This is a genomic window from Enterobacter sp. 296B2, assembly GCF_034106185.1.
Taxonomy (GTDB): Bacteria; Pseudomonadota; Gammaproteobacteria; order Enterobacterales; family Enterobacteriaceae; genus Enterobacter; species Enterobacter cloacae_N.
Genome location: NZ_JAWNCA010000030.1, coordinates 1 through 54,267 on the forward strand (window position 1 = coordinate 1; position 54,267 = coordinate 54,267).

A 54,267-nucleotide genomic window follows, 5' to 3' on the forward strand; every position below is an offset into this window, starting at 1 on the left:
TGTGCTGTGTTGGTGCTTTCTCCCCAACTACCCCTCTCCCACCACACTTTAGACCGATTACCCACACCCCCCCCCCCGCCGCCCCCCCCCCCCCCCCCCCCCCCGATACTCTCCCGCCTGACGAAGCCAAACGCCTAATCCCAGCCCCATCAGCGAGAGCGCGAGTACATACCAGGCAGGCGCCATCGGCGACACCCCCATCATCACCGTGACCACTATCGGCGTCAGCCCGCCGAAAATGGCATACGCGACGTTATAAGAGAACGAGATCCCAGTGAAGCGAACCTCCGGCGGGAAGGCGCGCACCATGACGTAAGGCACAGCACCCACTACGCCCACGCACAGCCCCACGATACCGTACAGCAGGAACAGCTGTTCAGGATGAGTGCCCGCCAGATGGTAGAACGCCCAGCTGGACGCGGCCAGTAGCAGGCTGCCGACAATAAAAGTCAGGCTGGCACCGAAACGATCCGCCGCCAGCCCGGCGGCCAGACAGCCAAAGCAGAGCATGATTGTCGCGATACTGTTCGCCTGTAAGGTCACGGCAGGGGCGAAACCGTACTGTTTCTGCAGCCACACCGGCGACATCAAAATCACCACCACAATGCCCGCCGACAGCAGCCAGGTGAGCAGCATCGACACCACCACCGCTTTTTTATGACGCACCACGACGGCTTTGACCGGCAGCTCCTGCGCCAGCGCCTTGCGCTGCTGCATTTCGAGGAAAATAGGCGTCTCCTGCAGCCAGCGGCGCAGGTACATTGCCACCAGGCCAAACGCCCCACCCAGCAGGAACGGAATACGCCAGCCCCAGTCGTGCACGGCCTGCTGCGTCATGCTGGTGTTGACTATCGTCGCCACCACCGACCCCAGCAGGATCCCGACGGTCAGCCCCGCCGTTAACGTTCCGCAGGCGATACCGATGCGGCGGGCAGGAACGTGCTCCGCCACAAACACCCAGGCCCCCGGCACTTCCCCGCCGATAGCCGCGCCCTGGAGAATGCGCATTAGCAGCAGCAATAGTGGGGCGAGAATGCCCATTGAGGCATAGGTTGGCAGCAGGCCGATGGCCAGCGTCGGCACCGCCATCAGCAGGATGCTCAGGGTAAACATCTTCTTACGCCCGACAAGATCGCCAAAGTGGGCCATGATGATGCCGCCCAGCGGACGCGCCAGATACCCGGCAGCAAAAATGCCGAAGGTTTGCACCTGACGCAGCCATTCCGGAATATCCGCCGGGAAGAAGAGCGCCCCCACCACGGCGGCGAAGAAGACAAAGATGATGAAGTCGTAAAACTCCAGCGCGCCGCCTAAGGCGGCGAGCGTAAGGGTTTTGTAGTCCTGTCGATTCAGAGGTCGGGTGTTATGTGACATAGCGAACCATTGTGCATGTGTTGTGGATAATTTTTTACAGCAATCGTAAAGAAAAAATTACTATATCGTAAATCCATTTACACGCTACTGCGGCTGGCGCTAATGTCACATTTTAGTTAATTTCAGGAGATTGTCTCGCGGCGTGCGCTTTTAGGACGAAATGCTGCTACCACTTTGTCGTCAGTTTCCACGTACGGCCCGTCAAGCAACTGTATACAATACGGTACACTCGCAAATATGCCGTGCACAATGACGCTGCCGTCCTCGGCTTTTAATCCTTCCAGCGTCTCTTTGATCGACTTCGGCTGTCCCGGCAGGTTCAGAATCAGCGCCTGCTTGCGGATGACCCCTACCTGGCGGGAAAGAATCGCCGTCGGGACAAAGTGTAGACTGATCTGGCGCATCTGTTCACCGAAGCCCGGCATTTCACGATCGGCGATAGCCAGCGTCGCGTCCGGCGTCACATCCCGGCGCGCGGGTCCAGTTCCGCCCGTGGTCAGCACAAGGTGACAGCTCATCTCATCCACCAGCTCACACAAGGTCTGCTCGATGATCGGTTGTTCGTCGGGGATAAGGCGAGTCTGGATCTCAAACGGGGTGGTCAGCGCACTCGCCAGCCACGCTTCCAGAGCGGGGATGCCTTTATCCTGGTAAACGCCGCTGGAGGCGCGGTCAGAAATCGACACTAAGCCGATGCGTAAGGTATTCATATCCATTCCATTCAAAAAGTACTGATTAAAGGGAATGATACACGCAGAGGGAAAATTCAGACAGGGATCAGAAGAAGACGCGTGACCGGGAGCCCGGTCACGCAGAATGATTACAGCAGGTCGCCGATCATTTTTTCCAGTTTTTCCTGGTCAACAGCAAACTTACGGATACCGTCCGCCAGTTTGTCTACAGCCATTGGGTCCTGGTTGTGCTGCCACAGGAACTCAGATTCAGTGATGCGCTCTGGGCGTGCTTTCACTTCACCGGTGTAGGACAGTTTACGCTCCAGGGTACCTTCGCTCTCTGCCAGCTCTTTCAGCAGCGCAGGCGCGATGGTCAGGCGGTCACAGCCAGCCAGCTCGATGATTTCACCGACGTTACGGAAGCTTGCGCCCATAACCACAGTCTCATAGCCATGCTGTTTGTAGTATTCGTAGATTTCAGTCACAGAAATCACGCCTGGATCTTCAGCCGGTGCGTACTCTTTCTTATCGGTGTTGGCTTTGTACCAGTCCAGAATACGGCCCACGAACGGAGAAATCAGGTACACGCCTGCTTCCGCACACGCACGTGCCTGTGCGAAGGAGAACAGCAGGGTCAGGTTACAGTTGATGCCTTCTTTTTCCAGCTGCTCAGCAGCGCGAATGCCCTGCCAGGTCGACGCCAGTTTGATCAGGATACGGTCATTGCTGATACCCGCATCGTTGTACAGTTTGATCAGGCGTTTTGCTTTCGCGATTGACGCTTCGGTGTCGTAGGAGAGACGTGCATCCACTTCGGTAGAGATACGGCCCGGAACCAGCTTCAGAATTTCCAGACCGATGTTCACTGCCAGTTTATCAGTAGCATCCACAACCTGCTGCGCGCGGTCATTGCTCTGTGCTTTCGCCCAGGTCACAGCCTCGTCAATCAGTTTGCGATACTCAGGGATCTGTGCGGCGTTAAGGATCAGAGAAGGGTTAGTTGTGGCATCCTGCGGCTGGTACAGCTTCATTGCCGCGATATCTCCGGTGTCAGCTACGACAGTGGTGAACTGACGAAGGGAGGTCAATTTATCCGTCATGATAGTGTTTCTCTTTTAACGTGCCCTGGATAATTCACGCTACCGACAGCATGCCTGCAGCGGAAAAATGACAGGTTTACTTGTTAGGGGGATGTAACCGGTCTGCCCTGATGATAACACGACGGAGGGGTAGCGCAACCGCAGACAGTGCGCTTAGGCAGAGTATGATAAACTCAGAATATTAACAGGCTGCTAAGCAACAGCATGCCCAATCAGTGGTAGCGCTTACATATTCACATTGGCATCAACAAGAGGGACGTTAATGCCTGATTTCTTTTTCTTTATTAACGAAGTCCTCTGGGGTTCGATAATGATCTACCTGCTTCTGGGAGCAGGTATCTGGTTTACGCTACGCAGTGGGTTTATCCAGTTTCGTTATATCCACAAGTTTGGCAGAAGTCTGAAAAACAGCGTCACGCCCCAGCCGGGGGGATTAACGTCGTTCCAGGCGCTCTGTACCAGCCTGGCGGCACGCCTTGGCAGCGGTAATCTGGCGGGCGTTGCGCTGGCCATCAGCGCCGGTGGGCCAGGCGCGGTGTTCTGGATGTGGGTCACGGCGCTTCTAGGAATGGCTACCTCTTTTGCCGAAAGCTCACTGGCGCAGCTTTACAAAGAGAAAGACAGAAACGGGCAGTTTCGCGGCGGTCCGGCCTGGTATATGGCGCGTGGCTTAGGAATGCGCTGGATGGGCGTTCTGTTCTCGCTTTTTTTACTTCTCGCGTACGGCCTAATCTTTAATACCGTGCAGTCAAACTCCGTCGCCCATGCCCTGCGCTATACCTTCTCCTGCCCGGAGTGGATCACCGGCATCGTTTTAGCCCTCTTTGTGTTGCTCACCATTTCTGCCGGCATCAAAGGCGTCGCCCGCCTGATGCAGTGGCTGGTTCCCATCATGGCGCTGCTCTGGGTTGCCGCGAGTCTGGTCGTCGCTGCGCTGCATGCCGACCAGGTTCCGGGCGTGATTGCGACCATCTTTAAAAGCGCCTTTGGCTGGCGTGAGGTCACGTCTGGCGCCCTGGGTTACACCCTGAGCCAGGCGCTGATGGCAGGTTTTCAGCGAGGCATGTTCTCCAATGAAGCCGGAATGGGCTCCACTCCCAACGCCGCCGCGGCCGCCTCTTCCTGGCCGCCACACCCGGCAGCGCAGGGTATCGTGCAGATGATAGGCGTTTTTATGGATACCGTTATTATCTGTTCCGCCAGCGCCATGATCCTCCTGCTGGCCGGCCCGGTACCCCATACCTCGGACGCCGTCGGGATCCAATTTCTCCAGCAGGCGCTGGTGAATCTTACTGGAGGCTGGGGGGCAGGATTTGTCTCGCTCATTCTGATGCTATTCGCCTTCAGCTCGATTGTGGTGAATTACCTGTACGCCGAAAACAACCTCATCTTCCTGAAATTCGACTCTCGTCCGGCCATCCTCTTGCTTCGCCTGGGCGTGATACTGATGGTGATCGCGGGCTCCCTTTTGAACATGCCGCTGGTCTGGCAGCTGGCGGATGTCATTATGGCGCTAATGGCAATCACTAACCTGACGGCGATCCTGCTGCTCTCGCCCGTTGTGAACCTTATTGCCAGGGATTATCTGCGCCAGCGCAAGTTGTGCGTCCCCCCGGTTTTTGATGCCGCACGCTATCCCGAAATTCAGTCACAACTCGCCCCCGGCACCTGGGATGATTTGCCCCGGCGATAACAGCTATCGATCAATTCAGGGCGATTTTTTGTTAAAGTCGCTCTAAATTTCCTGCAAGGACTGGATATGCTGATTCTGATTTCACCTGCAAAAACGCTCGACTACCAGAGCCCGCTCGCCACCGAGCGTTATACCCAGCCAGAACTGCTGGACTACTCGCAACAGCTGATCCGCGAAGCGCGTAAGCTCTCGGCGCCGCAAATCGCCTCGCTGATGAGCATCAGCGACAAGCTGGCAGACCTTAACGCGACCCGATTCCATGAGTGGCACCCGGATTTCACCCCCGCCAACGCGCGCCAGGCGATCCTGGCGTTTAAGGGCGATGTCTACACCGGGCTGCAGGCGGAAGATTTTAGCGAAGCCGACTTTGATTTTGCCCAGCAGCATCTACGCATGCTGTCGGGTCTGTATGGCGTGCTGCGCCCGCTGGATCTGATGCAGCCATATCGTCTGGAGATGGGGATTCGCCTGGAAAACGCCAAAGGCAAAGACCTGTACCATTTCTGGGGCGACATCATCACCGACAAGCTGAACGCGGCGCTGCACGCTCAGGGCGATAACGTGGTGGTTAACCTGGCATCCGATGAGTACTACAAGTCGGTGAAACCGAAAAAGCTGAACGCGGAGATCGTTAAGCCGGTCTTCCTTGATGAGAAGAACGGCAAGTTCAAGGTCATCAGCTTCTACGCCAAAAAAGCGCGTGGCCTGATGAGCCGCTACATCATTCAGAACCACCTGACGAAGCCGGAGCAGCTGACCGGGTTTAACAGTGAAGGGTATTTCTTTGACGAAGAGGCGTCGGGGAAAGGCGAACTGGTGTTTAAGCGCCACGAGCAGTAAAACACAACCCCGCCTGCTGGCGGGGTTTTGCGTTAATGGTGTTTCCAGTCCGGTCCCGGACGGTTGTCGCGGTCGTTGCAGGCCCGGTAAGGCGTAGCCGCCACCGGGCAACACAATCACGCGCGCGTCATCATCAACTTACGCAGCGCCGCAAAGTCCGCCGGCAGCTCATGAGACAGCAGCGGCAGGTCAGCACGCTCGGCCAGCTCTTTCGGCAGCGGCAGCGTTTCGCCCAGGATCGCTTCCACGCTCTCTTTGAACTTCGCCGGATGCGCGGTGCCCAGGAACAGGCCATATTCACCCGGGTTAAGCTGGTCGCGCAGCGCGCGGTAGGCAATTGCCGCGTGCGGTTCAGAGGTGTACCCCACCGCCTTCAGCTCGCGCATGGTGGCTTTGGTGGTTTCGTCCGTCACCGCGGCGTAGCCCAGGTCACCCAGACGCCAGATCTTACGGCGGAACAGCTCTTCAACGCGCGGCCAGTTGTTCGGCTGTGACACGTCCATGGCATTGGAGAGCGTGGCCTGCGTGGCGTTAGGAGCCCATTTGCCGTCTTTCAGGAAGCGCGGCACGGTGTCGTTGGCGTTGGTAGCAGCGATAAAGCGTTTGACCGGCAGCCCCAGAGATTTCGCCAGCAGGCCCGCCGTCAGGTCACCAAAGTTACCGCTTGGTACGGAAACTACCAGCTGATTGCGCGCTTCCTGCGGCAGCTGCGCCACCGCTTCGAAGTAGTAGCAGATCTGCGCCAGCAGACGGCTGATATTGATGGAGTTCGCCGAGTTCAGCCCCAGCGCGGCCTTCAGCTCTTCATCATCGAACGCCTGCTTGACCAGCGCCTGGCAGGCATCGAAATCGCCGTCGATCGCCACGGTTTCAATGTTGCCGCCGAGGGTGCAGAACAGTTTTTCCTGCAGCGGGCTGATCTTGCCTTTTGGATAGAGGATCACCACGCGGACGTTTTTCAGGCCGTAGAACGCGTGCGCCACCGCCGCGCCGGTATCGCCGGAGGTGGCGGTCAGGATGGTCACCGGTTTGTCGCCGCTGATGTGGGTCAGCATCTGCGCCATAAAGCGGCCGCCGAAATCTTTAAACGCCAGGGTCGGGCCGTGGAACAGCTCCAGACAGCCGACGTCAGGCTCCACCGGCTTAACCGGAGCCGGGAAAGCAAACGCCGCGCGCACGCGCTCTTCCAGCAGCTCCTGCGGGATTTCGTCGCCGATAAATGCAGAAAGAATTTTGGTGCTGCGGGTGACAAAATCCTGCTTCAGCAGTTCGTCGATGTCGGTCAGCTGAAATTCCGGCAGGTCATGCGGGAAAAACAGCCCCTGATTTTTGCCCAGCCCCTGAGTCACCGCCTGCGCGAAGCTGACCTGCTCGTTATGATCTTTAAGGTTGTAGAGTTTCATTAATTATCCCAGTACTCGTGCGCCAGCCGTGTCCAGACGGCAAATATGAACAAAGCCTTCCTGATTTTGCAGGTAGTGTTTAGAGAGCCAGTCCGCCACGCGCTGCGCGGTGTCTGGCTTATCGCACAGGGCGAACAGCGTCGGGCCGGAGCCGGAGATGCCACACGCCTGCGCGCCGATATCCATCGAGGCCTGTCGCGCCTCGTTAAAGCCGGGCAGCAGCTTCGTGCGGTACGGCTCGGCAATGACGTCCTTCATTAGCTTCGCCGCCAGCTGCGGCTGACGGGTGTAGCAGGCGTGGATAAAGCCCGCCAGATGACGCCCGTGGGCGATGCAGTCCTGGCGACGATACTGCGCAGGCAGGATCGCACGCGCTTCCGCGGTAGAGACCTTAATGCCCGGATACGCCAGCACCCATAGCCACTCATCAAACCCTGGCACCTGCTGGCTGATGATGCCATTTTCTTCGATCATCAGCTGCATGCCGCCGAGGAAGCACGGCGCCACGTTATCGTAATGAATACTGCCGGAGATGCGTCCTTCGAGCTCGCCCATCAGCACCAGCAGACGGCTGTTATTCAGCGGCTTACCGCAGTGCTCGTTCATCGCCACCAGTGCGGCAACCACCGAACAGGCGCTGGAGCCCAGGCCCGAGCCAATCGGCATACTTTTTTCCAGCGTCATGGCGACCGGCACATTTTTGCCGATCTCCTGACAGAAGCGTTCCCAGCACTGATAGACGATATTCTCGCGCGGCTCAGACGGCAGCTTGCTGGCGAAGCGGCCCACGTTATTCAAGCTGAAGCTCTCTGCCGCTTCAACCGTGACCGTATCGCCCAGCAGCGAACCATCTACCGGCGTCACCGCCGCACCCAGCACGTCAAATCCGACGCTCATATTGGCGCTGGAAGCCGGGGCATAAACTTTGACCATGTTAAACTCCTAACTTCCATGACAGGGTACGCAGCAGATCGGCAAACACACCCGCCGCCGTAACATCGTTCCCTGCGCCATAGCCGCGAAGCACCAGCGGCAATGGCTGATAATAGTGGCTGTAAAACGCGAGGGCGTTTTCGCCGTTTTTAACTTTGTACAGCGGGTCGTTGCCATCCACTTCGGCAATCTTCACCCGGCACACGCCATCTTCTTCAATGTTGCCAACATAGCGCAATACCTTACCTTCATCACGGGCTTTCGCCACTCGCGCGGCAAAAGCGTCGTCAAGCTGGGGCAAATTCGCCATAAAGGTGCTGACATCGCCGCTGCTGTCAAACTCGGCTGGCAACACGGGTTCAATCACGATATCGGAAAGCTCAAGCTCGCGCCCCGTTTCACGCACCAGGATCAGCAGCTTACGCGCCACGTCCATACCGGAGAGATCGTCACGCGGGTCCGGCTCGGTATAGCCCAGCTCGCGCGCGGCACGGGTCGCTTCCGAGAGGCTCATGCCCTCATCCAGCTTGCCGAAAATAAACGACAGGGAGCCGGAGAGAATGCCGGAGAAACGCTGCAGTTCGTCGCCCGCGTTCAGCAGGTTTTGCAGATTTTCGATAACCGGCAGGCCGGCACCGACGTTAGTGTCGTAGAGGAACTTGCGGCGCGACTTGCTCGCCGCCAGACGCATCTGGTGATAGTAATCCATCGACGAGGTGTTGGCCTTTTTGTTCGGCGTCACCACGTGGAAGCCTTCGCGCAGGAAGTCGGCGTACTGGTCGGCCACAGCCTGGTTTGAGGTACAGTCAACGATCACCGGGTTAAGCAGGTGATACTCTTTCACCAGACGGATCAGGCGCCCCAGGTTGAACGGCTCTTTCGCCTCCTCCAGCTCCGCCTGCCAGTTTTCCAGGTTAAGACCGTGGACGTTGGTCAGCAGCGCCCTGGAGTTGGCGATACCGCAGACGCGCAGGTCGATATGCTTTTTCTTAAGCCACTCCTGCTGGCGCTTCACCTGCTCCAGCAATGCGCCACCTACGCCGCCCACGCCAATCAGGAACAGCTCGATCACCTGATCGGTGTTGAACAGCATCTGGTGCACCACGCGAACGCCGGTGGTCGCATCGTCGTTATCCACAACAACGGAAATTGAACGCTCGGACGAGCCCTGGGCAATCGCCACGATATTGATATTGGCCCGCGCCAGCGCGGCAAAGAATTTGGCGGAGATACCGCGCAGAGTGCGCATACCGTCACCGACCACAGAGATCACGGCCAGGCGCTCCTGAATGGAGAGCGGCTCCAGCAGTTCCTCTTTCAACTCCAGGTAGAACTCTTCTTCCAGCGCGCGGCGGGCGCGCAGACAGTCGACCTGCGGCACGCAGAAGCTGATGCTGTACTCGGAAGAGGACTGGGTGATCAGCACCACCGAGATACCGTTGCGTGACATGGCCGCAAAAACGCGCGCCGCCATGCCGACCATCCCCTTCATCCCCGGACCGGAGACGCTGAACATCGCCATATTGTTCAGGTTGGAAATACCTTTCACCGGCAGGCCATCTTCATCGCTGCTGGCACCAATCAGCGTGCCTGGCGCCTGCGGGTTACCGGTGTTTTTAATCAGGCAAGGGATCTGGAACTGGGCAATCGGGGAGATAGTACGCGGGTGAAGCACTTTGGCGCCGAAGTAAGAAAGCTCCATCGCTTCCTGATACGACATCGACTTCAGCAGCCTGGCGTCCGGCACCTGACGCGGGTCGCAGGTATAGACGCCGTCGACGTCAGTCCAGATCTCACAACAGTCCGCGCGTAAACAGGCGGCCAACACGGCGGCAGAGTAGTCGGAGCCATTGCGGCCCAGCACCACCAGTTCACCCTTCTCATTTCCGGCGGTGAAGCCTGCCATCAGGATCATATGGTCAGAGGGGATTTTGCTCGCGGCAATACGGCGGGTTGATTCGGCAATATCAACGGTAGATTCGAGGTAGTGACCCACCGCCAGCAGTTTCTCAACCGGGTTGATAACGGTCACGCTATGGCCGCGTGCTTCCAGCACCCCCGCCATGATGGCGATGGAGAGTTTTTCGCCCCGGCAGATCAGCGCCGCGTTGACGCTGTCCGGGCATTGGCCCAGCAGGCTGATGCCGTGCAGCACATGTTTGATCTGAGCAAACTCCTGCTCAACGAAAGACTTCAGCTGCGCGAGCGGGAAACCATGCTGTGCCTCTGCCAGCCCCTGCAGCAGCTCAGCGAAGATACGCTCTGCGTCGCTGATGTTCGGGAGTGCATCCTGGCCACCGATGGTCTTTTCAATCATCGCCACCAGATGGTTTGTGATTTTTGCCGGGGCAGAGAGGACGGTCGCAACCTGCCCCTGCCTGGCGTTGCTCTCCAGGATATCGGCAACACGCAGAAAGCGTTCTGCATTTGCCACTGATGTACCGCCGAACTTCAACACTCGCATGGTTCTACCTCGTTTCCTTTAGCCGAAAAAAAAGCCCGCACTGTTCAGGTGCGGGCTTTTTTCTGTTTTTCCTGTACGCGTCAGCCCGCATCGTTACCTGTGGTAATGATGATGGTTGTGGTAATGGTGGTAATGCTGATGCGTTTCATGGATGTTGTGTACTCTGTCATTATTATCTGTCTGTGCTGTATTCTTTTAGGGTTAAAGGATCGGGCACCTTAAGTCAATGAATTTTTAATTTGATCACAATTCCGCAGACGTTCACGTCACGCTGCGCGCCGTTTTATTTTCATCCGAATCCCCCAACTGCAACCCTCCACGACAGACCTTTTCGCCATACTAAAAACTTATGGCAGCATTTTACTCGGCCAATTTTTTTTCAATATCGTGCAGCAAACGGTGCAACATGGCAGTGTCCCGCTGCTCAAGACGTCCAAGGCGCTGCTGTAGCCAGTCGGCCATTTTTCGATCGTCCGCAACGCCAAGGCTCGATAGCAGGCTCTCCACGCGAGCACGAAGCGCGGCCAGCTGATTTTCATTTGCCGCTTCTGCCTGAGGTTGGGGGATTTGCATTAGGGAGGCTAATTGATAGCAATAGACCATGACCGCCTGGCCTAAATTCAGGGAAGGATAATCGGCTACCATCGGCGCACCGGTGAGAACGTCCGCCAGCTCAAGCTCTTCGTTGGTGAGCCCGGAATCTTCGCGACCAAATACCAGCGCGGCTTTCTCCAGCCACTGGCTTTTCTCCTCCAGCATGGGTACCAGTTCAGCAGGCGTGACGTAGTAGTGGAACTTCGCCCGGCTGCGTGCGGTGGTCGCAACGGTAAACGAAATATCGTGCAGCGCGTCGGCAAGCGTAGCGTAAGTCTTTATATTATCGAGAATATCACCCGAACCGTGCGCCACCCAGCGGGCGGCAGGCTCCAGGTGCGCAGTGCTGTCCACAATACGTAAATCGGTAAAACCCATGGTCTTCATGGCGCGGGCCGCAGCGCCTATATTTTCGGCTCTGGCTGGAGCGACCAGTACAATCGACAGATGCATTTATGCTCTCTTTTTAATCAGTTAGCGGGTAAAAATGTGATGCACTTCAACATATTACGCAGCGCGAATTTACAAATTTGCAACACGAATCACCGAAATAGCGTTTCATAATAAATTAAAGACACTAAACTATTTTGTGTCTGAACAATCAGTTAGAATGTTAACAGGAGCCTATTATCCCTATGTTTTATAATGATAATGGCAACATGAATACCCTATTCTGATTGGATTCGCTTCGTTTATAAATCAATCTCCGCAACTAGTTGGTTTATTGAAAAATTGTGACAAAGGCTAGCATTCGGCTACGATGATTTCATCAAACTGTTAACGTGCTACAATTGAACTTGATATATGTCAACGAAGCGTAGTTTTATTGGGTGTCTGGTGTCACTTAGCCTGTTATGTTGCTGTTAAAATGGTTAGGATGACAGCCGTTTTTGACACTGTCGGGTCCAAAGGGAAAGTACCCAAGACCAAGCTAATGATGTTGTTGACGTTGATGGAAAGTGCATCAAGAACGCAATTACGTACTTTAGTCACGTTAAGCCGATCATGTTAATTTGCGACATGTATCAGGCAGGTCAGGGACTTTTGTACTTCCTGTTTCGATTTAGTTGGCAATTTAGGTAGCAAACATGCAGACCCCGCACATTCTTATCGTTGAAGACGAGTTGGTAACACGCAACACGTTAAAGAGCATTTTCGAAGCAGAAGGCTACGATGTCTTTGAAGCGACCGATGGCGCAGAGATGCATCAGATCCTTTCTGAAAATGATATCAACCTGGTGATCATGGATATCAACCTGCCGGGCAAAAACGGTCTTCTTCTGGCGCGCGAATTGCGCGAGCAGGCGAACGTCGCGTTAATGTTCCTGACGGGCCGTGACAACGAAGTTGATAAGATCCTTGGCCTGGAAATCGGTGCGGATGACTACATCACCAAGCCGTTCAATCCTCGCGAGTTAACCATTCGTGCACGCAACCTGCTGTCCCGCACCATGAACCTGGGCACAGTCAGCGAAGAGCGCCGTAGCGTCGACAGCTACAAATTCAACGGCTGGGAACTTGATATCAATAGCCGTTCGCTGATTAGCCCGAACGGTGAGCAGTATAAACTGCCGCGCAGTGAATTCCGCGCGATGCTGCACTTCTGCGAAAACCCGGGCAAAATTCAGTCCCGTGCAGAGCTGCTGAAGAAAATGACCGGCCGTGAGCTGAAGCCTCATGACCGTACCGTAGACGTGACCATCCGTCGTATTCGTAAACATTTCGAATCTACGCCTGATACGCCGGAAATTATCGCCACGATCCACGGCGAAGGGTACCGCTTCTGCGGAGACCTGCAGGAGTAATCCGGCAGTTAACCCATGAAAAAACGGCGCATTTGCGCCGTTTTTTTTTATTTCCAGATCCGCATCGTATCGTCATCCGGCGATGCAGCTGGCTCAGACCGCTTCGGCTGTGAAAGTGAATACCAGTCGAGATGTCGGGTCAGGTACATCACGGCGAACAGTGCCAGCGCCAGCACCGCTGACCCCAACAGCAGCGCGCTATCCTCCGAGCGCAGCAAGAACCACATCACCACGTCCAGCCCCAGCAGGGCCAGCACGAACAGCCCGCTACGCTTCCAGCTTTTCAGCACAGCCCGCAGGTACATCCCGTTCATCGCCGCACCAACCAGACTTGCAACAACCCAGGCTGGCGTAAAGCCGACGTGTTCTGACAGCGCCAGCAGCACCAGATAGAACAGCACCAGCGACAGCCCCACCAGCAGATACTGCATCGGGTGCAGGCGCAGCCCGGTCAGAGTTTCGAAAACAAAGAAGGCCATAAACGTCAGAGCAATCAGTAAAATAGCGTACTTGATCGCCCGGTCAGTCAGTTGATACTGATCGGCGGGCGTGGCTACCGTGACGCTGAAAGCGGGGATCGACTCCCACGCCGGAGATTCACTGCCGTTGAACCAGCTCTCAAGGTTGTTCGCAAACCAGCTGCTCTGCCAGTTCGCCTGAAAACCGGAATCACCAATTTTGTGCTTCACCGGCAGATAGTTACCCATAAAGCCTGGATGTGGCCAGTTGCTGTTCAGCGCCATTTCACTGTTACGTCCCACAGGCACCACGGCAAAACTTCCCGTCCCTGCCAGATTCAGCGACATCTCCATGACAAACGTTTTTGGCTCCAGCGCTTTGTCCGTCAGCGGGATATGAATCCCGGAAAGCCCCCCATACACGCCTGAACCCGGCTCTACGCCCAGCGTCTCACCGTTGATACTGGAGACGTTCACCGTGCCAATGCCGCGAGCGTCGCCCACGCCAACAACGATAAACGGCTGCCCCAGGGTCATCGCCTCCCCTTTCAGCTGCGTGATTTTTTCGGTGTTGAACCGCGCTTTTATGTTGAGTTTAGTGTTCCAGATCTGCCCGTCATAAATACCGATATTTCGGGACTCAACGTGCTGGTTACCCTCAACCAGCAGAGACTCCGGCAGGATAAAGCGCATATAGCTTTTCTTGTATTCGACTTTCTTCTCATCCTCTAACTTGTAGAAGACCTCCGTCACCGGGATCGCAATCAGCGGGCCGACCAGTTTTTGCGGTCCACTGGTACTCTGGCGAAGCGTATTTTCGACATCGTTACGGTAGCTTTCACGCTCTGAAATGAGGTTACTCACCATAAACAGCGGAACTAACAGCAGCAGAATGCACCCCAGCAGGGTGCTTACTTTCCAGAACAGGGGGGATTTCATCATTACGTCTCCTTTGTGATGAGGAGAGCGTAACCAGGCTGTGTGGGGGCAGTTTGAAGTTATGTGAAGGGACGGTGAAGTGTCAGCGTGGCCATCACGCCACCTTCATCACGATTGCGCAATGTAATGTCTCCCTGATGCAGACGAGCCACCTCCCGGACAAAGGCCAGCCCAAGCCCGCTGCTCTTAACCCCGTTCTCCCGCGGCAGGGAATAGAAGCGTTCAAAAATACGATCCTGCGCGTAATCCGGGATCCCGCTTCCGCTGTCGGTGACGATCAGCTGTATCTGCCCGCGCTCTTCCCGGGCCGCCAGTTCTATGGCTCCGCCCTGCGGCGTAAAATCGATAGCGTTATCCAGCAAATTGCCGAGCGCCTGTTCGAGCAGGTCGGGATCGCCTTCAACATAAAGCGAAGCAGGCTGGAGGGTCAGCGCAATCTCTTTTGTTGCCAGCTGCGCCGATCGCGCGTCGGCAAGCCGGGTAAACAGCGAGTCGACCCGGACGGCCTCGGGCGTAATCTCGACCCGATTTTCAAGCCGAGCCTGAGCGAGCAGTTTTTCAACCAGCGACTGCATGCGCGCGTTTTGTACCAGAATGTTATCGATGAAACGAGCAGCCACCTGCGGCGGCGGCTGCTCGGCGAGTATTTCCGCCGCGCCGCGTATGGCGGCGATCGGGCTTTTCAGCTCGTGGGTGAGCGCATGGACATAGCGTTCAATATAGTTTTTCCCTTCGAGGCGAATGCGCATATTTTCCAGCGCCTGGGCCAGCTTGTGCAGTTCGCTACTACCTGGATTGGGCAGCGGGAGAGGCGTGTCAGTGGTCACCGAGTCGGCGTAGCGCGATAACGTACTGATGGAACGGTTGATCCACCAGGCGACAAAAAGACCGATCAGCAAAGCAATGCCGAGCAGCGCCCCGCCTGCCCACAGAATTCGCCGCTCGCTGCGATGGATAACCGGTGCCATCGCGCTGTTAGGTTTCCCTACCGACAGCACGCCGATGATTTTTCCCTGCTCCACAACCGGCGCGGCAACATACATCACCGTACTCTCCGTATCCTCGGGATTGATCTGAGTACTGCGCGCGCCGTATTCGCCGCGAAGCGTCAGCCAAACGTCGTTCCAGCGAGAGTAATCCTGCCCCACGGCCAGACCGGCGGAATCAAAAACCACTCTACCCTGCGCATCGGTCATATAGACGTGATACTCGTTGCGCACCTTATGAATGCCGCCGATATTGGCGCGGAAAGGCCGCTGATGGAGTTGGGAAAAGGCCTGCGCCAGTTTGCCCTGCTGCGCATTGCCCGAAAGAAGATCCTCACGCCCGACTTCGGCGAGCAAGGTCGCGGTATCGATCAACGTGCCCTCGGTTGCCCTGCGCACGCCGGGCTTCACTTCCTGAACAAAGATCGACAGCACAAACCACGCGGCGATGGCCACGATGAGGAAATATCCCAGCAACAACCGCATCCCAATGCGCATCAGTAAAGGCCCAGACTATAGCCCATACCGCGATGGGTGCTGATGGGTGAAAGTTCCTCGTTCACCGCCCGCAGCTTGGCGCGCAGGGTTTTGATGTGGGTATCCACGGTACGATCGAAACTGTCCCCGTCTTCACCCCATACCTTGTCCATGAGTTGCTGGCGAGAAAATACTCGTCCGGGCTCCTGTAACAGGGTTTTGAGCAGCAAGAATTCGTAGCGAGTCAGGGGCAATGCTTCACCGCACCAGCTGATTCGGGCTGCAGGTTCGTTCAGTTCAAACTGCCCGATACGCAACGTTTCTGATGGTGCGGCGGATTTTTGCATGCGCCGTAAAATCGTCCGCACCCGGGCGCAGACTTCACGAGGTGAGAAAGGTTTCGCAACGTAGTCATCAGCGCCCATTTCCAGGCCAAGCAGCTTGTCTACCTCATCACTGCGCGCCGTCAGAAACAGCACGGGCAGTGAGGGATGCTGCGCCAGCAGCTGGCGGCAAAGCTCAAATCCACTGATGTCCGGCAGCCCGACGTCCAGAATGGCGAGCGCCGGAACCTGCCGCCGCGCCGCCTCCAGCACCGGTAGCCCCCGTTCAAACGCCTTTACCGCAAACCCTTCCTGCTGAAGCATGTAGATAAGCGTATCGGCGATACTGGTTTCGTCTTCAACCAGCCAGACCACAGGTTGTTGCATGGTTCATCCCTGCATTAATGCCACGGCATAATCGGCACCGCGCTGATCGCGTTTTTCGGTGAGCCTTCCACCACTTTGTCGGAATACGCCAGGTAGGCCAGGGTGTTGCGTTTGGCATCATAGAAACGCACCACCTGTAGCTTTTTAAACACCAGCGAGGTCCGTTTCTGGAATACCACATCGCCCTGCGCTTTGCCGTTTTTGATTTTATCGCTCAGCTCAACCGGCCCCACCTGCTGACAGGAGATCGCCGCATCGGAAGTGTCTTCCGCCAGCCCCAGGCCGCCTTTAATACCGCCCGTCTTCGCGCGGCTAACGTAGCAGGTGACGTTTTTCACGTCCGGATCGTCAAACGCCTCCACCACAATTTTGTGGTCCGGACCGAACATTTTGAACACGGTATCGACAGAACCAATCTGTTCCGCCTGCGCCGCACGGCCCGCTACCAGCAACAGGGCAGTAAGAAGCAAAGTCTTGTATTTCATATTGTTACCATTCTTTAAAATTGCATTGAGCAATTATTCAACACGTTAGTCAAAAATGTAGCAAGATCACAGGATTAGAATATATTCACCCAAAACGAAGGAGAAAAGGCATTAATGCGCAAAAAAAACACTGAATGCTAAAACATCAAAAAATGCTATTATCCGCTAACCTGTTATCAGGCACCTGCTGTTTTAAGGATGAGGATAGTATATGGATCAGGCTGGAATTATTCGCGACCTGCTCACCTGGCTGGAAGGTCATCTCGACCAGCCTTTGTCACTGGATAATGTGGCGGCTAAAGCGGGCTATTCCAAGTGGCATCTGCAAAGGATGTTCAAGGATGTCACCGGTCATGCTATCGGGGCCTATATTCGCGCACGTCGTTTATCGAAATCTGCTGTAGCGTTGCGCCTGACGGCGCGGCCCATTCTGGATATTGCTTTGCAGTACCGTTTTGATTCGCAGCAGACCTTCACTCGCGCCTTTAAAAAACAGTTCTCGTTAACGCCAGCGCTCTATCGCCGCTCGCCTGACTGGAGCTCGTTTGGTATGCGTCCGCCGCTGCGTCTGGGCGAGTTCGCAATGCCGAAATACGAAATGGTCACTCTGCCGGAAACCCATCTGATCGGTACGACCCAGAGCTACTCCTGCTCTCTGGAGCAGATTTCTGAGTTCCGTCATCAGATGCGCGTCCAGTTCTGGCGCGATTTCCTGAGCCATGCGCCGGCCATTCCGCCGATCCTGTATGGCCTCAACGAAACGCATCCAAGCCAGGAAAAAGACGACGAGCAGGAGGTGTTTTACACCACCGCCCTCACCCCTGACATGGCCAACGGCTACATTCAGGGCTCTAAACCTGTCGTACTGGAAGGCGGCGAGTATGTGATGTTCTCATACGAGGGTTTAGGAACGGGCGTCCAGGAGTTTATCCTGACCGTTTACGGAACCTGCATGCCAATGCTGAATCTGAATCGCCGTAAAGGTCAGGATATTGAGCGCTACTACCCGGCGCAGGATGCCAAACCAGAAGAAGGCCCAATCAATCTGCGTATGGAATTCTTGATTCCGATCCGTCGTTAACGCTGCAGTTCGTCAAGCGCAGGGGCATCGAGATGCGAAATGTCCCCTGCCATCTCCACCACCCAGCCCGACGCCAGCCACGCGCTTTCCTGGTAATCAATCCGGGAAATGGAGCAGTTGCGCAGACGCAAACGGCGCTCGGCATAAGCCGGCAATCCCAGAATGGTGCTCACCAGGCAGCCCAGGGCGATACCGTGACTCACCAGCAGCGGACGGCTGCCTGCCGGAAGTTTGAGGCATTCCGCCAGTGCCGCATGCATACGCACGCTCAGCTCCTGCATGGATTCGCCCTCAGGAATACGGCCATCTTCGGTACCGTTCACCAGTGTGCGACGCCAGCCCTCTTCCGTTTCCGTCAGTGTATCGATATGGCGCTTTTCCAGCACGCCCATATCCAGCTCGCGCAGGCGCGGCTCAAGCATCACATCGCAGCCGCAGGCGTCTGCAATGATGCGCGCCGTCTGCTGTGTGCGACCTAAATCGCTGGTAATAACGTGGGTAATGCCCAGCGTTCTGGCGCGTTCCGCCACCTGCCACGCTTGCTGCACACCCTTCTCGGTGAGAGGACTGTCTGACTGGCCTTGAATACGTCGCTCGGCGTTCCACTGCGTTTCACCGTGGCGAACAAGGTATACCTGTAACATGCTTTTTTTCCGTTATACTGCGATGAGTTTTTTTGAATCGAGCTTAATTATGCACCATGTTGTCTCTGCTACCACCAATCCTGCCAAAATTCAGGCAATTCTAAAGGCTTTCGAAGAGATTTTCGGCGAAGGATCCTGCCATATTGAGGCCATCGGCGTCGAGAGTGGCGTACCTGAACAGCCGTTTGGCAGCGAGGAAACGCGCGCTGGCGCACGAAATCGCGTGGCAAATGCAAAAGCCGCGGCCCCGAAAGCTGACTTCTGGGTCGCCATAGAAGCAGGCATCGACGAAGGCGCAACCTTTAGCTGGGTGGTGATTGAAAGCCGCGAGCAGCGCGGCGAAGCACGCTCGGCCACCCTGCCGCTGCCGGAGATCATTCTGGAAAAAGTCCGCGCAGGTGAAGCGCTCGGGCCGGTAATGTCGCACTACACCGGCATTGATGAGATTGGCCGTAAAGAAGGGGCAATTGGCGTCTTTACGGCGGGTAAGCTCACGCGTTCAGGGGTTTACCATCAGGCGGTGGTCCTGGCGTTAAGCCCGTTTCATAACGCCATTTATCGTTGATCGCCCAATAAGACTGACTCAAGCCACTGACGCAGCTCGACCGGCGCAGACTTCAGGCTGTTCGATCCACGGGTTATCGTCGCGATGCCCGCGCCCAGCTCGTTTTTCAGCTCGCGCTGGCTCATCTCACCGCGCAATAGCTCTTCAATGATGCGCACGCGCGTGCCCAGCGCCTCACGCTCGTCCGGCGTGAGCATCAGCTGCATGAGGGGGAGGTGCAAATCCTGCTCGTAAGACTGGCGAAGCAGCTCCACAAAACGAAGCCACTCCTGGTGACGCTGTTCGGCCATCGCCGAGGAATATGGGGAATGCTGGGTCATGTTATGCTGCCTCTTGTACTCATTAGCGAGTACAGCATAACACAACCCATGCCGATCAGTAACGTCTCTGCCACTCAGCATCGCTCATCAGGGTATCTTTCTGCCCCATGAAGTAGCGATAGTAGGCGTCATAGGCCAGCACGTTCTTCACGTAGCCGCGCGTTTCCGAGAACGGGATGCTCTCGACAAACGCCACGGCGTCGATGCGTCCGGCGCTATTGCCAAGCCAGGTGCGCACGCGACCCGGGCCAGCGTTATACGCCGCCGACGCGAAGATACGGTTATTGCCGAACTGCTGATACACGTACTGCAGGTAGCTGGTGCCGATGTTGATGTTGGTATCCGGATCCAACAGCTGTGACGGGCTGCTGTACCCAGGGATATTAAACATCTTCACCGTGTGCGTTGCCGTGCCCGGCATAATCTGCATCAGCCCGCTGGCGCCCACCGGGGAACGGACTTTCGGGTTCCAGGCGCTCTCCTGACGAGCAATCGCCATGGCGTAGCTTTGCGGGATATCTTTGCCGCTGGTGTAGCGGTCAAACAGATCTTTATACGCCAGCGGGAAACGCTCTTCGAGATGATCCCACAGCTTACCGGCGATCGTCGCCTGCACGCTCAGATCCCACCAGTGATTATCAAACGCATAGCGGGCAAGCTGCGCTTTTTCATCCGTGGTGCGGCTGGTCACCAGGTTGGCCCACTCGCTGCGCGCGGTGTTATCCATGTTCCAGTACATCAGCTCGCGAACGCGCGCCATCTCTGGTCCCTGCGTCAGCGACGGGTTCGCATTAGCGGGCGCTTTGTCGATCCTGAGCGTGTACTCTTCGCCCAGACGCTGGGCGGCCGCCATCGGATAGAACCCACGCTGCTGCATCAGCGAGTGAAGAATATCTTTGGCTTCGCCTTCACGACCACGCTCCAGCAGCAGATCCGCCTGCCAGTAGCGCCATTCGTCTTTCTCTTTGGCATCCATCGGCAAACGCGCGAGCCAGGTGTTGAGGCCACGGCGGTCGCCGGTACCCAGCGCCATGCGCACGCGGCGTTCCACCAGCGACGTGGAGTTAGAACGCATTATGGCATCGTCTCGCCAGCGCGCCTGTTCGTCGGTCACATCCGTGCCCATCAGTCGCCACGCCACGATGTCGCGCAGCTCCTGGGTTTGATCTTCATTCAGCTGCTGCGCCTGCACCAGCTGCGGGATCATCAGCCGCGCATTTTCGACATCGTCGCGCGCCACGCTGGCAAAAGCCACCGCCGCCATCTGGCGGGTAAAATCGGTCGAGCCCGTGCTGCGGGCAAAGGTCAGCACGCTGTTCGGATCGTTTGCCAGCGCGATAACCGCCGAGGAGATAGTCTGGTAATCGGACGGCATCTGCCCTGCCAGCGCGGTCACCAGACGCGTGTTGCCGGCTTTCATCGCCAGGCGGATGCGCTCAAGGTAGGCCAGCGGGTCCTGCTTGCCGGACGCGCGCCATGCGCCAAACAGGGAATCACAGGCGTTCGGCTGGCTTTTGCCGGTCAACCACAGATCTTTCGCCCCGGCCCATGCCTCTTCCTGCTGTCCGGTCGCCCATTTCGCATAGTAGTAATTACACTGCGCTTCGGTGGTATTCGGCTTGTCAGGGCTAAACGCCAGCAGGCCGCGCCAGTCTTCACGACGCGCCAGCTCATTCACAAAGCGAGACTGGAGATTTCGGGCAGGCGGCAGGGTCGGGTTCGCCTTAATGAAATTATTCACGGTGACGGTCGGCTGGTTCATCAGATCGTCGGTAATCTGGCGATACTCCAGATACGGATACAGCGGATAATCCTTGAGCGTCGGCATCAGCGCCTGCACGGTATCCATCTGCTTGTTGTCCCACGCCTGTTTAATCTGGGCGTAGCGGTTACGTTGTTCATCCAGTGAATCTGCATGCACCGCCTGGCTTACCGCCATTACGCATACGCTGGCAGCCAGCAGACGCCAGACCACCCGTTTGGCTTTTTCCACAAGCTCTTCCTCATTGTTTTTTCGTCAATTGCAGCGTCTTGCCACGTCAAAGTCACAACAACTTATGCTAACCAGGCATCCTGCAACGCGCCACGTCATGGACACTTTTTTACCTTTCTTGCGCGTTTTAACACTCCCGACGTTCCTGGCTGGGATTAGGGCGTGAAAAAGGCTACACTTCGAGGCTGAAATTCCTTCTCATTACGATAAAAGAGGCGAAGTCCACGTGGCTCAATTCGTTTATACCATGCATCGTGTCGGCAAAGTTGTCCCGCCGAAACGTCATATTCTTAAAAATATCTCGCTGAGCTTCTTCCCGGGCGCAAAAATTGGTGTTCTGGGTCTCAACGGTGCCGGTAAGTCCACCCTGCTGCGCATCATGGCCGGCATCGATACAGACATCGAAGGTGAAGCCCGTCCGCAGCCTGGCATCAAGATCGGCTACCTGCCGCAGGAACCTCAGCTGAACCCGGAACACACCGTACGTGAGTCCGTTGAAGAAGCGGTGTCCGAAGTGGTTAACGCGCTGAAAGGTCTGGATGAAGTGTATGCCAAATACGCCGAGCCGGATGCGGACTTCGACAAGCTGGCCGCTCAGCAGGGCAAATATGAAGAGATTATCCAGGCGCACGATGGTCACAACCTGAACGTGCAGCTGGAGCGTGCGGCTGATGCCCTGCGTCTGCCGGACTGGGATGCGAAAATCGCGAACCTCTCCGGTGGTGAACGCCGCCGCGTGGCGCTGTGCCGCCTGCTGCTGGAAAAACCAGACATGCTGCTGCTCGATGAACCGACTAACCACCTGGATGCGGAATCCGTGGCATGGCTGGAGCGCTTCCTGCACGACTTCGAAGGCACCGTGGTGGCGATTACCCACGACCGTTACTTCCTCGACAATGTCGCAGGCTGGATCCTGGAGCTGGACCGCGGCGAAGGCATTCCGTGGGAAGGCAACTACTCCTCCTGGCTGGAGCAGAAAGATCAGCGCCTGGCGCAGGAAGCTTCTCAGGAAGCGGCCCGTCGTAAGTCTATTGAGAAAGAGCTGGAGTGGGTGCGTCAGGGCGCGAAAGGCCGTCAGTCTAAGGGCAAAGCCCGTCTGGCACGCTTCGAAGAGCTGAACAACACCGAATACCAGAAACGTAACGAAACCAACGAACTGTTTATTCCACCTGGAGCACGTCTGGGGGATAAAGTGGTTGTAGTCAGCAACCTGCGCAAGTCTTACGGCGACCGCCTGCTGATCGACGACCTGAGCTTCTCCGTACCGAAAGGCGCTATCGTTGGGATCATCGGTCCGAACGGCGCGGGTAAATCGACCCTGTTCCGCATGATGTCCGGTCAGGAACAGCCTGACAGCGGCTCTATCACCCTGGGTGAAACCGTGAAGCTGGCCTCCGTTGACCAGTTCCGTGACGCGATGGATAACAGCAAAACCGTGTGGGAAGAAGTCTCCGGCGGTCTGGATATCATGCGTATCGGCAACACCGAGATGCCAAGCCGTGCCTACGTTGGCCGCTTTAACTTCAAAGGCACCGACCAGGGCAAACGCGTGGGCGAGCTGTCCGGCGGCGAGCGCGGTCGTCTGCACCTGGCGAAGCTGCTGCAGGTTGGCGGTAACGTTCTGCTGCTCGATGAACCAACCAACGACCTGGATATCGAAACCCTGCGCGCGCTGGAAAACGCCCTGCTGGAGTTCCCGGGCTGCGCGATGGTTATCTCGCACGACCGCTGGTTCCTGGACCGTATCGCCACCCACATCCTGGACTACCAGGACGAAGGTAAAGTGGAGTTCTTCGAAGGTAACTTCACCGAATACGAAGAGTACAAGAAACGCACGCTGGGCGCCGACGCGCTGGAGCCGAAGCGTATTAAGTACAAGCGTATTGCGAAATAAGTGCCTGAGTGCCGGGTGGCGGCTTCGCCTTACCCGGCCTACGGTACTGCGCAGTTTGTAGGCCGGGTAAGCGTGAGCGCCACCCGGCTTTTTTATTTGCCCACGTAATACCGCTTCACCTCATCGAACTGCATCGCAAACTCGATATAGCTCATCAGCGCGGGCGAGTTCAGCTTTCGGCTCGGGTAGGCCAGCCAGAGATCGTTACCTTCAACGCTCCACTCCGGCAGCACCTGAACCAGTGCACCTTTTTCGATCTTATCTTCCAGCAGAAATGCGGGTAACAGCGTGATCCCCGCACCGGCAATCGCACATTCGCGGGCGTACACCAGATTATCGGTCAAGTGGGCGTTATTCGGCAGGTAGCGGTAATCCTCGCCCTCGCTTCGCAGAAGCCACTCCGACCACGCCCGGTGCGTAATACTGCGGTGATCCACCAGTTGGCGAGGATGCGTCAGCGGCTCCCGGCGCGCCAGATAGTCCGGCGAGGCCAGCATGTAGCGCGGGCAATGCCCGATCATCCGGCCAATCAGGGAGGAGTCCTGCGGCCTGCCGGTGCGCAGCGCCACGTCAAAGCCGGACTCGACCAGATCCACCACGTCGTCAGAGATCGACACATCCAGCGAAACGTCAGGATAGCGAAGCTGGAACTCGGCATTCATATGCGCCAGCAGCGTCGCCCCAATCCCCGCCGGACAGGTGATCCGCAGTCGCCCGCTGGGGTTTTCACGCAGCCGTTGAATGGCGTACTCCGCCCGCTCACTGGCCGCCAGCATCTCGCGACAGTGCACCAGATAGTGCTCGCCCGCGAACGTGAGGCTGATCCTGCGCGTGGTGCGGTTGAGCAGGCGGATCCCCACCTGCTGCTCCAGCTGACTAATCCGCTGGCTCACGCTGGATTTTGGCAGTTCCGCCTTCTGCGCCGCCGCGGTAAAGCTGCCCATCTCCGCCACCAGCGCGAATAGAGCCATATCCTGCAGCTGTTTAAACATGATTGTTCATCCTGTGCGAACGCTGAGTTCTTGATTGTCCATCTTATCATGCAGCTGGCCACTTAATAGACTAGCCTCAACAAAACGCATGCCATTGAGGAGCACACCATGTCTGTTAAAGCCATTGCCGTTAACCCAGAAAATCCATCCACCTTCATTGAAATCACCCCGCCTATGCCGCAGCCCGGCGAGCACGATCTGCTGGTGGAGGTGAAAGCCGTCTCCATAAACCCTGTAGACACCAAGGTGCACGCAGGCATTGCCAAAAACGGGCTGAAAGATCCGCGCGTGCTCGGCTGGGATGCCAGCGGGATCGTCAAAGCCGTGGGGACTGGCGTGACCGGATTCAAACCGGGTGACGAGGTATGGTACGCGGGAGACATCACCCGCCCGGGCAGCAATACCACGCATCAGCTGATCGATGCGCGCATAGTCGGGCACAAGCCTGCCAGCCTCGGCTGGGCGGCTGCCGCAGCACTGCCCTTAACCGCGCTCACCGCGTGGGAAGGCCTGTTTGAACGGCTGAACATTCAGGATGCAGGGGCGGACAAAACGCTGCTGATCATCGGCGGCGCGGGCGGCGTGGGCTCGCTGGCGATCCCGTTTGCGAAGCACAACAGCAAAGTGAAGGTCATCGCAACCGCTTCACGAGAAGATTCCGCCCAATGGTGCCGCGATCGTGGGGCTGACGCGGTGGTGAACTACCGCGATCTGAAAGGCGAGCTGGCAAAACAGGACATCACCTTTGTGGATTACATTTTCATCCTCAACGACACCGACGGGCACTGGGATGCGGTCAGCGAACTGATTGCACCGCAGGGGCATATCTGTTCCATCGTTGAGAATGAACATCCGCTGAACCAGGACAAGCTCAAGTCCAAATCCGCCGCGCTGCACTGGGAGTTTATGTACACCCGCAGCATGTACCAGACCGCTGATATGGCGCGGCAGGGTGAGATCCTCAATGAGGTGGCGAAGTTGGTGGATAACGGCGTGGTAGAAAGTTCGCTGAGTGAAACACTGCACGGGCTGAGCGTGGAAAGCATTACCGAAGCGCACCGTAAAGTGCTGGAGGGGCATATGCGGGGGAAAGTGGTGGTTGAGTTCTGAGTGGTTGGTCCCCCTCACCCTGCCCTCTCCCCAGACGGGGAGGGTTATCTCGGCTCCGTTCGATCCCCTCGCCCCTCTGGGGAGAGGGTTAGGGTGAGGGGTAAACTACCCCTGCTCCCCCATCATCTCCTTCACCAGCTCGACACAGCGCAGGAAACGCGAGTCGTAGTCCGACTCTTCCACATGCACAAACTCAACGTTGTTTTCGTTGAGCATCTCCACCAGCATGGACTGGAATTCTCGCCTGTCCACCGAGCTGCCGAGGCTGCGCATGCCGTCGGCCACCCACGGGGTATTATTTTCCAGCAGGATCACCAGGTCAAAGCGGTATTCGTCAATCAGCGCCTGCACGAACGGGTGTTCGCGCCCCTCGTACTTTTTACAGAACGCCTGCGTGGTGACGAAATCGGTATCGATAAAGGCCACTTTATTGGCGTATTTCACGGCAAAATCAATGTACTGGGCGTGTCCGAGGGCAATTTTATCGTAGTCCGAATACTGCAATGCCATCTCGTCGCCGCCGAGGTGCGAGAACACATAATCGCGGCCATACTCCCACGCGCTGGTGGTGTTGAAGATGTTCGCCAGCTTGTTGACCAGCGTTGATTTACCGCTCGATTCACCGCCCAGAATAGCCACCGTGCGCACGAAGAACGGCTTCACTTCGGTCGGGATGTAATCCCAGTAGCGGAACGGGTTCTCGCGGATCTGCGCCCCGCTGATGTTCATAAAGGTGCGTTTTGGATCGATCAGCACCGTCTCGATGCCCAGATGCTCGCGGAACTGCGGCGCGTCGGACTCTTCAGAGGTGTAGATCCAGTTAGGCGCAATGCCCTTTTCTTCCATAAACGCTTTGATGCCGTTGCTCCACACGTCCCAGCCGTGCGGGTACGGCTCCATGCCCTCTTCGTTAAAGGCATGAATACGAATGTTTTTCTGGTACTTAAAGGTCTGCAGCAGCCAGCGCAGGCGGTCCGGCACGGTGGGCTGCTGCGACATGGCGCTGTCTTCAAACAGCTGACGGTCGCGAGTTTCGTCGTAACCCATGATGATGTGCAGCTCGTCAACCTGGCTACAGGCGCGCTGGATCAGATAGATATGCCCGGTATGCAGGGGGTAAAACTTGCCGAACACCACGCCGATGTTCTTTTGCATACGCGGGAATTCGAGCCCCAGAAAACGGTGCAGCGCTTCGAGCTTCTGCGCGCTGGGGCTTTTGATTTTGGCGTTCAGCAGTTGGCTCAGGTAGCCTTTGGTCATGCCGCTGGCGTCAGCCACCTGCTGCAGCGTGCAGCCTTTCTGACGGATTGCGGTTTTGATGTAGTCAAATGATGACATAAATTACGGTGCCTCCTGCAAAATCGAATACGTAATTATAAGTCGTCAAAGACATTTAACGCATCTGCGAGTTTCTTAACACCAAAGACCTGCATCCCTTCCGGGATTTTTTTCGGCACGTTAGCTGCCGGAACAATAGCCCGACGGAAGCCGTGTTTTGCTGCCTCGGAGATACGCTCCTGGCCGCTCGGCACCGGACGGATTTCCCCGGCCAGCCCTACTTCACCAAACACCACCAGATCCTGCGGCAGCGGCCTGTCGCGCAGGCTGGAGACCATCGCCAGGAGTAGCGCCAGATCTGCGCTGGTTTCGGTGACTTTAACGCCGCCAACCACATTAACGAACACATCCTGATCCGCCATCTGCAGGCCGCCGTGACGGTGCAGCACCGCCAGCAGGATCGCCAGACGGTTCTGCTCCAGACCGACCGCCACGCGCCGCGGGTTACCCATCATAGAGTGATCCACCAGCGCCTGAATTTCGACGAGCAGCGGGCGCGTGCCTTCCCACAGCACCATCACCGAGCTGCCGGAGGTGATCTCATCGCCACGGCTCAGGAAGATGGCTGACGGGTTGCTGACCTCGCGCAGCCCCTGTTCGGTCATGGCAAACACGCCCAGTTCGTTCACCGCCCCAAAACGGTTCTTGTGGCTGCGCAGGGTACGGAAACGGGAATCCGCGTCGCCGTCGAGCATCACGGAGCAGTCGATACAGTGCTCAAGCACCTTCGGCCCCGCCAGCGAGCCGTCTTTGGTCACGTGGCCGACCATCACAATCGCCACGCCGCGCGTTTTGGCAAAGCGCGTCAGGTAAGCGGCGGTTTCACGCACCTGCGCGACGCTGCCCGGCGAGGACTGAATGTCCGCCATGTGCATCACCTGGATGGAGTCGATCACCATCAGCTTCGGCTGCTCTTCTTCGGCGATCATACAGATCTGCTCGATGCTGGTTTCGGAGAGCATGTTCAGGTTACCGGTCGGCAGGCCAAGACGGTGCGCGCGCATCGCCACCTGCTGGAGTGACTCTTCCCCCGTGACGTACAGGGTTTTCATCTGTTCGGCGAGCTTGCAAAGCGTTTGCAGCAGCAGGGTAGATTTCCCCGCGCCCGGGTTACCGCCGATCAGAATCGCGCTGCCCGGCACCACGCCGCCGCCGAGCACACGGTCAAATTCCTTGAAGCCGGTGGAGAAGCGCGGCAGCGCCTCCAGGCTGATATCTGAAAGTTTTTGTACCTTCGACACGCCTGCATTGCCCGCATAGCCACTCAGGCGTTCATTGCGGGCCACGCTCGGCGAAGCCGCCACACCACGCACTTCGGTGATGGTGTTCCAGGCATGACAGGCGCTGCATTGCCCCTGCCAGCGCGGATAATCCGCACCACATTCATTACAGACAAATGCGCGTTTTGGAGCTTTCGCCACGGTTTACCTCGTTATTTCTGATTAAGGCTGCCGGAGAGAATGCAGAACACCCCCATCAGGTCAGCGTGACGGATAGTCACTTCCGTCTTTTCATTCACTTTTGGCTTGGCATGGTAGGCAATGCCAAGGCCAGCAACTTTGATCATCGGCAGATCGTTCGCGCCATCACCGATGCCGACGGTCTGCTCGACAGGAATGTCATATTTCTCCGCCAGGCGCGTCAGGGTGTTGGCTTTGTACTGGGCATCCACGATGTCGCCGATGACCTGGCCGGTCAGCTTGCCGTCCATGATTTCCAGCTCGTTAGCCACCACGGTGGTCAGATGCAGTTTTTCACGCAGATAATCTGCAAAGAAGGTGAAGCCACCGGACGCAATCGCCACTTTCCAGCCGAGGGACTGGAGCTTCAGCACCAGCTGCGTCAGCCCTGGCATCAGCGGCAGCACGTCGCGCACCTGGCGCAGAATGTTGGCGTCGGCCCCTTTCAGGGTCGCCACGCGCTGGCGCAGGCTGGCGGTGAAGTCCAGCTCGCCGCGCATCGCACGCTCGGTGACTTCCGCCACCAGCTCACCGCTGCCTGCCAGTTTAGCAATCTCGTCAATACACTCGATCTGAATGGCGGTGGAGTCCATGTCCATCACCAGCAGCCCCGGCGTTTTCAGGTGCGGAATTTTGCCGAGCGGCGCAACGTCCAGCCCGGCGTCATGCGCCAGACGCGTTGCGCGCTGCGTCAGGGAACCCGCCAGCCGGATGACCTGGTAATCTTCCACGCACCAGGCCGCTACGATGACCATCGCCGCGCCCAGCCTGGTTTGATACTGGGTCAGGCGTTGCTTATCCAGGCCGCGTCCGTACAGCAGCCAGCCGCTACGGCCAGCGTGGTAATCCAGAGGCATCACCTCATCGCCACTTAACGAGAGCGGCAATCCTGGCCATAAAGAGACATCCGTTGGCAGGTCACACCAGGTAATGTTCGGCATTAAAGCTCCTGTAATTTCGTTCGCGCCGGAAGGTTCCAGAGGGAAAATAACGCATGAGGCTACCCTGTAACCATCACTTCTGGCAACATTAAGCCCTAAATTTTCAGCAGGTGGAATATGGCTCGCGCAAAACTGAAATTCCGGCTTCATCGCGCCGTGATTGTCCTTTCCTGTCTCGCACTGTTAGTGGCATTGATGCAGGGGGCATCGTGGTTTAGTCAGAACCATCAGCGGCAGCGCAACCCGCAGTTTGAAGAGCTGGCCCGCACGCTGGCGCGTCAGGTGACGCTCAACGTTGCGCCCCTGATGCGCACCGAGACGCCGGACGATAAGCGGATAGGCCAGGCCTTGCGTCAGCTTACGGAAAACAGCCGCATTCTGGATGCGGGCGTATACGATGAAAAAGGTGACCTGATTGCCCGCGCCGGAGAGCACGTCGACGTGCGCGACAGACTGGCGCTGGACGGCAAAAAAGCCGGAGGCTATTTTAACCAGCAGATCGTCGAACCCATTCAGGGCAAGAATGGTCCGCTGGGCTATCTCCGCCTGACGCTCGATACTCACACTCTGCCGACCGAAGCCAAACAGGTGGATAATACCACCAATATTTTGCGCCTGATGCTGCTGCTCTCGCTGGCCATTGGTGTCGTGCTGGCGCGTACCCTGCTTCAGGGCAAGCGCACCCGCTGGCAGCAGTCGCCGTTCCTGCTGACCGCCAGCAGATCGGTTCCCGAAGACGAAGAGAGCGAGAAGAAAGAATAGTGATAAAGTAGGCGAACGATTCGGAAAAGGAACTCTGCCATGACGACGTTACGCCTGCTTATCTCTGACTCTTATGATCCCTGGTTTAATCTCGCGGTAGAAGAGTGCATCTTCCGCCAGATGCCCGCCACCCAGCGCGTGCTGTTTCTCTGGCGCAACGCCGATACAGTGGTCATTGGCCGCGCGCAAAACCCGTGGAAAGAGTGCAATACGCGGCGTATGGAAGAGGACAACGTCCGTCTGGCGCGCCGCAGCAGCGGCGGCGGCGCGGTGTTTCACGACCTCGGCAATACCTGCTTCACCTTTATGGCGGGTAAACCGGAGTACGACAAAACCATCTCCACCTCGATTGTCCTTAACGCGCTGAATTCACTCGGCGTGACGGCGGAGGCGTCGGGGCGGAACGACCTGGTGGTGAAAACGCCCGAGGGCGACCGAAAAGTCTCCGGCTCCGCCTACCGCGAAACGATGGATCGCGGCTTCCACCACGGCACCCTGCTGCTGAACGCCGATCTGAGCCGTCTGGCGAACTACCTGAATCCGGACAAGAAAAAGCTCCAGGCGAAAGGGATCACCTCCGTGCGTGGACGGGTGGCGAATCTGGTGGAACTGCTGCCGGAGATTACTCACGAGCAGATTTGCGACGCGATCCGTGACGCGTTCTTTAAACATTACGGCGAGCGCGTGGATGCGGAAGTGATTTCGCCGGATAAAACCCCGGATCTGCCCAACTTCGCCGAAACCTTTGCCCGCCAGAGCAGCTGGGAGTGGAACTTCGGTCAGGCCCCCGCGTTTTCTCATCTGCTGGACGAACGTTTTACCTGGGGCGGTGTAGAGCTGCATTTTGACGTGGAGAAAGGCCATATCACCCGCACGCAGGTATTTACGGACAGCCTCAACCCGGCACCGTTAGAAGCGCTGGCGGCCCGCTTGCAGGGCTGTTTGTATCGGGCAGATATGCTGCAGCAGGAATGCGACGCGTTGATTGGGGATTTTCCAGAGCAGGAAAAAGAGTTGCGAGAATTATCGCAATGGATAATAAATGCGGTTCAATAATACTGAATATCCCACTAAAGCCTACGAAATAGCTTTAGTGGGGTAATTATATTTAATTTACATTTAATAACAGCAATACAATTAACTTTATCATTCCATTATTTATTTAGCCCTTCTTAAAACACGCTTCAAATAATCTAACTAGATGCTTTCCCCATCCGAAACGAGAATGTAGGTTCGCAAGATAATATTAATTATCCACTCCGCGATCTCCTCACAATTTCGTTAAGGATTAACGATGAAAAAGTTATTAATTGCAACAACCGTTGCTATGGCACTTTCCGCGGCTGCGCACGCGGCAGACTCAACCGCACTGTTAAAAGTTCAGGGTGTCCTGACTAACGACGCCTGTACCCCAACGCTGAGCGGCGGCGGTACCGTTGATTTCGGCACCACCTATGTTGATACGCTCTCGTCAACGAATACCAACCAGCTCGGTAAAAAAGACATCACGCTGTCTATCGCATGCTCGGCCCCCACAGCCTCAGTTGCCTGGGGCATAGAAGATAACGTCGGTTCGCCTGCAGCGGTAGGCATCACCAACCCTGGCTTCACCACGGGTGGCAATGTTTATGACGATCAAACAGATGTCCAGTTTGGCGTAGGCAGTACCACTGGTGGAGTCAAAATTGGCGCCTATGCCGTTACGATTGATAAAGCAAACTCAACGGCTGATGGCGTCGCGCAGAACGTTATTACGGCATACTCCACTAATTTCATGGGGTGGTCTGGCTTTAATGACGGTAACCCCCGGGATTACGTTACACATGATGGACAAGTATATTCGCTGGGAACGTCTGCATACATACCCGTCGCCTTTACCAACGCCGTCTTCCCGTTGCGCGTAGCCCTCGCCGTGGATAAAACCAGCACGCTGGCGATTACTGACGATACCCCAATTGCTGGTCAGGCAACCATTACGCTTTATTACCTGTAATCCCTTTTCGTGCCGCTGATATTGGCGCGATGAATTAACCGTTAAGGAACAACGATGAAAAAGATTTTACTTGCCAGTGCCGTCGCGATGGCGCTGACCGCCGCAGGCGCGAACGCAGCCTCTACCGCTGTACTGAAAGTGACCGGCCTGCTCTCTGTTGAAGCCTGCACCCCGACCCTGAGCGGCGGCGGCGTAGTGGACTACGGCCGTATCCACCTGTCTGAACTGTCTGCCACCACCGACAACCAGCTGGGCACCAAAGACATCTCCCTGACCATCAATTGCCCGGACGCCGGTGCGAAAGCGGGCTGGACCATTACCGATGACAGCGCGGCGTCTCGCGCTACTGGCGTGACCATCACTAACGGCGATGCCGCAAACGGTTCAGTAAGCAGCGCAGACCAGTCCTACGGCGTGGGTCTGGCAGGCGACGTGAAAATCGGTGCTTACTCGGTTTATACCGATGTCGCCAACGTCCTGGCTGACGGCGTAAGAGTGGATCCGATCTTCGGTGCGGCAACCACCCCGACCTGGGCGAAATCCACCACCGGTATCATCAAAAACGGCAATGCCGAAATGATGACCGTGGCGGCCACCGGTACCACTGCACCTCTGGCTTACAGCACTGCAGTATTCCCGCTGAAGGTTTCTCTGGCGATTGAGGACACCACTACGCTGGCCATTACGGATGATACCAACTTGTCAGGCCAGGCCACGATCACCGTGAAATATCTCTAATTATCACCGCGATAATGAATGAACCAGGCCTCCTTTTATTGAGGAGGCTTTTTTATCAGGTTAAAGGAATAATCTCGATGTCTGTATCATCCTCTCTTTGCAAACTGGCGCTTGCCGCCCCATTTCTGTTTTCTGCCTTTGTTACGCAGGCGAATGCCGCGGGCATGGTGCCGGAAACAACGCTGCTGGTGATTGATGAATCCACCCACAGCGGCGTGATGAACGTCAAAAACACCGATAACGGCCCTGCGCTGCTGTACACCACCATTATCGATCTACCCGATGACACCGGCATCAAGCTGGACGTGACTCAGCCCGTCGTTCGCGTCGAGCCAGGCCAGCAGCAGCAGCTGCGCTTTATTATGCAGAACACGCAGCCGCTCACGGTTGAGCACCTCAAACGCGTGACGTTTGAAGGCATTCCACCAAAAAGCACCGATAAAAACATGAAGATTGGCTTCAACATGCGCCAGGATCTGCCGGTGCTCATTCGCCCTAAAAACCTGCCCGTGGTCACCGATGCCTGGAAGCTGCTGACCTGGTCCGGCAGCGGCCAGACAATCAAAGTGAAAAACCCGTCTGCTTACGTGGTTCGCCTGGCGCAAAACGTCACTTTCCTGCCGTCCAATACCACAGGGAAGCTGCAAAAAACCTATATCCTGCCGGGCCAGACGCTGGACGTCAGCGTGGCGAAAGGCATTACCGGTGATAAATCCGTGCGTTTCTATCCAGCCAGCCGCTACGGCATTAGTGTTCCGGATTTCACCGCGCCGTTAGGCCAATAATAATAAATATAATGAGAGTTAATGCGTGAACAACCTGAACCTTGCCTCTTTGATTCGAGCAGCACTTTACTGCTCGCTGACAGTTTCACTGATCCCAGGCTCGACGTTGCTGGCGAGGGAAGTGACCTTTGATACGGATATTCTTGCCACGCGCGGGATCAGTAAAAACCTGGCGGATTACTTTGCCGAAGCGCCGCGTTTTCTTCCTGGAAGACATACCGTTTCGGTCAAAATTAACGGCGTGGACAAAGGGTCACTGGCAGTGCTTTTTGGCGATAAAGGTCAGGTGTGCGCTGATGAGGACTTTCTCAGCGCCATGGGCTTAATGCCCTTGCGCATCGGAAAGAATGAATCCTGCCACAATTTGCTCGCGGATTATCCCTCTGCCGTCATTAACGCCATGCCCGGCAACGAAACGCTGGAGTTTTATTTACCGGCAGAAGCCCTGGATAACGGTTTTCTGACCCCGCAAAACTTTATTAAGGGCGGTACCGCCGGGCTGTTAAACTACAACCTGTTCAGCAGCCGCAGTGAATATAGCGGTTCAGAAAGCCAGGATTATACCCAAGCCAACCTCGAAGCCGGGTTTAACCTCGCGGAGTGGGCGGTACGTAGCCGCTACATGATCACCGACGACAACGGGAAATACCGTTCAGACAGCCTGTATACCTACGGTGAACACGTGTTCCAGTCACAGAAGGTTCGCGCGCAGGTCGGGCAAATTAACGTTCAGTCTCAGCTTTTCGGCGGTGCGGCCATCAACGGCGTACAGTTTATTCCCGAACAGGGTTTAGCGCAGGATACGCCTGGCGTTACTGTTAAGGGGCTTGCGCGGGGCAACCAGGCACGCGTTGAAGTTCGCCAGTCAGGACAGCTGATTTACTCCACGCTGGTTAACGCAGGGCCGTTCAGCCTTGAAAACGTGCCCGTTGTCCGCAGCAACGCCAACCTCGACGTCAGCGTGGTGGAAACCGACAACTCCATTACCCGCTTTACCGTGCCGTCCTCTTCGTTCAACTTCCAGGTATCGCGCCCGGTGGGCCTGGCGATGTCGCTGGGCCGCGTTCGCGACGTCGACAGCGATTACGCCATGCCCTGGGTCTACAACGTTTCCGACGGATGGCGTCTCGACAGGGACTGGATCACCACCGCATCCGGCGTACTCGCCCAGGACTACCAGGCCGTCGGGGGCATGCTGCAGTGGCTCCCGGCTGATCGCATGACGCTTTCCGGCTCGCTGCTGGGCAGCAAAGCAAACTACGGCGAATCGCAGCAGGGGGCGAAGGGAGAACTGAGCGCCGGGATGTCGATGCCGGGCAACCTGAACGTCAGCTTAAGCGCGGCGAAATACAGCACCGGCTATCGCGAGCTGACGGAAGCCCTTGTCGACGACTTTGACGGTTATCAGGGCAGCTACAGCGCGAACCTGAGCTGGAGCAATAATATGCTGGGTACCTTCTCTCTGGGCTATTACGGCTATCAGGCAACCAACGACAGCGATGATACCCGCAACGTGATCGTCTCCTGGAGCCAGTCGTTCAAATACATGAATATTACTGCCAACTGGCAGCACGCCGTGAATCAGCAGTCGGACGACGACGACGGCAGCACGCTGAACGACGACGATATGTTTTACGTCAACGTCAGCTTCCCGCTGGGATCGCAGCGTGTCGGTGCGTATATGCGCAGCCAGGGTGAGAAGACCAACTATGGCCTGCAAAATAGCGGTTCTCTGGGACAGGACACAAACTACTACCTCTCTGCCGATCGTGATGACCAGAATCACGAAAACAGCTTCAACGGCAACATTAATACCAACCTCCATTACACCCAGCTCGGTATTGGAGGAGGAACCACTGGCAGCGACCAGCGCAACTACAGCGCAACGCTCTCCGGCGGGATCGCCGCGCACCAACATGGCCTGACCTTCTCGCCATACGAGGTGAAAGAGACCTTCGGTATCGCTCGTCTGAGTGAACCTGAGAGCGGCATTGAAATCTCCACGCCTCAGGGCCGCGTCTGGACCGACCGCTGGGGTCAGGCCGTCGTTCCTGAAATGACGGAGTGGCGGAAGTCACGTATCGAAGTGAACGCCAACACCCTACCGAAGAGCATGGACCTGGCTAACGGGATCAAAAATATCTCGGCAGCCCACGCCGCCTTCAAAGAGCTGAATTTTGAGGTACTGAACACCCGCCGCGTCATGCTGGAAGTGAAACAGGCTGACGGCAGCTGGTTACCGAAAGGCACCAGTATTGTGGATGAGAAAAACAACTATCTGGTCAGCACCGTCGATGACGGGCGCATTTTCGTTTCCGATATGTCGAAAAGTCCGACGCTGTATGCCGTGGATGACAATATGCAGCGCCTGTGCCGCATTAAATACACGCTGAGTGACGTTCAGGACAAAGAAGCGTTCTATGAAATGGCGCAAGGAGTTTGCCAATGAGTTCCCGGGGAAAATATCTGCTGATTGCCGTTGCAGTCTTATCTTCACTTTCAGCCCGCACGGCCCTGGCGGATGATGAATGCCAACTCTCCTTTACCAACAGCGGCGTCAGCTTTGGCCTGCTGAAGCAGAATGACGTCGTGGAGGCAAAACAAGGCTGGAACCAGATGCCGTCCAGGGAGATCAACGTCAACGTCAACTGCCCGGAAAGCCAGCCCATCGCCCTGTTTATCCAGGGGCGCGCCGGGGAAAAAGGCCGTTTCTACTTTGGTGATAACAGCGGTCTGGCAGTGCGCGTGAGCAATATGGTGGTGGACGGAAAAAGCTACGCGTTCTCAAAAACGGTCGATCGCACGCGGTTCACCCCGAGCGGAGAGAGCCAGGAAAGCCTGTTACTGCGTAATAACGATGGGATCATTGCCGTCGATAACCAGGCTCCGGTAAGCGGTAGCCATATGAGTTTCACCATGAAATTGACGCCCGTACTTAACGATAGGCAATTTTCATACTCAACGGATATCACAACGCTTGAAAGTGATTTGATGTGGGAAGTGTTAACGCAGCAGTAAGAACATGCCGGGCAGCATGGCTGCCCGGCAAAGACAACATTACTCTTTATCGCCCAGCAGAACGGATTCCAGCGCGATTTTGATCATGTCGTTGAAGGTGGTCTGACGCTCGGCAGCGGTGGTCTGCTCGTGGGTACGGATGTGGTCAGAGACGGTACAGATGGTCAGCGCTTTCGCACCAAACTCAGCCGCGACGCCGTAGATACCCGCCGCTTCCATTTCCACACCCAGGATGCCGTATTTTTCCATCACGTCGAACATCTCGCCGCCGTCCGGTGCATAGAACAGGTCAGCAGAGAAGATGTTACCCACGCGCGCTTCAACGCCCAGCGCTTTTGCCGCGTCGACTGCGTCACGCACCATGCCGAAGTCAGCAATCGCCGCGAAGTCGTGGTCTTTGAAACGCATACGGTTAACTTTGGAATCGGTGCAGGCACCCATGCCGATAACGATATCACGCAGCTTAACGTCCATGCGCACCGCGCCGCAGGAGCCCACGCGGATGATTTTCTTCACGCCGAAGTCGGTGATCAGCTCTTTGGTGTAGATGGAGCAGGATGGGATACCCATACCGTGGCCCATGACGGAGATTTTGCGGCCTTTATAGGTACCGGTGAAGCCCAGCATGCCGCGAACGTTGTTCACTTCACGCACGTCTTCGAGGAAGGTTTCTGCAATGTGCTTCGCGCGCAGCGGGTCGCCCGGCATCAATACGACGTCAGCGAAATCACCCATTTCTGCGTTAATGTGAGGAGTTGCCATCTTCAGTTCCTTTTCATGTAATTTCTCCCTCTCCCTGTGGGAGAGGGTTGGGGTGAGGGCATCAGGCCGCACCCGTGTTTCTCGTGGGAGAGGGTTGGGGTGAGGGCATCAGACCGCACCCGTATTTCTCGTGGGAGAGGAGCGGGATGAGGGCATCAGGCCGCACCCAATCCGTTTAGAACATGGCTTTGCCATATTCCATGTCAGACGTGCCAAAATATTTCGCAAGGGTCTGGCCGATGTCCGCGAAGGTTTCACGGTGACCGAGCGAGCCCGGCTTCACTTTCGGGCCATACACCAGCACCGGGATGTGCTCACGGGTATGGTCGGTACCGGTCCAGGTTGGGTCACAGCCGTGGTCTGCGGTCAGGATCAGAATGTCATCTTCACCCACCAGCTCCATCAGCTCAGGCAGACGGCGGTCAAACAGTTCAAGACCAGCAGCATAACCCGCAACGTCGCGACGGTGGCCCCAGGAGGAGTCGAAGTCCACGAAGTTGGTAAAGACAATGGTTTTGTCGCCCGCTTCTTTCATCTCTTTGATGGTGGCATCGAACAGCGCATCGAGACCGGTCGCTTTGACCTTTTTGGTGATGCCGCAGTTGGCGTAGATATCCGCGATTTTACCCACGGAAACCACGTGGCCGTCTTTCTCTTCAACCAGCTTCTGCAGCACGGTTGGCGCTGGTGGCTCAACGGCCAGGTCATGACGGTTACCGGTACGCTGGAAGTTACCCGCTTTGTCGCCGATAAACGGACGCGCGATCACGCGGCCAATGTTGTAGCCGCCTTCGGTCAGCTCTTCACGGGCGATTTCGCACAGCTCGTAGAGTTTATCCAGGCCGTAGGTCTCTTCGTGGCAGGCAATCTGGAACACGGAGTCAGCAGAAGTGTAGAAAATCGGCTTGCCGGTTTTCATGTGCTCTTCGCCGAGCTGGTCCAGAATCACGGTACCGGAAGAGTGGCAGTTACCGAGGTAGCCCGGCAGGTTGGCACGCTTGACCAGCTTATCGAGCAGCTCCTGCGGGAAGCTGTTCTCGTGATCGGAGAAATAGCCCCAGTCGAACAGCACCGGCACACCGGCGATTTCCCAGTGACCGGACGGGGTGTCTTTACCGGAAGAGAGCTCGTGCGCCCAGGCGTAGGCGCCCACCACTTCCGCGTTGCCGTCCATACCGGCTGCGATTTTACCGGTAGAACCTTCATGCGCTTTCACCAGACCGAGGCGGGTCAGATTTGGCAGAGTCAGAGGGCCTTTACGACCGTTGTCCGCTTCGCCTTTAGCACAGGCTTCCGCGATGTGACCCATGGTATCGGAACCCACGTCACCAAAACGTTCTGCATCTTCGGTTGCGCCGATGCCGAATGAGTCCAGCACCATAATAAATGCACGTTTCATAATTGTTCTCCGTACTTAGTGCTTCATAAAAATGCGATCAGATCAGTATACCGCTATTCGGTGATACGGCGATAGACCGTTGGGGTGTTTTCCGGCGCTTTATCATCAAGCGTAATGGCGGCTTTCACCGCTTTCGCCGCGTCCTGCCAGCTGGCTTCATCTTTGGCGTGGATCACCGCCAGCGGACGTTGGCCGTCAACGCTGTCGCCCAGACGGGCCATGTCGGTAAAGCCGACGCTGTAATCAATGGTGTCGGATGCCTGACGACGACCGCCGCCCATAGACACGACAGCCATGCCGAGCGCGCGGGTGTCCATGGCAGAGACAAAGCCTTCGCTATCCGCATAGACGGCTTTGCTGAGCATCGCGGTCGGCAGGTACTTCGCGTAATTTTCGACGAAATCGGTCGGGCCTTTTTGCGCCGCCACCATGCGGCCAAAGATCTCCGCCGCTTTGCCGTTGTCCAGCACCGCCTGCAGCTTCGCGCGGGCCTCCGCATCGTCTTTAGCAAGTTTGCCGGAGATGAGCATCTCCACGCACAGCGCCATAGTGACGTCGAACAGACGCGGGTTACGGTATTCGCCGGTGAGAAATTGCACGGCTTCGCGGACTTCAACCGCGTTACCGGCGCTGGAAGCCAGCACCTGGTTCATGTCGGTCAGCAGCGCGGTGGTGCGCACGCCCGCGCCGTTAGAGACGCCAACAATCGCTTCGGCCAGCGCCTCAGAGAGTTCATAGGTCGGCATAAAGGCGCCGCTGCCCACCTTCACGTCCATCACCAGCGCGTCCAGCCCTTCAGCCAGTTTCTTCGCCAGGATAGAGGCGGTGATCAGCGGGATGGAGTCAACGGTCGCGGTGATATCGCGGGTTGCATAGAAACGTTTGTCTGCCGGAGCAAGAGAGCTGGTCTGGCCGATAATCGCCACACCAACGTCTTTAATAATGTCGCGGAAGCGGTTGTCGTCCGGGAAGATATCGAAGCCCGGAATGGCTTCCAGTTTGTCGAGCGTACCGCCGGTGTGGCCCAGGCCGCGCCCGGAGATCATCGGAATGTAACCGCCGCAGGCTGCCACCATGGGGCCGAGCATCAGAGACGTCACGTCGCCCACGCCGCCGGTGGAGTGTTTGTCCACAATCGGGCCGTTAAGGTTAAGGCTTTTCCAGTCCAGAACGGTTCCTGAATCTCGCATCGCCATGGTCAGCGACACGCGCTCGGGCATCGACATATCGTGGAAGAAAATGGTCATCGCCAGAGCCGCAATCTGCCCTTCTGAGACGGTGTTATCACGAATGCCGTTGATAAAGAAGCGGATCTCTTCGTCGCTTAATGCCTGACCATCACGTTTTTTACGAATAATTTCTTGTGCGAGAAACACGGTAACCTCCATGCGGAATCGGGGGAGTTGTGGCGGGTGGCGCTACGCTTACCCGCCCTACGATCCTGTAGGCCGGATAAGCGAAGCGTCATCCGGCATTGTCTGGCAATCAGTAGCTGCTTGCGCTCTTACCGTCGCCGTGACCCAGCGCTTTCAGCAGGCTGGCCAGCAGGCTGGACGCGCCGAAGCGGTAGTGACGGGAATCCGCCCACTCTGCGCCAAACAGCTCGTCGGCAATTGCCAGGAACTGCTGCGCGTCTTCCGCGGTACGCACGCCGCCCGCAGGCTTGAAGCCAACGGTTTTGGACACGCCCATGTCGCGGATCACTTCCATCATGATGCGCGCGCTTTCCGGGGTCGCATTCACCGGCACTTTACCGGTAGAGGTTTTAATAAAATCCGCACCGGCTTTGATGGAGATTTCAGACGCTTTACGAATCAGCGCCTCTTCTTTCAGCTCGCCGGTTTCGATGATCACTTTAAGCAGCACGTTTGCCGCCGCACACGCGTCTTTACAGGCTTTCACCAGGTCAAAACCGACCTGCTCGTTGCCAGCGATCAGCGCGCGGTAAGGGAACACCACGTCAACTTCGTCTGCACCGTAGGCAATCGCCGCACGGGTTTCCGCCAGCGCGATCTCGATATCGTCGTTGCCGTGCGGGAAGTTAGTCACGGTTGCAATGCGCACGTCCGGAGTGCCCTGCTCTTTCAGCGTTTTGCGGGCAATCGGGATAAAGCGCGGGTAGATGCAGACAGCGGCGGTGTTGCCCACTGGCGTTTTCGCCTGATGGCACAGGGCGATGACTTTTTCATTGGTGTCGTCATCGTTCAGGGTGGTCAGGTCCATCAGTTTCAACGCGCGCAGGCTGCTTGCAGTTAAATCGGTCATAACATTCTCCAACGGCAGTGCCGTATAAATTTTACCTTGCGGGTCTGTGAGTATTCTAACATCCACCCGCATCCACACTTCGACATTCATCACAGTTAATGAAAACTGCGTACAAATTTGCATTACTGTAATGAGATCTTCTTCAAACTTTAGCGCGTAAATTGCCGACTAAAGCAGCGATACCCCCTGTCGGATCAAAAGCCCCGACAGGCTGGCTTCCTACAATTCGCTCATCATCCGCAGAACACTCAAGGAAGCGAATATGCCCCACTCCAGCCCCGACGCCCTGCAACAACGTTGCCAGCACATTGTGACAAGCCCGGTGTTAACCCCGGAACAAAAACGTCATTTTCTGGCGCTGGAAGCGGAAAACAACCTGCCGTATCCGACACTTCCTGAGGCCGCGCGAGCCGCGCTGGACGAAGGGTTTATCTGCGACATGTTCGAAGGCCACGCGCCTTTCAAACCCCGTTACGTTCTGCCGGATTACGCAAAATTTCTGGCTAACGGTTCAGAATGGCTGGAGCTGGAAGGGGCGAAAGATCTCGACGACGCCCTCTCGCTGTTAACCATCCTCTACCACCATGTTCCGTCTGTCACATCGATGCCGGTCTATCTCGGTCAGCTTGATGCGATATTAACTCCGTATGTTAGAATTCTAACACAAGAAGAGATCGATAGCCGAGTAAAACGTTTCTGGCGCTATCTCGATCGTACGCTGCCGGATGCGTTTATGCACGCAAACATCGGGCCTGCCGACGGCCCCATCACCCGTGCCATTCTGCGTGCCGACGCAGAGCTGAAGCAGGTCGCGCCGAACCTGACCTTTATCTACGATCCCGATATCACCCCGGACGACTTGCTACTTGAGGTGGCAAAAAACATATGTGAATGCAGCAAACCGCATATTTCCAATGGCCCAATGAATGATAAAATTTTCACAAAAGGCCGTTACGGCGTGGTGAGTTGTTACAACTCCCTGCCGCTGGCAGGCGGTGGCAGCACCCTGGTGCGCCTTAACCTCAAAGCCATGGCTGAACGCAGCACATCCATTGAAGACTTCTTCACCCGCACGCTCCCGCACTACTGCCAGCAGCAAATTGCCATCATCGATGCACGCTGCGATTTCCTGTACGGGCAGTCTGGCTTCTTTGAGAATAGCTTCCTGGTAAAAGAGGGGCTGATTGATGCCGATCGGTTTGTGCCGATGTTTGGCATGTACGGCCTGGCGGAAGCGGTAAACGCGCTCTGTGAGAAATCAGGAATAGCGGGACGCTACGGAAAGGACGAACAGGCCAACGCGCTGGGTTATCGCATCAGCGAACAGCTTGCAGCGTTTGTCGAAAACACGCCGGTGAAACACGGCTGGAAGCAGCGCGCGATGCTGCACGCCCAGTCAGGCATCAGCTCCGATTCGGGCACCACGCCGGGCGCGCGTCTGCCCTACGGCGACGAACCGGATCCCATCAGCCACCTGCTGGCTGTTGCGCCGCACCATAAACACTATCACTCCGGGATTAGCGATATTTTAACGCTGGATGAGACGGTAAAACGCAATCCTCAGGCGGTGGTTCAGCTTTGCCTGGGTGCGTTCAGGGCCGGTATGCGTGAGTTCACCGCGAATGTCGCCGGTAACGATCTGGTCCGCGTAACTGGGTATATGGTGCGCTTGTCGGATCTGGAAAAGTACCGCGAAGCCGGATCGCGCACCAATACCACCTGGCTGGGTGAAGAAGCCGCACGCAATACCCGAATTCTGGAACGTCAGCCTCGCGTGATAAGCCATGAACAGCAGATGCGCTTTAGTTAGTCAGGTCATTCCCTTCTCCTGCGTGGACGGGCCGGGCAGCCGCCTGGCGCTGTTCCTGCAGGGCTGCAACCTGCGCTGCAAAACCTGCCACAACCCGTGGACCATCGGGCGCTGCAACGACTGCGGGGACTGCGTGCCCCACTGCCCGCATGACGCGCTGACCATTCAGGCAGGACGCGTCTGGTGGCAGGAGAGTCACTGCCAGCAGTGCGACACCTGCCTGCGCCTGTGCCAGCAGCAGGCAACGCCTATGGCGAACCGCCTGAGCGTGGAGGAGATCCTCACGCAGATCCGAAAAGCCGCCCCCTTTATTGAGGGCGTTACCGTCAGCGGGGGCGAAGCCACCACGCAGCTGCCGTTTTTAATCGCCCTGTTTACCGCGATCAAAACCGATCCTGAGCTACATCATTTAACCTGTCTGGTAGACAGCAACGGTCTGTTAAGCGAAACCGGCTGGCAAAAGCTGCTGCCGGTACTGGATGGCGCGATGCTGGATCTGAAGGCGTGGGGGAACGAGCATCACCGCTTCCTGACCGGGCGCGAAAACCCGCAGATTAAACAGAGCATCCGCTGGCTGGCAGATCGTCACCGTTTGACGGAACTCCGCTTGCTGGTTATTCCGGAGCAGTGTGATTACCTGGAACATCTCAAGCCGCTAACGACCTTTATCCACGGGCTTGGGAATGTGCCGGTGCGCATCAACGCTTTTCATGCGCATGGGGTTTACGGCGAGGCAGCGTCATGGCGCAGCGCCACGCCGGAGGACGTTGAACCGCTGGCCCGGGCGCTGGAAAAAAAGAAAATAACGGTGATTCGTCCGGCGCTTTATCTATAGCGTGATGCCAAAAACCGAACGGGTATTTTCCAGCAGCGCGCCGGCAATCACATCTCCAGGTTCCTGACGCAGTTCGCACAGCACGTCAAAAACGCGCGCCGCCTGTTCCGGGCGATTCGGCTGCCCCTGAAAACCATTCAGCGGCATATCCGGCGCGTCAGTTTCCAGCAGAAGCGCGGACAGCGGCAGCTGAGCCATCACATCGCGGGTTTTACTGGCGCGCGGATAGGTGATGGTGCCACCGACACCAATTTTATACCCCAGCTCAATAAAACGCTGCGCCTGCTGCAGGCTGCCGGAAAAACCGTGTACAACGCCTCTTCGCGGCAGATCGATACGTTTAAGGTGCATTGCGAGCTTATCGTGCGTGCGCCTTGAGTGGAGGATCACCGGCAGATCGTGACGCTTTGCCAGCCTGAGCTGCGCGTCGAGGATCGTCTGCTGGCGTTCAAACTGCGGATCCTCGCGATAGAGATCGAGGCCGATCTCGCCGATGGCGACAAGTTTCTCTCCTGCACTTTGCAGCACCTGATCCAGCTCTTCAAGATGCTCATCACGATGGCGCTCAATGACAATCGGATGCAGGCCGAGCGCGGCATAAAGCGCGGGGTATCGCGTGGAAAGATCCAGCACGCGGGAAAAATAGGCCGCTTCTACTGACGGCACAATGATGGCCTGAACGCCTGCCTCGGCAGCTTTCGCAATGCTTTGCGCTTCATCCCCCGTAAACGGCGGGAAATCAAAGTGGCAGTGGGTATCAACAAAGCGGTGCGTCACGCCAGATCCTCGTTATCCAGTAAAGCGTCATTCGCCTGCGGGATATCCACCAGCGGCATCGTCAGGGCATCATTGGCGACAACCGCAGGCGGCATAATAATCCGTTTATGCCGATGAAGCGGCGGCTGCTCCGCCAGCATTTTCCCCACCGTCGCCAGGAAGTAACGCCCGCACAGCCGCCCCGTTTTGTAATCCATGCGCAGCGCAGGGACGCGGCTGCCCAGCGCCATGCTCAGCAGCGGCTTCGGCGGATAGATTTCAAAAATTCGCAGCTTACCCGGCGGTTTTTCAATAAAGCGCTGCATCGCGCCGTAGGTGGTTTCATGCTGCTTTGCGATGTTCACCAGCGGCTGCAGGCTGCTGTCGCCCAGCCAGCGCTCCATCCGTTTAAACCACTGGGGTGTGTAATACATTTGCGACGGCACGGTACGGATCACCACGATAGTTTTCGCCCCGCGCCGGGCGGCTTCCTGCACCGGCACCGCGTCGCTGATGCCGCCGTCCAGATAGCTGATGCCGTCCAGCAGAGCTCCGGTACGATAAAAACCGGGAATAGCGCTGGAGGCGCGGATGATGTCCAGCCAGTTATCCTTCTGCGGTGAGAAATAGCCCGGCGAGTAGTCATCCCCCCGGCTGGCGCACATCCAGAACGCTTTGCCGCTATCAAACAGACGGGCGGCGGTATCCATGGCCAGCGGCATCTGGCTGGAGGTCGACTCCAGAAGCCAGTCGAGATCGATCAGGTTGCCGCCGCGCACGAAGCGCACCGGGTTAAAAAATTCTTTCGCCGTGGTGTAGCGCATGATTACTTTTCGCGCGTAGCCGGGCTGGTTACAGACATAGGCAGAGAGATTCTGCGCCCCGGCGGACGTACCGAAGTAGAGGTCAAACGGGTTGAACTGCGCGCGCATAAATTCATCCAGCACGCCGGCGGTGAAAATGCCGCGCTGTCCTCCCCCCTCACAAACCAGTGCGAGTTGACCCGCGCGAAACGGTTTTAACGTCAGCGGCGCAATATTGCCGATCGTAACGGGAATTCGTTGCCCCACCTCTGCTTTCCTGTTTTGATTATTTTATCACTCCACAGTAACGCACCCGACCTGTAACGCAAATAAGAAAAAGCCAGTCGCAGGGACTGGCTTTATTTTGTTGAAGAAATATTGCGTTTGCTATGGACGTCGACGCCCCGTAAACAGGCTGACCAGGAACAGAATAATACCGACGACGAAGACAATTTTAGCTGCCCATGCCGCTGTACCTGCCAGACCACCAAAGCCCAATGCGGCGGCAATTAACGCGATAACCAGAAATATAATGCCCCAACGAAACATAAGCTTCTCCTTTACCATAGTTAATGTCGGCCGCTAAACGTGAGCGCTCAGGTCACTCACCGGCGTTTTTCCAGAGTCGTTCTTATTTCGCCCGCAGGATTTAGCCCGGCGGGCGAATGGTCCAGAATTACTTCGTTTTCAGATCGTTTTTAACGCTTTTCACACCATCAATGGCTTTCGCAATTGACTCGGCACGTTCACTTTGCGCCTGGGAATCAACCGTACCGGAAAGCTGAACCACACCATCGGTGGTTTCTACTTTCACCTTACGAGACGGCACGATGTCATCTGCTAAAAGTTTAGCTTTGATTTCGCTGGTGGTTGCCGCATCCCCGGCATAACCTTTCACCGACGCGTTTTTACCGTCGCGAACGTGCAGTTTATCGCTCACGGAGGCCACACCTTCGACACCCTTAGCGACTTTCACCGCCTGTTCTGCCTGCGCCTGGCTTTCCACGAAGCCACTCAGGGTGACCACTTTCTTGTCGGTCTTAACGGAAATATCGGTGCTCTTGATGGCTTCATCATCCACCAGCGCGGCTTTCACTTTTGCTGTGATAGAGCTGTCGTCCATGAAATTACCGACTTTATTCATAGAGCTATCGATTTTTTGCCCTGCGGTATCGGCCGTGGACTGTGCTTTATCCATGGTGCTGCTTTCCGCGAGGGCGGAACCGCTAACCAGAACGCTACCCAGTGTTACAGCCAGCAGAGTTTTAGAAATCTTCAGTCTTGTCATATTCATCGATTTATTCCTGTGTTTTACCCGCTATTCGGGCTACATACTTCCTTAGTAGTTTTATATATTGCGAATAAACACACGGGTGAAATGGAGAACCAATCGACATGCATTGAACAGTTAATTCATCCACACCCGGTGCTAAACACTGAGTTAAATATAGATCACTCTCACAATGCCGCTTTCAAAATTGAGTAAAAAACGCGCGAATAGCGTGAAATAGCGGTGAATTAAGAACATTCCGCAAGGGATTAATAAGACTGGAATAAAAGAAGAGCACGGCGATTGCCGTGCTCTGAGAGGGGATTAGTGTTCGCGCGTTTTGCGGAACTGTACGTCAGGATAACGTTCCTGCGTCAGGTTCAGGTTGACCATCGTTGGCGCGATATAGGTCAGGTTGTCGCCGCCATCCAGCGCCAGCTGAATTTCGTTCTTACGCTTAAATTCTTCGAATTTCTTCACGTCTGAACACTCAACCCAGCGCGCGGTGGCCACGTTGACCGATTCGTAAATCGCTTCCACGTTGTACTCGCTCTTCAGACGCGCAACCACCACGTCGAACTGCAGCACACCCACCGCGCCGACGATCAGATCGTTGTTGGCGATTGGACGGAACACCTGCACGGCGCCCTCTTCGGAGAGCTGAACCAGGCCTTTCAGCAGCTGCTTCTGCTTCAGCGGATCGCGCAGACGAATACGACGGAACAGCTCCGGCGCGAAGTTCGGAATCCCGGTGAACTTCATCATTTCGCCCTGGGTGAAGGTATCGCCGATCTGGATCGTACCGTGGTTGTGCAGACCGATGATGTCGCCCGGATACGCTTCCTCAACGTGCGAGCGGTCACCCGCCATAAAGGTCAGCGCGTCGGAGATCACCACATCTTTGCCAATACGCACCTGGCGCAGCTTCATGCCCTTCTCATACTTACCGGACACTACGCGCATAAAGGCCACGCGGTCGCGGTGTTTCGGGTCCATGTTGGCCTGAATTTTGAAGACGAAACCGGTGAATTTCTCTTCTTTCGCTTCCACTTCGCGAGTGTCGGTTTTACGCGGCATTGGCTGCGGAGCCCACTCCACCAGACCGTCCAGCATGTGGTCTACGCCAAAGTTACCCAGCGCGGTACCGAAGAAGACCGGGGTAATTTCACCGCTCAGGAACAGCTCTTTGTCGAACTCGTGAGACGCCCCCTTCACCAGCTCCAGCTCGTCGCGCAGCTGCGCGGCCAGCTCTTCGCCAACCGCGGCATCCAGATCCGGGTTGTCCAGACCTTTCACAATGCGCACTTCCTGAATGGTGTGGCCTTTACCGGTCTGGTACAGATAAGTTTCGTCTTTATAGAGGTGGTAAACGCCTTTGAACAGCTTACCGCAGCCAATTGGCCAGGTAATTGGCGCACAGGCGATCTTCAGCTCGTTTTCCACTTCATCCATCAGCTCCATCGGGTCACGGATGTCACGGTCGAGTTTGTTCATAAAGGTGAGGATCGGCGTATCACGCAGGCGGGTAACTTCCATCAGCTTGCGGGTACGATCTTCTACACCCTTCGCGGCGTCGATCACCATCAGACAGCAGTCCACCGCCGTCAGGGTACGGTAGGTATCTTCGGAGAAGTCTTCGTGGCCCGGGGTGTCCAGCAGGTTTACCAGGCAGTCGTGATACGGGAACTGCATCACGGAGGTGGTAATCGAAATACCGCGCTGCTTTTCCATCTCCATCCAGTCAGATTTTGCATGCTGGCTGGAGCCACGGCCTTTAACGGTACCCGCAGTCTGGATCGCCTGTCCGAACAGCAACACCTTTTCGGTGATGGTCGTTTTACCGGCATCCGGGTGCGAGATAATGGCAAAAGTACGGCGCTTGGCCACCTCTTGCAGATAAGGAGACAACGTCATAATTAAATCTTCTTTTATAAGCGCGGCAGCACGCCACGCATCATGGAATACAAAATTGCGGCTATTTTACCCATCAACGGGGGGCAGGCAATCATTGTTTACACAGGAGTTGCTCCAGTTCGGTCAATGACGTGACGGTCCAGGTTGGCTCGATGCCTTCAGGCTTCACGCGGCCATGCGCATTTAGCCAGACGGTCGACAAACCTGACTTCATACCGCCAAGAATATCAGACTCTGCGGTATCCCCCACCATCAGCACGCGATCGCGGTCGGGATTACCGGCCTGCGCCAGCGCATAATCGAAAATCCGCGGATCCGGTTTCGGCACCCCCACCTCTTCGGAGATCACCAGCGCGTCAAAATGATCGCGCAGGCCGGTGCGCTCCAGACGGATTTGCTGCAGCGCGGTGAAGCCGTTAGTGATGATTCCCAGTTTCACTTTGCCTTTCAACGCATTCAACAGAGAAACCGCGCCCGGCAGTGGCGCGCAAATATCCGCCATCGCATTGAGAAAAGCATCATTCAGCGAGCCCGGACTCACGTTTAAGCGCTCCGCCCAGACGTCAAAACGCTGGTGCTGAAGCTGTAACGCAGTGATGGCACCGTTCTGGTAATCCACCCACAGCGGCTTGTTCACCGCCTGATAGTTCTGAAAATCTTCAGCGGTGAAGGTCACGCTATAGTCGAGAAACATCCGCTGTAGGCCGCCAAACGAGTCAAACGTAAACAGCGTTTCGTCGGCATCAAAGAAAATCCAGTCCCATTTCATCGTTACAACCTTATCTTCGTTATCCAATCGGCAGAGCCATTATGATGGCGTCTTCACGTCCCTCTGCGGTGGGGTAGTAGTTACGGCGGACTGTCGCCTCGTTAAAGCCTAAGCTTTCATAGAGCGCGATGGCGGCGACATTCGATGCGCGCACCTCCAGCCACAGGGTGAAAACGTCACGGGTTTCGAGCTCACGAATGAGATGCTCAAGCAGTTCTCTTCCCAGCCCACGGCGCTGAAACGCCGGGTCGACGGCGATGTTAAACAGCGTCGCCTCGTCAAGAACGACCTGCGTGATGGCAAACGCGGCCATGGTGCCGTCAACGTCCAGACGGTAGTTCAGATAGCGCTCGCCCTGATTGCTGGCAAACGTTTTCTCGCTCCACGGAAAGGTGTGGGCGCGTGTTTCAATCGCGAACGCTGCGGTCAGGTCAGGCGTCGTGAGGGAAGAAATCGTGTTCATATTCGCAGATTTGTTGCCATAGCGCGCTGCGCGCCTTTGGATTGGCTTTCAGCTCGTCCAGTGCTGGCGAGCTGATTTTGCTCCCCTGAAGAGAGATGTCGCTAGTCTCTCCGATGCGCCAGCTGTTACAGCGGCTATCAGGAGGAAGCATGGCAACCCGTTCAGGCTTCAGCTGTAAGACCTGGTCGGGCGTCAGCTTCAGGCTGCGAAGGACATCACCGATCAGGGGTTCATTCAGGGCAGGCAGTTCTTCCGCTACCATCACCAGCCGAACGTGCGCAGGGATGGAGATGGCGATTTCGCCCTGCAACGCCGTCGGGCGACGCAAGGCCCACTGGGTAATGCCCAGCTGCTGCAACTGCCAGTCTCGTCGGGATGTCATAGGGATAACTCCTGTCTCTCAGGCGCGCAAATATAGCAAATGTGTCGAAAGTGCGCCATCTACCTACTATAATCCCCGCCTGAGTTTATTGAGGAACAATTCATGTCTGCATTTACCCCGGCAAGTGAAGTCTTGCTGCGTCACAGTGATGATTTCGAAGAAAGCCGTATTCTGTTTGCCGGAGATATGCAGGATGACCTGCCCGCGCGTTTCGACTGTGCTGAAAGCCGTGCCCACACCCAATACTACCACCACTGGCAGGTGTTGAGCCGCCAGATGGGCGAGCGCGCACGCTTCAGCCTGGTGGCGGAGCAGAGCGATATTGCCGACTGCGATACGCTGATCTACTACTGGCCGAAGAACAAGCCGGAAGCCCAGTTCCAGCTGATGAACCTGCTCTCCCTGCTGCCGGTTGGCTGTGATATTTTCGTGGTCGGTGAAAACCGCAGCGGCGTCCGTAGCGCCGAGCAGATGCTGGAAGCCTACGCGCCGCTGACCAAAGTCGACAGCGCGCGTCGCTGCGGTCTGTATCATGGCCGTCTGGAAAAGCAGACAACGTTCGATGCCAACACCTTCTGGGACGAATACCAGCTTGACGGCCTGACCATCAAAACCCTGCCGGGCGTCTTCAGCCGTGACGCGCTGGATACGGGCAGCAAGCTGCTGCTCTCCACTCTGACACCGCACACCAAAGGCAAAGTGCTGGACGTGGGCTGCGGCGCGGGCGTGCTTTCAACGGTGCTTGCCAGCCATTCACCAAAAGTGCGTTTAACCCTGTGTGACGTAAGCGCCCCGGCGGTTGAAGCCAGCCGCGCAACGCTTGCCGCAAACGGCATTGAAGGCGAGGTGATTGCCAGCAACGTCTTCTCTGACGTGACCGGCCGCTTTGACATGATTATCTCTAACCCGCCGTTCCACGACGGCATGGAGACCAGCCTCGAAGCTGCGCAAACGCTGATCCGTGGCGCGACTCGCCACCTCAACAGCGGCGGCGAGCTGCGCATCGTGGCGAACGCCTTCCTGGCGTACCCGAAAGTGCTGGACGAAACCTTCGGCTTCCACGAAGTGATCGCCCAGACTGGCCGCTTTAAGGTCTACCGCACCGTGATGACGCGTCAGGCAAAGAAATAATTTGCCATAAAATGCAGGCCGGATAAGCGCCAGCGCCATCCGGCAAGCAGGCGTCTCAATTCCGTCCATTTTTGCAGCAATCAATAAAAGTCGCGCAATTTTCAGTTGACGTAAAGCTGAAAACATCTAGAATGCGCCTCCGTGGTTACGATACTTTTACAGTATCGATGGTATGCGAAGGTGGCGGAATTGGTAGACGCGCTAGCTTCAGGTGTTAGTGTCCTTACGGATGTGGGGGTTCGAGTCCCCCCCCTCGCACCATAAATCACGTTGATATTGCTCGCACTGGGCGAAGGTGGCGGAATTGGTAGACGCGCTAGCTTCAGGTGTTAGTGTCCTTACGGATGTGGGGGTTCGAGTCCCCCCCCTCGCACCAACGAGGCGATATCAGAATTAGTAAGATGACTGTGCGAAGGTGGCGGAATTGGTAGACGCGCTAGCTTCAGGTGTTAGTGTCCTTAGGATGTGGGGGTTCGAGTCCCCCCCCTCGCACCAATTATCTTACATCCCTTCTGTAGCACCTCTTGTTTTCCCTGTTATTTCAAACTCATCAGTATCACCAGAATTCCACTGATCAATGCGACACACGATGGCAGTAAAACAAAGTGACGAAGTTGCTTATGCCAGATCATGCCTGACGTAACCAGCAATCCTGACACAATGATGGCCTTCCAGATATTGATGGAGAGATCGGCAAACATCAACACGCCAAGGATTACGCCCGGCAACAATACTCCCCATGCACTTCCCAGCGCCCTGTTCAACATACATCGCCCTTTCATAACGATAATGATAAACAATATCATATGATAAAAATTATCATTTGTCGCGCAGTGAAGCAAAAAAGATCGGCCTTTACCCTTATGTAGAATGACAGAAATTTCCTAAGGTGATAAATTGCTCACCTGTTAACTACACATAAAGTTTTTCTTATAATTACGCTTTGAGTTTTTTGCATATTTTAGTGCGAAACCACACCTATTTATCTGTTTTAATTAAATTTTAATAAAAACGCACGACTATGACATCACAATCCTGGCGGTCTTTGGTTCAAAGAAAATATCAATTATCGTTACGTTTATTTTTATTTCTGAACGCAACTTCAGCCGTGTTCTCGGTAACAAACCCGCTCTATTCTGTACGCGTGTTTTCTGCCCCTCTGATTGCAATTTTCGCGATCAGTACTGGCCTGTTCGTCTGGCACTGGAAAAAGCGCGCGCGGAAGATAAATATTCCTGCCGTTTCAGCAATCTTTGGTATTTTGTGGGCCTGGCAAATTGATTCGAAATTTTCGCTAATTACCCATGACCAGGCTATGTATTTGATAATAGCCTTACTCACGGTGCTTTTTATCGGAACGCTGGCCTTCGCCAGTAATATCAAAGCATTTACGCTGCACTCGCTCCCCGCCTTTATTGTCTGCCTGTGGTTAAGCGACCAAGATATATGGCTAAGAATGTCCTATTCTTTCGCACTTCCTGTGGTGGCTATTGCTATTCATAACATTTTGCAAAGGCGCAACGATCGCTTCGCCCAGGAGCTGCTCTCTCGCCTGCTGGAAGAACGGGAAACGCTGACCGATCTCAGCATGATGGATCCTCTAACCGGGCTCTATAATCGTCGCGGCCTGCAGAGCCGTCTGGAGAACCTGCCGGCGGTAGAAAACGGCGAACACTTTGTCCTTCTGATGGATATCGACCACTTCAAAGCCTATAACGACCATTATGGCCATATGATGGGCGACCAGGCACTGAAACGCGTCTCTGCGGCCATCCGTGATGCCGTCCGTTCACGCGATATTGTGGCGCGTTTCGGTGGGGAAGAGTTCATGGTGCTGCTGACGAATATTTCCCTTGAACACGCCCGCCATACGGCAGAGCGGATCCGTCAGAAAGTCTATGATTTGAAAATCCCTCATCTTTTCAACGAAAGTGTCGCCACCAACGTCACCATCAGCATCGGTATTGCCATTTTCGAAAATGAAGACGTGGAAGGCGCGCTGGAGAGAGCAGACAGAGCGCTCTATGAAGCAAAGCATTTAGGTCGCAATAACATTCTGCTGAGTGAAGAGCTACAAACCGCTTAAGCGCGTAAGCGGTTAATCAGGACAAAAGTCTTGCCATTGGTATGAGCAATAGTTAGGATTGGCAATCATTATCATTTAGATTCCTATCTCAACTATGGCTACGCAAACCGCACACATCGTTGAACCACTCCTCTGGCGAGCGCCGCTCACCAGCGGGGATGCGTCGCTTGCGGATGCCATACGGGATAAGATTGCACAGACGCGCGCCCACCTTCTGGACTTTATCAGGCTTGATGAAGCGCCCCCGCATCACGCCATGACGCTCGCTCAGTGGCAGCAACCCTCTACGCTGCAGTCGCTGCTTGCAACCTATTCCGACCATATCTATCGCAATCAGCCGACCCTAACGCGGGAAAATAAACCGCTGCTTTCCCTGTGGGCACAGTGGTATATCGGGCTGATGGTTCCCCCGCTCATGCTGGCGGTGTTAACCCAAAAGAGCATGCTGGCGCTCTCCCCGGATCATTTTCACGTCGAGTTCCACGAAACTGGCCGAGCAGCCTGTTTCTGGATTGACCTGCACGAAGATCGCGGCGCAGAGCAGTTCTCTGCTCAGGAACGTCTGGAACAGCTTGTCATCCAGGCCCTGATCCCAGTGGTGGAGGCACTTGAAGCAACGGGCGAGATCAACGGGAAGCTTATCTGGAGTAATACCGGATATTTAATCCATTGGTATTTAACGGAAATGAAACCGCTGCTCGGCGATGAGAAAGTGGAGGCCCTGCGTCAGTCCTGCTTCTTTGCAAAACAACTTTCCGATGGCCGCGATAACCCATTATTCCGTACCGTTGTGCTCCGTGACGGGCTTCTGGTGCGTCGTACCTGCTGCCAGCGCTATCGCCTGCCGGACGTCAAGCAGTGCGGGGATTGCACGCTGAAATAGTAGAGTGCGGCCTGATGCCCTCACCCTGCCCCTCTCCCACAGGGCTGAGGAATCTCCATAAATTAATGCGAGCAGTGAACAATCCCCTCGCCCCTTTGGGGAGAGGGTTAGGGTGAGGGGGAACATACGGCTCTGGTGGTCATTCCGTTCACTTTATGTTCCTTGCTACT

52 protein-coding genes, 3 tRNA genes and 1 other annotated feature are annotated in these 54,267 nt (G+C 56.1%); of the genes, 22 read left to right on the plus strand and 33 right to left on the minus strand.

The features are described from left to right. Positions 1-57 precede the first annotated feature (57 nt). The 3 genes from URZ40_RS18820 to tal form a co-directional block, all read right to left on the minus strand. Entirely contained in the window at positions 58-1,374 is a 1,317-nt protein-coding gene (locus URZ40_RS18820) for an MFS transporter (protein ID WP_320720976.1), read from the minus strand. A 122-nt stretch (positions 1,375-1,496) separates the two neighbouring features. After that, positions 1,497-2,084: a molybdopterin adenylyltransferase gene (gene mog, locus URZ40_RS18825; RefSeq protein WP_061099282.1), complete on the minus strand. Its 588-nt coding sequence runs from the start codon at positions 2,082-2,084 to the stop codon at positions 1,497-1,499. A 110-nt stretch (positions 2,085-2,194) separates the two neighbouring features. Continuing rightward, positions 2,195-3,148 carry a transaldolase gene (gene tal / locus URZ40_RS18830; RefSeq protein WP_008502045.1) on the minus strand — a complete coding sequence of 318 codons (954 nt, stop codon included), beginning with the start codon at positions 3,146-3,148 and terminating at the stop codon, positions 2,195-2,197. Between the two features lie 262 nt (positions 3,149-3,410). On the opposite strand from tal, the gene URZ40_RS18835 reads away from it, so the two are divergent. Beyond that, positions 3,411-4,841 carry a sodium:alanine symporter family protein gene (locus URZ40_RS18835; RefSeq protein ID WP_320720977.1) on the plus strand — a complete coding sequence of 477 codons (1,431 nt, stop codon included), beginning with the start codon at positions 3,411-3,413 and terminating at the stop codon, positions 4,839-4,841. A gap of 66 nt (positions 4,842-4,907) precedes the next feature. Continuing rightward, a complete protein-coding gene (yaaA, locus tag URZ40_RS18840) occupies positions 4,908-5,681 on the plus strand; it encodes a peroxide stress protein YaaA (protein WP_320720978.1) in 774 nt (257 codons plus the stop codon). Positions 5,682-5,797: 116 nt separating this feature from the next. Here the strand turns inward: yaaA and thrC are convergent, their stop codons facing one another. From thrC to yjjY, 6 genes are all read right to left on the minus strand, one after another. Further along, positions 5,798-7,084: a threonine synthase gene (gene thrC / locus URZ40_RS18845; RefSeq protein ID WP_316379713.1), complete on the minus strand. Its 1,287-nt coding sequence runs from the start codon at positions 7,082-7,084 to the stop codon at positions 5,798-5,800. 3 nt (positions 7,085-7,087) lie between these two features. Then, positions 7,088-8,017 carry a homoserine kinase gene (gene thrB / locus URZ40_RS18850; protein WP_320720979.1) on the minus strand — a complete coding sequence of 310 codons (930 nt, stop codon included), beginning with the start codon at positions 8,015-8,017 and terminating at the stop codon, positions 7,088-7,090. Between the two features lies 1 nt (position 8,018). Beyond that, the gene (gene thrA, locus URZ40_RS18855) at positions 8,019-10,481 is read right to left on the minus strand and encodes a bifunctional aspartate kinase/homoserine dehydrogenase I (protein ID WP_233002941.1); all 2,463 of its coding nucleotides are present in this window, start codon (positions 10,479-10,481) and stop codon (positions 8,019-8,021) included. A 24-nt stretch (positions 10,482-10,505) separates the two neighbouring features. Next, positions 10,506-10,623, minus strand: a sequence feature (Thr leader region). After that, a complete protein-coding gene (thrL, locus tag URZ40_RS18860) occupies positions 10,562-10,630 on the minus strand; it encodes a thr operon leader peptide (RefSeq protein WP_015572623.1) in 69 nt (22 codons plus the stop codon). Its footprint overlaps the feature before it by 62 nt. Before the next feature lie 211 nt (positions 10,631-10,841). Beyond that, positions 10,842-11,528 (minus strand): tRNA/rRNA methyltransferase, encoded by a 687-nt coding sequence (locus tag URZ40_RS18865; RefSeq protein WP_320720980.1) that lies wholly within the window; start codon positions 11,526-11,528, stop codon positions 10,842-10,844. A gap of 399 nt (positions 11,529-11,927) precedes the next feature. Then, entirely contained in the window at positions 11,928-12,068 is a 141-nt protein-coding gene (gene yjjY, locus URZ40_RS18870) for a protein YjjY (protein ID WP_085928893.1), read from the minus strand. A 95-nt stretch (positions 12,069-12,163) separates the two neighbouring features. Between yjjY and arcA the strand changes: the two genes are divergently transcribed. Further along, positions 12,164-12,880, plus strand: a complete 717-nt coding sequence (arcA, locus tag URZ40_RS18875; protein ID WP_003856501.1) for a two-component system response regulator ArcA — start codon at positions 12,164-12,166, stop codon at positions 12,878-12,880. A gap of 47 nt (positions 12,881-12,927) precedes the next feature. On the opposite strand, the gene creD is transcribed toward arcA, so the two are convergent. From creD to creA, 4 genes are read right to left on the minus strand one after another with little or no spacing between them, the layout of a single operon-like run. Continuing rightward, entirely contained in the window at positions 12,928-14,280 is a 1,353-nt protein-coding gene (gene creD / locus URZ40_RS18880; protein WP_320720981.1) for a cell envelope integrity protein CreD, read from the minus strand. A 56-nt stretch (positions 14,281-14,336) separates the two neighbouring features. Next, positions 14,337-15,761, minus strand: coding sequence for a two-component system sensor histidine kinase CreC (creC, locus tag URZ40_RS18885; RefSeq protein WP_320720982.1), 1,425 nt, complete (start codon positions 15,759-15,761; stop codon positions 14,337-14,339). Further along, a complete protein-coding gene (creB, locus tag URZ40_RS18890; protein ID WP_320720983.1) occupies positions 15,761-16,450 on the minus strand; it encodes a two-component system response regulator CreB in 690 nt (229 codons plus the stop codon). Before creB ends, creC begins: the two co-directional genes overlap by 1 nt. A gap of 14 nt (positions 16,451-16,464) precedes the next feature. After that, complete coding sequence (gene creA, locus URZ40_RS18895) at positions 16,465-16,935, minus strand: protein CreA (RefSeq protein WP_014882476.1); 471 nt, start codon at positions 16,933-16,935, stop codon at positions 16,465-16,467. A 211-nt stretch (positions 16,936-17,146) separates the two neighbouring features. Between creA and robA the strand changes: the two genes are divergently transcribed. After that, positions 17,147-18,016 (plus strand): MDR efflux pump AcrAB transcriptional activator RobA, encoded by an 870-nt coding sequence (gene robA / locus URZ40_RS18900; protein ID WP_116342407.1) that lies wholly within the window; start codon positions 17,147-17,149, stop codon positions 18,014-18,016. Here robA and gpmB read toward each other — a convergent pair. Continuing rightward, positions 18,013-18,660, minus strand: coding sequence for a 2,3-diphosphoglycerate-dependent phosphoglycerate mutase GpmB (gpmB, locus tag URZ40_RS18905; RefSeq protein ID WP_008502057.1), 648 nt, complete (start codon positions 18,658-18,660; stop codon positions 18,013-18,015). The genes robA and gpmB overlap by 4 nt on opposite strands. 49 nt (positions 18,661-18,709) lie before the next feature. On the opposite strand from gpmB, the gene yjjX reads away from it, so the two are divergent. Beyond that, complete coding sequence (gene yjjX, locus URZ40_RS18910) at positions 18,710-19,225, plus strand: inosine/xanthosine triphosphatase (protein ID WP_116342629.1); 516 nt, start codon at positions 18,710-18,712, stop codon at positions 19,223-19,225. Here yjjX and trpR read toward each other — a convergent pair. Next, positions 19,216-19,545: a trp operon repressor gene (gene trpR, locus URZ40_RS18915; RefSeq protein ID WP_061099291.1), complete on the minus strand. Its 330-nt coding sequence runs from the start codon at positions 19,543-19,545 to the stop codon at positions 19,216-19,218. The genes yjjX and trpR overlap by 10 nt on opposite strands. 55 nt (positions 19,546-19,600) lie before the next feature. Then, on the minus strand, positions 19,601-21,538 hold the full coding sequence (gene sltY / locus URZ40_RS18920) for a murein transglycosylase (RefSeq protein ID WP_233002939.1): 1,938 nt from the start codon (positions 21,536-21,538) through the stop codon (positions 19,601-19,603). A gap of 226 nt (positions 21,539-21,764) precedes the next feature. On the opposite strand from sltY, the gene ettA reads away from it, so the two are divergent. After that, positions 21,765-23,432 carry an energy-dependent translational throttle protein EttA gene (gene ettA, locus URZ40_RS18925; protein WP_320720984.1) on the plus strand — a complete coding sequence of 556 codons (1,668 nt, stop codon included), beginning with the start codon at positions 21,765-21,767 and terminating at the stop codon, positions 23,430-23,432. 92 nt (positions 23,433-23,524) lie between these two features. Here the strand turns inward: ettA and URZ40_RS18930 are convergent, their stop codons facing one another. After that, positions 23,525-24,424 (minus strand): LysR family transcriptional regulator, encoded by a 900-nt coding sequence (locus URZ40_RS18930; RefSeq protein WP_320720985.1) that lies wholly within the window; start codon positions 24,422-24,424, stop codon positions 23,525-23,527. Between the two features lie 108 nt (positions 24,425-24,532). Here URZ40_RS18930 and URZ40_RS18935 point away from each other — a divergent pair, with 108 nt between their 5' ends. Further along, complete coding sequence (locus tag URZ40_RS18935) at positions 24,533-25,534, plus strand: zinc-binding alcohol dehydrogenase family protein (RefSeq protein ID WP_320720986.1); 1,002 nt, start codon at positions 24,533-24,535, stop codon at positions 25,532-25,534. Between the two features lie 105 nt (positions 25,535-25,639). On the opposite strand, the gene nadR is transcribed toward URZ40_RS18935, so the two are convergent. From nadR to serB, 3 genes are read right to left on the minus strand one after another with little or no spacing between them, the layout of a single operon-like run. Further along, positions 25,640-26,872: a multifunctional transcriptional regulator/nicotinamide-nucleotide adenylyltransferase/ribosylnicotinamide kinase NadR gene (nadR, locus tag URZ40_RS18940; protein WP_006810194.1), complete on the minus strand. Its 1,233-nt coding sequence runs from the start codon at positions 26,870-26,872 to the stop codon at positions 25,640-25,642. Positions 26,873-26,907: 35 nt separating this feature from the next. After that, the gene (radA, locus tag URZ40_RS18945; protein WP_003856523.1) at positions 26,908-28,293 is read right to left on the minus strand and encodes a DNA repair protein RadA; all 1,386 of its coding nucleotides are present in this window, start codon (positions 28,291-28,293) and stop codon (positions 26,908-26,910) included. An 11-nt stretch (positions 28,294-28,304) separates the two neighbouring features. Further along, complete coding sequence (serB, locus tag URZ40_RS18950) at positions 28,305-29,273, minus strand: phosphoserine phosphatase (RefSeq protein ID WP_116342399.1); 969 nt, start codon at positions 29,271-29,273, stop codon at positions 28,305-28,307. 117 nt (positions 29,274-29,390) lie between these two features. Here serB and URZ40_RS18955 point away from each other — a divergent pair, with 117 nt between their 5' ends. The 7 genes from URZ40_RS18955 to URZ40_RS18985 all read left to right on the plus strand — a co-directional run bounded on the left by URZ40_RS18955 (position 29,391) and on the right by URZ40_RS18985 (position 36,569). Continuing rightward, positions 29,391-30,035, plus strand: coding sequence for a YtjB family periplasmic protein (locus URZ40_RS18955; protein ID WP_316379721.1), 645 nt, complete (start codon positions 29,391-29,393; stop codon positions 30,033-30,035). 39 nt (positions 30,036-30,074) lie between these two features. After that, on the plus strand, positions 30,075-31,091 hold the full coding sequence (gene lplA / locus URZ40_RS18960) for a lipoate--protein ligase LplA (protein WP_316379722.1): 1,017 nt from the start codon (positions 30,075-30,077) through the stop codon (positions 31,089-31,091). Between the two features lie 238 nt (positions 31,092-31,329). Further along, positions 31,330-32,028, plus strand: coding sequence for a DUF1120 domain-containing protein (locus tag URZ40_RS18965; protein WP_316379723.1), 699 nt, complete (start codon positions 31,330-31,332; stop codon positions 32,026-32,028). 54 nt (positions 32,029-32,082) lie between these two features. Then, the gene (locus URZ40_RS18970; protein ID WP_316379724.1) at positions 32,083-32,766 is read left to right on the plus strand and encodes a DUF1120 domain-containing protein; all 684 of its coding nucleotides are present in this window, start codon (positions 32,083-32,085) and stop codon (positions 32,764-32,766) included. Between the two features lie 77 nt (positions 32,767-32,843). Further along, positions 32,844-33,551: a fimbria/pilus chaperone family protein gene (locus URZ40_RS18975; RefSeq protein ID WP_316379725.1), complete on the plus strand. Its 708-nt coding sequence runs from the start codon at positions 32,844-32,846 to the stop codon at positions 33,549-33,551. Positions 33,552-33,576: 25 nt separating this feature from the next. After that, on the plus strand, positions 33,577-36,000 hold the full coding sequence (locus URZ40_RS18980) for a fimbrial biogenesis usher protein (protein WP_316379726.1): 2,424 nt from the start codon (positions 33,577-33,579) through the stop codon (positions 35,998-36,000). Beyond that, positions 35,997-36,569, plus strand: a complete 573-nt coding sequence (locus URZ40_RS18985; protein ID WP_316379727.1) for a hypothetical protein — start codon at positions 35,997-35,999, stop codon at positions 36,567-36,569. Before URZ40_RS18980 ends, URZ40_RS18985 begins: the two co-directional genes overlap by 4 nt. Before the next feature lie 39 nt (positions 36,570-36,608). Here the strand turns inward: URZ40_RS18985 and deoD are convergent, their stop codons facing one another. From deoD to deoC, 4 genes are all read right to left on the minus strand, one after another. Further along, a complete protein-coding gene (deoD, locus tag URZ40_RS18990) occupies positions 36,609-37,331 on the minus strand; it encodes a purine-nucleoside phosphorylase (protein ID WP_010427122.1) in 723 nt (240 codons plus the stop codon). A 175-nt stretch (positions 37,332-37,506) separates the two neighbouring features. Then, the gene (gene deoB / locus URZ40_RS18995) at positions 37,507-38,730 is read right to left on the minus strand and encodes a phosphopentomutase (RefSeq protein WP_316379728.1); all 1,224 of its coding nucleotides are present in this window, start codon (positions 38,728-38,730) and stop codon (positions 37,507-37,509) included. A 53-nt stretch (positions 38,731-38,783) separates the two neighbouring features. Next, positions 38,784-40,106, minus strand: a complete 1,323-nt coding sequence (gene deoA, locus URZ40_RS19000; protein WP_116342627.1) for a thymidine phosphorylase — start codon at positions 40,104-40,106, stop codon at positions 38,784-38,786. A gap of 109 nt (positions 40,107-40,215) precedes the next feature. Continuing rightward, on the minus strand, positions 40,216-40,995 hold the full coding sequence (gene deoC / locus URZ40_RS19005; RefSeq protein WP_032644972.1) for a deoxyribose-phosphate aldolase: 780 nt from the start codon (positions 40,993-40,995) through the stop codon (positions 40,216-40,218). Between the two features lie 262 nt (positions 40,996-41,257). Here deoC and URZ40_RS19010 point away from each other — a divergent pair, with 262 nt between their 5' ends. Next, positions 41,258-42,805 (plus strand): YjjI family glycine radical enzyme, encoded by a 1,548-nt coding sequence (locus URZ40_RS19010; protein ID WP_320720987.1) that lies wholly within the window; start codon positions 41,258-41,260, stop codon positions 42,803-42,805. After that, positions 42,780-43,640: a YjjW family glycine radical enzyme activase gene (locus URZ40_RS19015; protein WP_320720988.1), complete on the plus strand. Its 861-nt coding sequence runs from the start codon at positions 42,780-42,782 to the stop codon at positions 43,638-43,640. Before URZ40_RS19010 ends, URZ40_RS19015 begins: the two co-directional genes overlap by 26 nt. Here URZ40_RS19015 and URZ40_RS19020 read toward each other — a convergent pair. The 8 genes from URZ40_RS19020 to URZ40_RS19055 form a co-directional block, all read right to left on the minus strand. Further along, on the minus strand, positions 43,635-44,417 hold the full coding sequence (locus URZ40_RS19020; protein WP_320720989.1) for a TatD family hydrolase: 783 nt from the start codon (positions 44,415-44,417) through the stop codon (positions 43,635-43,637). The two genes, URZ40_RS19015 and URZ40_RS19020, sit on opposite strands and share 6 nt — an antisense overlap. After that, the gene (locus URZ40_RS19025; RefSeq protein ID WP_320720990.1) at positions 44,414-45,466 is read right to left on the minus strand and encodes a patatin family protein; all 1,053 of its coding nucleotides are present in this window, start codon (positions 45,464-45,466) and stop codon (positions 44,414-44,416) included. Before URZ40_RS19025 ends, URZ40_RS19020 begins: the two co-directional genes overlap by 4 nt. A gap of 120 nt (positions 45,467-45,586) precedes the next feature. Further along, entirely contained in the window at positions 45,587-45,748 is a 162-nt protein-coding gene (locus URZ40_RS19030) for a DUF1328 domain-containing protein (RefSeq protein ID WP_003856556.1), read from the minus strand. 127 nt (positions 45,749-45,875) lie between these two features. After that, a complete protein-coding gene (osmY, locus tag URZ40_RS19035) occupies positions 45,876-46,493 on the minus strand; it encodes a molecular chaperone OsmY (protein WP_028015434.1) in 618 nt (205 codons plus the stop codon). Positions 46,494-46,793: 300 nt separating this feature from the next. Continuing rightward, positions 46,794-48,383 carry a peptide chain release factor 3 gene (prfC, locus tag URZ40_RS19040; RefSeq protein ID WP_028015433.1) on the minus strand — a complete coding sequence of 530 codons (1,590 nt, stop codon included), beginning with the start codon at positions 48,381-48,383 and terminating at the stop codon, positions 46,794-46,796. 91 nt (positions 48,384-48,474) lie between these two features. Then, positions 48,475-49,152 (minus strand): pyrimidine 5'-nucleotidase, encoded by a 678-nt coding sequence (yjjG, locus tag URZ40_RS19045; RefSeq protein ID WP_316379732.1) that lies wholly within the window; start codon positions 49,150-49,152, stop codon positions 48,475-48,477. 19 nt (positions 49,153-49,171) lie between these two features. After that, the gene (gene rimI / locus URZ40_RS19050) at positions 49,172-49,615 is read right to left on the minus strand and encodes a ribosomal protein S18-alanine N-acetyltransferase (protein ID WP_116342381.1); all 444 of its coding nucleotides are present in this window, start codon (positions 49,613-49,615) and stop codon (positions 49,172-49,174) included. Then, complete coding sequence (locus tag URZ40_RS19055) at positions 49,584-49,997, minus strand: DNA polymerase III subunit psi (RefSeq protein WP_316379733.1); 414 nt, start codon at positions 49,995-49,997, stop codon at positions 49,584-49,586. The genes rimI and URZ40_RS19055 overlap by 32 nt, the downstream gene beginning before the upstream one ends. Positions 49,998-50,099: 102 nt before the next feature. On the opposite strand from URZ40_RS19055, the gene rsmC reads away from it, so the two are divergent. From rsmC to URZ40_RS19075, 4 genes are all read left to right on the plus strand, one after another. Next, positions 50,100-51,128, plus strand: a complete 1,029-nt coding sequence (rsmC, locus tag URZ40_RS19060; RefSeq protein ID WP_316379734.1) for a 16S rRNA (guanine(1207)-N(2))-methyltransferase RsmC — start codon at positions 50,100-50,102, stop codon at positions 51,126-51,128. 174 nt (positions 51,129-51,302) lie between these two features. Then, positions 51,303-51,389: transfer RNA gene (locus URZ40_RS19065), tRNA-Leu, on the plus strand. A gap of 28 nt (positions 51,390-51,417) precedes the next feature. After that, positions 51,418-51,504 (plus strand) — tRNA-Leu (locus URZ40_RS19070). Between the two features lie 33 nt (positions 51,505-51,537). Then, positions 51,538-51,623: transfer RNA gene (locus URZ40_RS19075), tRNA-Leu, on the plus strand. Positions 51,624-51,664: 41 nt separating this feature from the next. On the opposite strand, the gene URZ40_RS19080 is transcribed toward URZ40_RS19075, so the two are convergent. Next, a complete protein-coding gene (locus tag URZ40_RS19080) occupies positions 51,665-51,895 on the minus strand; it encodes a DUF1435 domain-containing protein (protein ID WP_116342625.1) in 231 nt (76 codons plus the stop codon). Positions 51,896-52,149: 254 nt separating this feature from the next. Here URZ40_RS19080 and URZ40_RS19085 point away from each other — a divergent pair, with 254 nt between their 5' ends. Beyond that, a complete protein-coding gene (locus URZ40_RS19085) occupies positions 52,150-53,214 on the plus strand; it encodes a GGDEF domain-containing protein (RefSeq protein ID WP_061099315.1) in 1,065 nt (354 codons plus the stop codon). Between the two features lie 94 nt (positions 53,215-53,308). Then, the gene (gene fhuF, locus URZ40_RS19090) at positions 53,309-54,097 is read left to right on the plus strand and encodes a siderophore-iron reductase FhuF (RefSeq protein ID WP_316379735.1); all 789 of its coding nucleotides are present in this window, start codon (positions 53,309-53,311) and stop codon (positions 54,095-54,097) included. Positions 54,098-54,267: the final 170 nt, after the last annotated feature.

Bases quoted from the DNA above. Each gene is read 5' to 3' on its own strand.
- lplA (WP_316379722.1), top strand. From the start codon at position 30,075: ATGACGACGTTACGCCTGCTTATCTCTGACTCTTATGATCCCTGGTTT.
- rimI (WP_116342381.1), bottom strand. From the start codon at position 49,615: ATGAACACGATTTCTTCCCTCACGACGCCTGACCTGACCGCAGCGTTC.
- creA (WP_014882476.1), bottom strand. From the start codon at position 16,935: ATGAAATACAAGACTTTGCTTCTTACTGCCCTGTTGCTGGTAGCGGGC.
- yjjG (WP_316379732.1), bottom strand. From the start codon at position 49,152: ATGAAATGGGACTGGATTTTCTTTGATGCCGACGAAACGCTGTTTACG.
- mog (WP_061099282.1), bottom strand. From the start codon at position 2,084: ATGAATACCTTACGCATCGGCTTAGTGTCGATTTCTGACCGCGCCTCC.
- URZ40_RS18930 (WP_320720985.1), bottom strand. From the start codon at position 24,424: ATGTTTAAACAGCTGCAGGATATGGCTCTATTCGCGCTGGTGGCGGAG.
- rsmC (WP_316379734.1), top strand. From the start codon at position 50,100: ATGTCTGCATTTACCCCGGCAAGTGAAGTCTTGCTGCGTCACAGTGAT.
- serB (WP_116342399.1), bottom strand. From the start codon at position 29,273: ATGCCGAACATTACCTGGTGTGACCTGCCAACGGATGTCTCTTTATGG.
- arcA (WP_003856501.1), top strand. From the start codon at position 12,164: ATGCAGACCCCGCACATTCTTATCGTTGAAGACGAGTTGGTAACACGC.
- URZ40_RS18965 (WP_316379723.1), top strand. From the start codon at position 31,330: ATGAAAAAGTTATTAATTGCAACAACCGTTGCTATGGCACTTTCCGCG.
- URZ40_RS19010 (WP_320720987.1), top strand. From the start codon at position 41,258: ATGCCCCACTCCAGCCCCGACGCCCTGCAACAACGTTGCCAGCACATT.
- thrA (WP_233002941.1), bottom strand. From the start codon at position 10,481: ATGCGAGTGTTGAAGTTCGGCGGTACATCAGTGGCAAATGCAGAACGC.
- fhuF (WP_316379735.1), top strand. From the start codon at position 53,309: ATGGCTACGCAAACCGCACACATCGTTGAACCACTCCTCTGGCGAGCG.
- URZ40_RS18865 (WP_320720980.1), bottom strand. From the start codon at position 11,528: ATGCATCTGTCGATTGTACTGGTCGCTCCAGCCAGAGCCGAAAATATA.
- URZ40_RS18975 (WP_316379725.1), top strand. From the start codon at position 32,844: ATGTCTGTATCATCCTCTCTTTGCAAACTGGCGCTTGCCGCCCCATTT.
- URZ40_RS18820 (WP_320720976.1), bottom strand. From the start codon at position 1,374: ATGTCACATAACACCCGACCTCTGAATCGACAGGACTACAAAACCCTT.
- URZ40_RS18935 (WP_320720986.1), top strand. From the start codon at position 24,533: ATGTCTGTTAAAGCCATTGCCGTTAACCCAGAAAATCCATCCACCTTC.
- URZ40_RS18835 (WP_320720977.1), top strand. From the start codon at position 3,411: ATGCCTGATTTCTTTTTCTTTATTAACGAAGTCCTCTGGGGTTCGATA.
- creD (WP_320720981.1), bottom strand. From the start codon at position 14,280: ATGATGAAATCCCCCCTGTTCTGGAAAGTAAGCACCCTGCTGGGGTGC.
- creB (WP_320720983.1), bottom strand. From the start codon at position 16,450: ATGCAACAACCTGTGGTCTGGCTGGTTGAAGACGAAACCAGTATCGCC.
- URZ40_RS18955 (WP_316379721.1), top strand. From the start codon at position 29,391: ATGGCTCGCGCAAAACTGAAATTCCGGCTTCATCGCGCCGTGATTGTC.
- creC (WP_320720982.1), bottom strand. From the start codon at position 15,761: ATGCGCATTGGGATGCGGTTGTTGCTGGGATATTTCCTCATCGTGGCC.
- URZ40_RS19015 (WP_320720988.1), top strand. From the start codon at position 42,780: ATGAACAGCAGATGCGCTTTAGTTAGTCAGGTCATTCCCTTCTCCTGC.
- URZ40_RS19055 (WP_316379733.1), bottom strand. From the start codon at position 49,997: ATGACATCCCGACGAGACTGGCAGTTGCAGCAGCTGGGCATTACCCAG.
- yaaA (WP_320720978.1), top strand. From the start codon at position 4,908: ATGCTGATTCTGATTTCACCTGCAAAAACGCTCGACTACCAGAGCCCG.
- URZ40_RS19080 (WP_116342625.1), bottom strand. From the start codon at position 51,895: ATGTTGAACAGGGCGCTGGGAAGTGCATGGGGAGTATTGTTGCCGGGC.
- robA (WP_116342407.1), top strand. From the start codon at position 17,147: ATGGATCAGGCTGGAATTATTCGCGACCTGCTCACCTGGCTGGAAGGT.
- thrC (WP_316379713.1), bottom strand. From the start codon at position 7,084: ATGAAACTCTACAACCTTAAAGATCATAACGAGCAGGTCAGCTTCGCG.
- tal (WP_008502045.1), bottom strand. From the start codon at position 3,148: ATGACGGATAAATTGACCTCCCTTCGTCAGTTCACCACTGTCGTAGCT.
- nadR (WP_006810194.1), bottom strand. From the start codon at position 26,872: ATGTCATCATTTGACTACATCAAAACCGCAATCCGTCAGAAAGGCTGC.
- yjjX (WP_116342629.1), top strand. From the start codon at position 18,710: ATGCACCATGTTGTCTCTGCTACCACCAATCCTGCCAAAATTCAGGCA.
- URZ40_RS19030 (WP_003856556.1), bottom strand. From the start codon at position 45,748: ATGTTTCGTTGGGGCATTATATTTCTGGTTATCGCGTTAATTGCCGCC.
- deoD (WP_010427122.1), bottom strand. From the start codon at position 37,331: ATGGCAACTCCTCACATTAACGCAGAAATGGGTGATTTCGCTGACGTC.
- prfC (WP_028015433.1), bottom strand. From the start codon at position 48,383: ATGACGTTGTCTCCTTATCTGCAAGAGGTGGCCAAGCGCCGTACTTTT.
- URZ40_RS18985 (WP_316379727.1), top strand. From the start codon at position 35,997: ATGAGTTCCCGGGGAAAATATCTGCTGATTGCCGTTGCAGTCTTATCT.
- trpR (WP_061099291.1), bottom strand. From the start codon at position 19,545: ATGACCCAGCATTCCCCATATTCCTCGGCGATGGCCGAACAGCGTCAC.
- URZ40_RS18970 (WP_316379724.1), top strand. From the start codon at position 32,083: ATGAAAAAGATTTTACTTGCCAGTGCCGTCGCGATGGCGCTGACCGCC.
- deoC (WP_032644972.1), bottom strand. From the start codon at position 40,995: ATGACCGATTTAACTGCAAGCAGCCTGCGCGCGTTGAAACTGATGGAC.
- osmY (WP_028015434.1), bottom strand. From the start codon at position 46,493: ATGAATATGACAAGACTGAAGATTTCTAAAACTCTGCTGGCTGTAACA.
- deoB (WP_316379728.1), bottom strand. From the start codon at position 38,730: ATGAAACGTGCATTTATTATGGTGCTGGACTCATTCGGCATCGGCGCA.
- gpmB (WP_008502057.1), bottom strand. From the start codon at position 18,660: ATGTTACAGGTATACCTTGTTCGCCACGGTGAAACGCAGTGGAACGCC.
- thrB (WP_320720979.1), bottom strand. From the start codon at position 8,017: ATGGTCAAAGTTTATGCCCCGGCTTCCAGCGCCAATATGAGCGTCGGA.
- URZ40_RS19085 (WP_061099315.1), top strand. From the start codon at position 52,150: ATGACATCACAATCCTGGCGGTCTTTGGTTCAAAGAAAATATCAATTA.